A 56,314-nucleotide genomic window follows, 5' to 3' on the forward strand; every position below is an offset into this window, starting at 1 on the left:
GGCGGGAATGGGGCACCGCCCTGCCGCAGTAACCCTCGTAACGCTTTTCCCGCACCGGCCAACGCCGGGGGCGGGAAGATGACTCACCGCACGCCCCGGTGTCCTGCACCGGGGCGTTTGTGCTAAACTGCGCACCCTTTTTTTTCTGTGGTGCGCTGCCTGTGGCTGAAAATACTGTCTATTTCCCTGAAGCGTTTCTCGCTCAAATGCGTGCGGCAATGCCCGCGCATCTCTCTTTCGACGACTTTATCGCCGCCTGCCAGCGCCCGCTACGCCGCAGTATTCGCGTCAACACGCTGAAAATCAGTGTGGCCGATTTTCTCTCTCTGGTCGCCCCGTATGGCTGGCAGCTGACGCCGGTCCCCTGGTGTGAAGAGGGATTCTGGATCGAGCGGGACGGCGACGATGCCCTGCCGCTGGGCAGCACCGCCGAACATCTCAGCGGGCTGTTCTATATTCAGGAGGCAAGCTCGATGCTGCCGGTCGCCGCTCTGTTCGCCGATAACCCGCAGCCTGAACGGGTGATGGATGTTGCCGCCGCGCCGGGGTCTAAGACCACCCAGATTGCCGCCCGAATGGGTAACGCGGGCGGCATTCTGGCCAATGAGTTCTCCGCCAGCCGGGTGAAGGTGCTGCATGCCAACATTAGCCGCTGCGGCATCAGTAACGTCGCCCTGACCCACTTCGACGGCCGGGTTTTCGGCGCGGCGCTACCCGAAGCTTTCGATGCCATCCTGCTTGATGCCCCCTGTTCGGGCGAAGGCGTAGTGCGTAAAGATGCTGACGCACTGAAAAACTGGTCGCCGGAGAGCAACCTCGACATTGCCGCCACCCAGCGCGAACTTATCGACAGCGCCTTCCATGCCCTGCGTCCTGGCGGGACGTTGGTGTATTCGACCTGTACCCTGAATCGCGAGGAAAACCAGTCGGTTGTTCAGTGGTTACTGTCCCGTTATCCGCAGGCGGTGGAGATCCTGCCGCTGGGAGATCTGTTTTCCGGCGCGGCCGATGCCTTAACCGCAGAAGGATTTTTGCACGTATTCCCGCAGATCTACGATTGCGAAGGCTTCTTTGTCGCTCGCCTGCGCAAGACCGCGGCGATCGATCCGCTCCCGGCGCCAGGCTATAAGGTCGGCAAATTCCCGTTTACGCCGCTGAAGAGCCGGGAGGCCGCCGCGGTAACTGCCGCCGCCAGCGCTGTTGGCCTGGTGTGGGACGCAGGCCATACGCTGTGGCAGCGGGATAAAGAGCTGTGGCTGTTCCCGCAGGCTATGGAGCCCCTGTTTGGTCAGGTGCGTTTTTCACGCATCGGCGTACGCCTGGCAGAGGTGCACAATAAGGGGTACCGCTGGCAGCATGAGGCGGTTATCGCCTTTGCCGCGCCGCAGCGCGCCTTCGAGCTGACCCAGGAGGAAGCGGAGGAATGGTATCGCGGACGCGACGTCTATCCGCAGACCGCGCCGCAGCAGGATGAGGCCATCGTGACCTTCCAGGGTGTCCCGCTGGGTCTGGCCAAGCGCGTTGGCTCCCGTCTGAAGAATAGCTACCCGCGCGAACTGGTACGCGATGGGAAACTTTTTGCCGGCAAGGTGTGACGCCGCGCAAAAAATGCGCACTTTTTGACTGGCGGTTTTCACCCCATTGACTACGCTGAAAAATGACGGCCTCAACTGGTCGTACCACAACTCAGCTGAAAAATGGGGTGAAGCGATGAGTAAAACCAATGTCCGCATCGGCGCGTTTGAGATAGACGATGCCGAACTGCACGGTGAACATCAGGGAGAGCGAACGTTAAGTATTCCCTGCAAATCCGATCCAGATTTATGTATGCAGCTTGACGCCTGGGATGCCGATACCAGCGTGCCCGCTATTCTCAATGGCGAACATTCCGTGCTCTACCGTAAACATTACGACCGCCAGTCTGATGCCTGGGTCATGCGCCTTGCCTGACTCAAATGAACCCGTCGCCTGAGACGGGTTATTTATTTCCCCGTCCCGCCGTCATCCCCTACACTAAAGAGTATGTGAACCCGAGCATGAGGCCAGGATGTTTGCCTTGGTGTTGTTTATTTGCTATCTGGATGGCGGCTGCGAGGACATTGTGGTTGACGTCTACCGCGAGGAAACGCAGTGCTTAGTGGCGATGGAGGATCAGCGGATCCGCCACGGCGGCTGCTATCCGATAGAAGATTTTATTGATGGCTTCTGGCAACCCGCCAGCGAATACAGCGATTTTTAACCTGCCGATTGTAGCGCCACCAGCGTCAGCGTTCCGCCAAACACGGCGCCCGTATCAATATAGTGTTGATTATCGCGTTCATAAGGCGTGCGAAGCGGCGTATGGCCAAACCAGAAATGGTCTGCTCCGGCGATGGCGCCATGACGTCCCGCCAGATGTTCGCTCAGGCGATGACGGCTCCATAACACCCGCTGGGGATCCACCGGCTGCTGCCAGCGATAGACTGGCGCCGGATAATCGGCATGGGCGATCACATGCCGGGCATCTGCACACCCAACTTCAATAATCAACGGTAACCGCTGACAACGCGCTAACAGCCGGTCGGCTTCGGCCCGCTGCTGCGCGGTGCCCCGGCCATACCAGTCGCCGCCATTCATCTGCCAGAGTGCCATATCCCCGCTCTCCAGCGCCTCCAGCGCCATCTGTTCATGATTCCCCCGAACGGCCCTGAACCAGCGGCAGCGCAGCAGGCCGAGGCAGTCAGCGCTCTGCGGTCCGCGATCGATCAGATCGCCCACGGAAATGAGCAGATCGGCCCAGGGATCAAAGCGCAGCTGACGCAGGCGGCCCATCAGTAGCGCAAAGCAACCATGCAGATCGCCCATCAGCCAGATATTACGCCAGTCGCTACCATTAATACATTGATACATATAATTACCTCTCTGCTGTAATTATAGGTAATTGCGCCGAATCCCCCGTGATTTTTATTTACACCTCAATCGATTTTAAACAAACGGGAAATATAGTCGGCCAGAGGATTAAGCTTATCAGAAGCTCGCTTTAAAATAGGAGGAAATAACAACGAGGTGTTTATCGTGACAGACAATAGCCTGCATTCAACCAGCGTGCTTGCGCCGCGCTCGCATCTTATTGCCGATCTGGTGATGGGCAGACTAATACCTGCACCTATCTGGCGGCAGAAAAATTTTCGCCTTAAATTTCTGCTGCGTACGGCGTTATTTTATAGCCCCACCAAAGCAATGCTTGAGTCGCTTAGCGCCCGTGACGATTTTAATCAGCTTCTGACCGCGCAGGCGACCTTGCCGGGGAAAGTGCACCGTCAGTACCTGACGCGCGATCTTAACGCCTGGCAGCGGGCGATGGCGGTGATAAGTCATTATCGCTACATCGATACCCTGCAGGGGTCGCTGCTGGCGCATGCCATGACCGCGGTGAGCGAGGTCCCGCTGCTGACGCTGAACGGAAAAGACGACAGCCCGTTCACTCTCTCCGCCTCCTCAGCCGGGAAGGCTGAGCGCGAGGGCGAAACCACATTATGGCTACGCGACGGCGATCACACCCTGTTGGCCAGCGCAACCTTTAGCGTGACCTGGGACGGTGAAGCCTGGCAACTGGTCATCGGCGGCCTGCAGGGGCCACGGCGCCACGTTTCCCATGAGGTGATTAAGCAGGCCACTCGCGCCTGCTTCGGCCTGTTCCCGAAGCGCCTGCTGCTGGAGTTCATTTGGCTACTGGCCGCTCGCAGCGCTATCGAGTCGATTTATGGCGTCAGCGATAACGGCCATGTGTTCCGTGCCCTGCGCTATCGTCTGAGCAAGGGCCGCCATTTCCACGCCAGCTACGACGAGTTCTGGCAGTCCATCGATGGTAAGCCGGAAAGCGCGTGGCGCTGGCGGCTGCCGCAGCGTCTGGAACGAAAATCACTGGAGAGTATCGCCAGCAAAAAACGGGCCGAATACCGGCGTCGGTTCCAGCTGCTGGATCAGCTGGCTGAGCAGGTGGACATCCTGACGCAACCGCGCCATGGTGCGTAAATTTCGCTGCGGATAGCGCCGCGCTGACACGCGGCGTTTGCTTATTCGGTCGTTATTTCGCTACTATCATGGCCCCTGGCGCCATTGGATAGTGGTTGGCATGATGAGTAAAACCGAAATTTTCCTGCTGATTCTTCTTGCGGTCATTCTGCTGGGCTGCGTATGGTTTATTTTTAGCGATGAAATTTGGCTTTTGCTCTGCTATCTCGAAAGTAAAATATATCCCACCTTTAGCGTCCCTGAATAATTTTAGCCGCTGTAAATAGCGGCGCATTCGCTTATTATTTTTAGCGATACGGTCGTTCATTGATAGCTAATCGCATGAATTGCCAAACCTATTAGACTTTGCTTATTTTATTTGTCATACAAATGTGTATACTAGCAGGCTTCCGATGTTGGCCCGCCAGTTAACCTGCACGCCGGGCCTGGTTAGGTGCAGGTTTTTTCTTTTCTCTTTCCACCCCAGCTTCAGATCTCTCCTTCCCGACGCAACCCTTCCTCAGGATGCGATTTGTGTGTAAATGGATTGTGTATGCTAAAAACGGTGTGCTATAACGGGACATCCAGAGGCCAGCCTGGGGTTTGACTGACATGATGTCGCTGGCTATTGCGAAAGCAGAAAGTTACCGATAAAAAGAGACCGAATACGATTCCTGTATTCGGTCCAGGGAAATGGCTCTTGGGAGAGAGCCGTGCGCTAAAAGTTGGCATTAATGCAGGCTAAGTCGCCTTGCACTATAAGAATAGTTTAACGCGTCAGCTTTTCCAGTCCGTGGCCAATGTGGTCGTATAATTCCTGGGAAACGGCTGTCAGCCAGTAAAAAACCGCCACTGCCGTTATCCGGCAAGGGCGGTTTTTTTTATGCTATTACAGTAAGATAACGCGGAACGTTAGCAGAGCTTCTGCGCTCGCTCGATAAATGGCGCAAGACTCATTTTTTGTCCCGGATGCTGCGGATCGTCGATCTGGATCACCGAGATCGGCTGCGCGGTCGTCTTGCCGGCTTTAACCTGCTGTTCCGCGACGTCATTGAGCGGATACTGGACCAGCGTACTCGGGTTGATGGCGTAAAGCGCGTTACCCGGACGGCAGGTCAACATCACCTCTTCACGGTTGAACGCCCAGCTCTCCTTCCCCACTTCAAAGCGGCTCACGGTGATAATTTGCGGCGCCGCCAGAGCAGCCCCGGAGCTTGCCAGTAACAACATGGTCAGAACAATTTTTTTCATGATTTTGCCAGTTAATTCAATAAGGTTCCCAGGTGGCAAACAGACTGACGGCCAGCAGCGCCAACGCGCCCAGCCCTATCTCAGCCTGCGTGGTTCGCAGGATCAGGCTTTCCGCCCGCGAACCGCTTGCCGACATGCGTGGTACCAGAACATACCTGTTCACTAAGGCAATTACCACCATCCCGGCGACCAGCGCACATTTGATCAACAGCATGCGTCCCCAGGGCGAGGTTCCGATCACCGCCCCCTGGATCAACAGCGCATTGACCACGCCGCTGGCAAGGGTGCCGGCCACCGCCAGATGTCCATAACGCGAAAAGCGCGCCATGGTATAGACCGCAGCCTGACGCCAGCGCCCCTGCGCCAGACGCAGGCAGTAGATGAAGGGCAACAGGCCGCCGAACCAGCTGGCGACGCAGAAGAGGTGGACGGCATGATTAGTCCGCTGCAGGGCGCCGAGTAAGCCATCGTGCATAGCAGCATGCCCAACCCCGGCGGAAAGCAGCAGCTGGGCCGCCAGCAGGGCCATCAGTTGCCTGGCGCCGTGATGGGGGCGGATCCACACCACGGCGAGAGCAGTCAACGCCAGCAGGATCTGCCAGATCCACACCCCGCCGAAGCGGGTACCCGCTACCGCCTGCCAAACGGCGGGCTGCCAGACATCCGCCCAGCCGTCGCCCATTATCCCCCCCTGCAGCAGATACAGCGCCACGGTTGAGAGCGCGCCAATCAACATCAGGGGGCGTAATAGCGGATAAAAGCGGTGCATCAGCACGCGCCTCAGCGGTACCGGCGCCCACCAGGCGCCATACAGCACGCAGCCAAAAGCCAACATCAGGGTGATAAAGTGCCCAAAACGCAGCGTGATATAGAGCCCGGTCAACATCGATCACTTCACGCTAAAAGTGTATTGCCCTTTGGTTTTATGGCCGTCAACCGAGACCACATGCCATGCTACGGTGTACTCCCCCGGAGGCAACGTTTCCGCCAGGGGTAAGGTGACCTGAGCGGGGTTGTCAGCGCTGCGGGTCAGTTTACCGGCGGCTACCGCGTGCTGCTGCGGACCGGTGACGGTCACGCCGCTGAAGGCCGGTTCGATCCCTTCTGAGAAACTGAGCGTCAGCGTCTGAGGGGGCGCGGTCAGTTGGGCACCCGCGGCGGGGATCTGCTGTTGCAGGTGAGCATGGGCGAAGGCGCCTGCCGCGGTTAACATACCGGCAAACGCAACGGAGAGGCGCAACGCGCGTCCAGCGAGGAGTCGCATATTCGTCATTCCCTTTTGTTATGTCTGTAGGACAGAGAATAACCCTGTATAATGGCAGAGTCGAGCTAAGCGTCAGCGCCTCGACCGGGTTTACCAGCACACTGGAGTTAATAATGGAAAGAAATCTGGCCAAAATTTCGCAAGCTGAGATGGATAAGGTCAACGTCGATCTCGCCGCCGCCGGCGTCGCCTTTAAGGAGCGATACAACATGCCGGTGGTCGCTGATTTGGTCGAGCGTGAGCAGCCCGCCCATCTGCGCGACTGGTTCCGCGAACGACTGATCGCCCATCGGCTGGCCTCTGTCTCGCTTTCCCGACTGCCCTGGGAGCCGAAGCAGAAATAATGCGCGCCCGCCTGCTCCCCATCGGTTGGCAAGACCACCCAATTCCTTTACGCTTGTTGTTTTGCTCTGGAGCGAGCCATGCTGCGCGTCATTGATACCGAAACCTGCGGCCTGCAGGGGGGCATCGTCGAAATCGCCTCGGTCGATATTGTCGACGGGCGAATCACTAACCCGATGAGCCATCTGGTGCGTCCTGATCGGCCCATCACGCCGCAGGCGATGGCTATCCACCGTATAACGGAAGAGATGGTCGCCGATAAGCCGTGGATTGAAGAGATTATTCCGTATTATCTTGGCAGCCCCTGGTATGTCGCGCACAACGCCAGCTTTGACCGCCGGGTGTTACCGGAGATGAGCGGCGAGTGGATTTGTACCATGAAGCTGGCCCGCCGCCTGTGGCCGGGGATCAAATACAGCAATATGGGGTTATATAAATCACGTAAGCTGAATGTGGCGACCCCGCCGGGGCTGCATCACCACCGCGCGCTGTATGACTGCTATATCACCGCCGCGCTGCTGCTGGATATCATCAACGTTTCCGGCTGGACGCCTGACGAAATGGCCGATATCACCGGCCGCCCGGCGCTGCTCACCACCTTTACCTTCGGCAAATACCGGGGTAAAGCGGTGGCCGAAATTGCTGAAAACGACCCCGGCTACCTGCGCTGGTTATTCAACAATCTCGACCGGATGAGCCCCGAACTGCGTCTGACCCTCAAACACTACCTCGGGGAATAATCGTCACACAGCCGCTTTTCCCGGCAGTGTCCCCTGCGCCAGGGCAATGAAAAAGGCATACTCCAGGGCCACCCCTTCATAGCTTTTAAAGCGCCCGGATTTGCCGCCATGGCCGGAATCCATATCGGTACAGAGCAGCAGCAGGTTATCGTCGGTTTTCAGTTCCCGCAGTTTGGCCACCCATTTCGCCGGCTCCCAGTATTGCACCTGGGAATCGTGCAGTCCGGTGGTGACCAGCATATGCGGATAAGCCTGCGCCCGGACGCCGTCGTAGGGGCTGTAGCTTTTCATGTAGTGGTAATAGGTTTCATCCTGTGGATTCCCCCACTCTTCAAATTCCCCGGTGGTCAGTGGAATAGATTCGTCCAGCATGGTGGTCACCACATCGACGAACGGCACCTGGGCTATCACGCCATGAAACAGCTCAGGACGTTCGTTAACGGCCACGCCCATCAGCATCCCGCCGGCGCTGCCCCCCATGCCATAGCAGAGCTGCGGATCGCCGTACCCCTGGGCCAGCAGCGCGTCACAGACGTCCAGATAGTCGTTGAAGGTATTTTTCTTACGCAGAAATTTGCCGTCCTCATACCACTGCTGCCCCAGCTCGCCCCCGCCGCGGACATGGGCGATGGCGTAGACAAAGCCGCGGTTGAGCAGGCTCAGCCGGCTGGCGCTGAAATCGGCATCGATACTCTCGCCATACGAGCCGTAGCCATAGACCAGCAGCGGATTGCTCCCTTTGCGGAAATGGTCGCGATGGTAGACCAGCGATACCGGAACCTCGACGCCATCGCGGGCGGTCACCCACAGGTGTTCGCTCTGGTAGCAGCTCGTGTCCAACCCCTTCACCTCCTGCTGCTTGATAACCCGCCGCTCGCCGGTATCCATGTCCAGTTCAAACAGGGTGTCTGGCGTAGTCATGGAGGAATACCCGTAGCGCAGGCGCGACGTTTCAGGTTCCGGATTATAGGCAAGCCAGGTGACATAGGCCGGATCGTCAAAGGCGATCCCTACCACCTCCCGGGTCTTGCGGTTAATTTGCCGCAGGCTGGTCAGGCCGCGCTGGCGCTCCTCGACGACCAGCCAGTCAGTAAACAGGGTAAATCCTTCGAGCATCACGTCGTGACGCGGCGGGATCAGCGTGGTCCACTGATCTTCATCGCGCAGCACAGTACGGTAGAGGCCAAAATTCTTCCCCTCCCGGTTGGATCGCAGATAGAACGCGTGCTGATAGTGATCGAGGCTGTATTCGTGATCTTTCCGCCGCGGCAGGAAGCAGACCGGCTCGGCGTCAGGGAGTTCGGCGTTGAGCAGTAATGCTTCACTGGTGGTGGCGCTGGAGAGATAAATCACCACGAACTGCTGGGAAGTGGTCTTATGTACGCTGACGTAGAAGGTCTCATCTTTTTCTTCATAGACCAGCACATCACTCTGCGCCGCGGTACCCACCGTGTGGCGCCAGACCTGATAAGGCAGCAGTGTGGTGGGATGTTTACGCACGTACCACACAAAGCGGGAATCATTGCTCCAGGCAAACCCGGAGGTAACATTTTCCAGGATCTCCGGGTACCATTCACCGCTGCTAAGGTTGCAGAAGCGCAGGCCATACTGGCGGCGGGAAAGATAATCCTCCGCCACCGCCATCAATTGGTTATTCGGCGCGACGCCCAGTCCGCCAAGGGTGTAGAACTCACTCTTCGCCGCCCGCTGGTTGCCGTCGAGCAGGATCTCCCACTCGTCCCACTCCTCTTTGAGCACCGACTGGCGCTGATAGATGGCGTATTCACAGCCCGGCTCGTAAACCTGACGGTAGCGAAAACCATTTTTACTGTAAGGGGCGGAGACTTCCCGTTGCGGAATGCGGTCGATAATTTCTTTCAGCAGACGTTCCTGCAGGCTGAGCTGCGAATCCATCACCCGCTTGCCATAGGCGTTCTCCGCGTGCAGGTACTCCAGCACGTCAGGTCGCGCGCGCTCATCGTCGCGCAGCCAGTAATAGTTATCGATGCGTGTATCGCCATGCAAGGTCATGGCGTGAGGGATCCGTTTGGCTTTAGGTGGCATGTTGTTCTTCTGCTGCTTTATCGTGACACAAGAGCATTCAGGTCACACGGCGGCGCCTGAATGATGACGTGTCTATAAGGGTGGCAAAAGACGCGGGCGATGCAAGCGAAACGTGATAATTTAGACGCTTAGCGCTTGTTTTTGTGACTGGATATCCTGTTCTATATCGGCCCGGACATCCTTTGGCAGTGACAAAGCGTCTCCCAGCGCGTTCAGATAACTGCGTTCCATAAAGTGGTCGATATCAATGACCGCGCAGCTGACGTAGTAGATCTCCAGTGCCTCCTGCGGATCAACGATGCCCTCCGCCAGACGCTGAGGATCCAGCGGTTGGGCCAGCGCCTGGTCGATCAGCACCCGGGCCTGAACGTCGATATTGGCCGCCCGCAGCTGGGCTTCAATATTAGCCCGTTCGTGGTCATCTATATGACCATCGCTCCTGGCGGCAAAAACCAGCGCGGTGATCAGTCGCACGCTGCGCGGATCAACGTCCGCCGGCACGGCAGCCGGCGTGTTCGCCCCGGGGACAGGCGCGTTTTGAGCGCGCATCTTCTGCTGATACTTGTTCCATAACACCGTACCCGCCACCGCCCCACCGCCAGCCAGCAGCGCGCTGGTGCCGTACTTCGCCAGCAGTTTGCGTGAGGATTTACTGGCCACCAGCAACCCGGCCAGCCCGCCAATCGCGCCGGGCAGCAGTGCGCTCCCTTTTGACGACTCGCCTGTCGATGACGCGCCCTGCTGCCCGAGCAGCGACTGCAGTTGATTAAGCCAGTTAGCCATGGTTTTCCTCTCAGGTGATAAAACACTGCTATCAGCCTAAACGACGCGATGTCAGGAAATGTTAGATCTGGCTAAAGATGCGCAAAGGTGGGCGCGGCAGACAAATCCCTGCCCAGCCAGGCCATAGCTGGCTGCCGCCAGTCAGGCCACTTTCGCCTTACGCGCTTTGGTCGCTGGCGCCGCGGCGTCTTCCGCTGGAGAAGCCTCTTCTGCCGCCGACGGCGCGGGTGAGTCGTGCGCGGACGCATCCTGCTCCGGCAATCGGCCGACGCGCAGGATATGCTGCAGCGCCTCTTTTCGCTCTGCCAGCCACATCGCCATGGTGTCACGCTGGGCGTCATCCATCTCCAGCGGCGATGCCACCAGCCAGTCATTCAGCACCTCTGCCAGATCGAGCATTTTGTCGTAAGCGTCGGCCTCTTTTTTGCTGGCAAAAGACATTTTTTCCTCACCTTCGCGGATCACAACATATTTAATTTCAACCGCCATGCTGCAGCCTCTCAATACTGTATTTTTATACAGTATAACAAATTTCCTCTCCGGACTCAACTCACGCGCGTAAAGACAGACGCAAACGTTTTCGTTTATAATCGGCAGCATCTTTTTTTACTGCGGAAGAGAGTTATGACTGTATTAGGCACCGCGCTGCGCCCGGCAGCCACCAAAGTAATGCTGTTAGGTTCCGGCGAGCTGGGCAAAGAAGTCGCTATTGAATGTCAGCGTCTGGGCATTGAAACTATCGCCGTCGACCGCTACCCCGATGCCCCGGCGATGCAGGTCGCCCACCGCGCCCATGTCATCAATATGCTGCACGGCGAGAGCCTGCGCGCTCTGATTGAACAGGAAAAACCCGATTACATCGTGCCGGAGATCGAAGCTATTGCTACCGATACCCTGGTTGAACTGGAACAGGCCGGGCAGAAAGTAGTCCCCACGGCGCGGGCGGCTAAGCTCACCATGAACCGCGAAGGCATTCGCCGCCTGGCGGCAGAAGAGCTGCAGCTCCCCACCTCCAGCTATCGCTTTGCCGACAGCGAAGAAGGCTTCCGCGCGGCGGTCACCGACATCGGTTTGCCGTGCATCGTCAAACCAGTGATGAGCTCCTCCGGCAAAGGTCAGAGCTTTATCCGCTCGGCTGACCAGCTCAGCGAAGCCTGGCGCTATGCGCAGCAGGGCGGCCGCGCCGGCGCCGGGCGGGTGATCGTCGAGGGGGTGGTGAATTTCGATTTCGAAATCACCCTGCTCACCGTCAGCGCCGTCGACGGCGTGCATTTCTGCGCCCCGGTTGGCCATCGCCAGGAAGACGGCGATTACCGTGAGTCCTGGCAACCGCAGCAGATGAGCGACCTGGCCCTCGAACGTGCCCAGGCCATCGCCCGCAAGGTAGTGCTGGCGCTGGGGGGTCATGGCCTGTTTGGCGTGGAACTGTTCGTATGCGGCGACGAGGTGATCTTCAGCGAAGTTTCCCCGCGCCCACACGACACCGGCATGGTAACGCTGATCTCGCAGGATCTCTCGGAATTCGCCCTGCACGTTCGTGCCTTTCTTGGACTGCCCGTCGGCGCTATCCGCCAGTATGGTCCGGCCGCTTCCGCAGTGATCCTTCCGCAGCTGACCAGTCAGAACGTCAGCTTTGGCCAGCTGCAATCGGCCGTCGGGGCTGGCCTGCAGCTGCGACTGTTCGGCAAGCCCGAGATTGACGGTACCCGCCGCCTGGGGGTGACCCTCGCCGTTGCCGATTCGGTTGAAGAGGCCGTAGCGCGGGCTAAAACCGCCGCCGCGGCGGTCATCGTCGAAGGATAGAGACAAAAAAACCCGGTCGCGTTGCCGCTGACCGGGTTGTCGACCCTGAGGCGCGGTTTACTTCGCGCCTTCCACCGCTTCACGCGCCAGGGTGGTGATGCGATCGTAGTCGCCGGCCTCCAGCGCGTCGGCTGGCACCAGCCAGGAACCGCCGATGCACAGCACGCTATTCAGCGCCAGGTAGTCACGGTAGTTGGCCGGAGAAATACCGCCGGTCGGGCAGAAACGAATGTGGCCGAACGGACCAGCAATCGCCTGCAGGGCTTTCACGCCGCCGTTGGCTTCCGCCGGGAAGAATTTAAACTCTTTCAGACCATACTGCATACCCAGCATCAGCTCAGACACCGTGCTGATCCCCGGGATCAGCGGAATGGTGCCGTCTTCGGTCGCCGCTTTCAGCAGGGATTCGGTCAGTCCCGGGCTGATAGCGAACTGCGCGCCAGCTTCCGTTACCGCTTTCAGTTGCTCGACGTTGGTGACCGTGCCCGCGCCGACAATCGCGTCCGGCACTTCTTTAGCAATCGCGCGGATCGCTTCCAGGGCGCACTCGGTGCGCAGGGTGACTTCCAGCACGCGCACGCCGCCCGCGACCAGCGCTTTCGCCATCGGTACCGCATGCTCCAGCTTTTTCACCACGATAACCGGGACAACCGGACCGGAGGTGAGGATTGCTTCTGCTGTTGTTTTCCAGTTTTTCATCAGGATTTTCTCTCGCCAGATCTAGAAATAAAATCGTCTTAAAAAGTGATGCAGGTTGCGCCCTGCTCCGCGCCAGAGAGCTTCTCACGCAGCGCCCCAAACATCTCCCGACCGGTTCCCACGCGCGACGCGCTGAGGTCAGGGATATGCGGCTGACGCGCCGCCAGTTCGGCATCGTCCACCAGCAGCGTCAGTTCTCCCGTCTGTCCGTTCACGCGAATCACATCGCCATCGCGCACTTTCGCCAGCAAACCACCGTCATACGCTTCAGGCGTGACATGGATAGCTGACGGGACTTTACCGGAGGCGCCAGAGAGTCGGCCATCGGTCACCAGCGCTATTTTGAAACGGCGGTCCAATAATACACCAAGTGGCGGCATAAGTTTATGTAATTCTGGCATCCCGTTCGCTTTTGGCCCCTGATGACGGACCACCACCACACAATCTTTATCCAGCAGGCCCGCTTCAAAGGCCGGCAATACGTCGTGTTGGCTCTCGAACACCACCGCCGGCGCTTCGATCACCTGATTCTCCACCGGGACCGCCGAGGTTTTCATTACCGCGCGCCCCAGGTTGCCGCTCAGCACCTTGGTGCCGCCGTGACGGGAGAACGGTTTCTCGAAGGTCGCGATGACCTGATCGTCAAGCGGCGCTGTCGCCCCTTCACGCCAGTCCAGCTCGCCGTTGTTGAGCCACGGCTCCAGGGTATAACGCGACAGACCAAAGCCAGCGACGGTGTGAACATCCTCATGCAGCAGGCCGCCTTTCAGCAGCTCGCGCACCAGTACCGGAACGCCGCCCGCCGCCTGGAAGTGGTTGATATCCGCCGGGCCGTTGGGATAGAGGCGCGCCAGCAGCGGCACCACGTCTGACAGGTCGGAGAAATCGTCCCAGTTAATGATGATCCCCGCCGCGCGGGCCATCGCCACCAGGTGCATGGTATGGTTGGTAGAGCCACCGGTCGCCAGCAGCGCCACGATGCCGTTGACCACCACTTTTTCATCGAACATTTTCCCCAGCGGCATCCACTCGTTGCCATTGCCGGTCATGCGGGTGACCTGGCGTGCGGCAGCGGCGGTCAGCGCGTCCCGCAGCGGGGCATCCGGATGGACGAAGGACGAGCCTGGCAGTTGCATGCCCATAAACTCAACCACCATCTGGTTGGTGTTCGCCGTCCCGTAGAAAGTACAGGTGCCCGGCGCGTGATACGAGGCAGCTTCAGACTCCAGCAGCGCCATACGATCCACTTTACCTTCCGCGTACAGCTGGCGAATGCGGACCTTCTCTTTATTAGCCAGGCCGCTGGCCATTGGACCGGACGGAATAAAGACCGACGGCAGATGGCCGAAAGAGAGTGCCGCCATGGTCAGGCCAGGAACAATTTTATCGCACACCCCGAGGTACAGCGCGCCGTCGAACATGTTATGCGACAGACCGATAGCGGCGGACATGGCGATCACTTCGCGGCTCAGCAATGAGAGCTCCATACCATCCTGCCCCTGGGTTACGCCGTCGCACATTGCCGGCACGCCGCCGGCCACCTGGCCGACCGCATTGGCGCTATGCAGCGCTTTACGGATGATGTCCGGATAGTGTTCGTAGGGCTGGTGAGCGGACAACATATCGTTGTAGGAGGTAATGATGGCGATATTGTTGCGCAACATGCTTTTCAGAGAGGCTTTGTCGTCAGCCTGACAGGCCGCGAAACCGTGAGCCAGATTGCCGCAGGCCAGTTGCGCACGATGCACGGTGTCGGTTTTGGCCTGGTTAATCCTTGCGAGGTAAGCCGCGCGGGTGTCACGCGACCGTTCGATAATGCGATTTGTTACCCGTAACATTGTCGAATTCATAAAGGCTCCTCAAATTTGTATCTGTCCGGCCGCTGCGTGATGACGTATTTTTGTGCTAAAGGCCACCAACACCAGCGCTCAGGGGCAAAATGTCTGAAAGCAGTGTAATAAAAAAAGCCCCGTGGGTGAATCCTCACGGGGCTTAAAAGATTAAAAAGCGTGCGACTTTCTGCGTCAGATCATGTTACCGGTAAAATAACCCTGACGGATTAGGCTGCGAGCTTACTCGAACTCGTTCCATGAGCGGCCGTCACGGGTGATCATCGCCACCGACGCAACCGGTCCCCAGGTCCCTGCCTGATACGGTTTCGGCGCATCGCGGTCGGCAGCCCAGGCTTCGGTGATGGAATCCACCCATTTCCACGCCTCTTCCACTTCATCACGGCGGACGAACAGCGCCTGGATACCGCGCATGGTCTCCAGCAGCAGACGCTCATAAGCATCGGCCAGGTGCGTCTGGTTGAAGGTCTCGGAGTAGCTCAGATCCAGCTTGGTGATCTGCAGATTATGCTTATGGTCGAGGCCCGGCACTTTGTTCAGCACCTGGATATCCACCCCTTCGTCCGGCTGCAGACGAATGGTCAGCTTGTTCTGCGGCAGCTCCTGCCAGGTCTCTTTAAACAGGTTCAGCTCCGGAGTTTTGAAGTAAACCACGACCTCAGAGCATTTGGTCGGTAGACGTTTGCCGGTGCGCAGATAGAACGGTACGCCGGCCCAGCGCCAGTTATCGATATCGACGCGGATAGCCACGAAGGTTTCGGTGTTACTGGTTTTGTTGGCGCCCTCTTCTTCCAGGTAGCCCGGCACTTTTTTGCCCTGGGCAAAGCCGGCGGTGTACTGGCCGCGAACGGTTTTCTCACGCACGTTGGAGCGATCAATGCGGCGCAGGGATTTCAGGACCTTGACCTTTTCATCACGGATGCTGTCGGCGCTGAGATCGGACGGCGGTGACATGGCAATCATGCAGAGGATCTGCAGCAGGTGGTTCTGGATCATGTCGCGCATCTGCCCGGCCTGGTCGAAGTAACCCCAGCGCCCTTCAATACCCACCTCTTCCGCGACGGTGATTTCGACATGGTCGATAGTGCGGCAGTCCCAGTTATTGACGAACAGAGAGTTGGCAAAGCGCAGCGCCAGCAGGTTGAGGACCGTCTCTTTACCGAGGTAGTGGTCGATACGGTAGACCTGGCACTCTTCAAAAAACTCGCCGACCTGGTCGTTGATTTCACGCGAGGTTTCCAGCGAGGTACCCAGCGGTTTTTCCATCACCACGCGCGCAGGCTTGGCATTGAGCTTCGCTTCGCCCAGACCTTTGCAGATCGCGCCAAAGGTGCTCGGCGGCATGGCGAAATAGTTGATGGTGACACGGTTCTGTTGATCCAGCATCTCACCCAGACGCGTGAAGCCGCTGGTGTCATTGACGTCAAGATTACAGAACTCCAGGCGTCCGCTCAGGGAATCCCACAAACCCTCATCAATTTTTTCCTTCATGAAGGTTTCCAGCGCTTCGCGCACGACTTTGGTGTAAGCCGCTTTATCCCAATCGGCACGGCCGACGCCAATGATGCGGGTGTCGGCGTGGATCTGGCCCGCTTTTTCAAGCTGATACAGGGAAGGCAACAATTTACGTCGCGCCAGGTCGCCCTTCGCGCCGAAAATGACCAGGTCGCATGCCTGGGCCGTTTGCGTTACCGCCATGTCATTCTCCTCAGTTGATAGTCTGGTGCTTCTGCCAGGCTATATTTGTAATTTTCTTACACTGCACTGTACTGTGTTTACGTATTTCCCGAAAGCCTTCCCCTTCGTTTGCGGCGGTAAAACCCCACAGGGTGAAAACATTCGGCGATGATTTGGGCATCTGGCTGATATTGTTCGTTGCTTGTACCTGTTTCAGGTCAGTAAAATACGACTCTGATCATGTAATGAAAAAAAACAACATTATTTCACGTCATTCCTCACCGCTTGCGCTTGCGGAGGGGTATATTCTTGCTAAAACGCCCGATGATTTCACCCATTAATGAAATCGTTTCCATTGATGAGCGCCCTGTTACTAATGAACATGCTGGAAAAAATCCAGTCCCGACTGGAACACCTTAGCAAATCTGAACGCAAAGTGGCGGAAGTGATCCTCGCCACCCCCGCGCAGGCCATTCATTCGAGCATCGCCGCCCTCGCCCTTGAGGCCGGGGTGAGCGAACCGACCGTCAATCGCTTCTGCCGCAGTCTCGAAACCCGCGGGTTTCCTGATTTTAAACTGCACCTTGCCCAGAGCCTCGCGCACGGCACGCTCTATGTTAACCGGAATGTTGATGAAGACGACAGCGTTGAGTCATACACGGGAAAAATATTCGAATCGGCCATGGCGAGTTTAGATCAGGTCCACCATTCTCTCGACATGTCGGCGGTGAATCGCGCGGTGGATCTGCTGACTCAGGCCAAAAAAATCGCCTTTTTCGGCCTCGGTTCCTCGGCGGCGGTCGCCCATGATGCGATGAACAAATTTTTCCGCTTTAACGTGCCGGTCATCTATTCCGACGACATTGTCCTGCAACGCATGAGCTGTATGAATTGCGATGACGATGATGTGGTGGTGATTATCTCACATACCGGAAGAACCAAGAGCCTTGTGGAGCTGGCGCAGCTGGCCCGTGAAAACGATGCCATGGTGATCGCCCTCACCTCCGCCGGTACCCCCCTGGCCCGGGAAGCCACGCTCGCCATCACCCTCGATGTGCCGGAAGATACCGACATCTATATGCCGATGGTCTCCCGTCTCGCCCAGCTGACCGTCATCGACGTATTGGCGACGGGGTTTACGCTGCGTCGAGGGGCAAAATTCAGAGATAACTTGAAGAGGGTCAAGGAAGCGCTGAAGGAATCGCGTTTTGATAAAGAACCGTTCGTACCCAGTGATAATCAATAAAAGTTGATAACAAGCAGTACCCCATTACACCTTCGATAACGATCCGGCTGTGCGACGTTGCAGGCTGGCGCTACCGAATCCATGTTCACGCAACACCAAAGTTGTATCAGTCAACGGAGTATTACATGTCCAGAAGGCTTCGCAGAACCAAAATCGTTACTACCTTAGGCCCGGCAACTGACCGCGATAACAACCTGGAAAAAGTTATCGCCGCGGGCGCAAACGTAGTGCGTATGAACTTCTCTCACGGCACCCCGGAAGATCATCAGCTCCGTGCCGACAAAGTGCGTGAGATTGCGGCAAAACTGGGCCGTCACGTGGCCATCCTCGGCGACCTCCAGGGACCAAAAATTCGCGTATCGACCTTCAAAGAAGGCAAAATTTTCCTCAACGTCGGCGATAAATTCCTGCTCGACGCTAACCTTGGTAAAGGTGAAGGCGACAAAGAGAAAGTCGGGATCGACTACAAAGGCCTGCCGGCGGATGTCGTGCCGGGCGATATCCTGCTGCTCGACGATGGTCGCGTGCAGCTGAAAGTCCTCGAAGTTCAGGGAATGAAAGTGTTTACTGAAGTGACCGTCGGCGGTCCGTTGTCTAACAACAAAGGGATCAACAAGCTGGGCGGCGGTCTGTCTGCCGAAGCGCTGACCGACAAGGACAAGGCTGATATCGTCACCGCCGCCAAAATCGGCGTCGACTACCTGGCGGTCTCTTTCCCGCGCTGCGGCGAAGACCTGAACTACGCCCGTCGCCTGGCGCGCGATGCCGGCTGCGATGCGAAAATCGTCGCCAAAGTTGAGCGTGCGGAAGCGGTCTGCGATCAGGATGCGATGGACGACGTGATCCTCGCCTCCGATGTGGTCATGGTTGCGCGCGGCGACCTCGGCGTCGAAATCGGCGATCCAGAGCTGGTGGGTATCCAGAAAGCGCTGATTCGTCGTGCCCGTCAGCTGAACCGTTCCGTCATTACCGCCACCCAGATGATGGAGTCGATGATCACCAACCCGATGCCGACTCGTGCTGAAGTCATGGACGTGGCCAACGCCGTGCTGGATGGTACCGATGCGGTGATGCTCTCTGCGGAAACCGCTGCCGGTCAGTACCCGTCGGAAACCGTGGCCGCGATGGCGCGCGTGTGTCTGGGCGCCGAAAAAATCCCCAGCCTCAACGTCTCCAAACACCGTCTGGACGTCCAGTTTGACAACGTAGAAGAAGCGATTGCTATGTCGGCGATGTATGCCGCCAACCACCTGAAAGGCATCACGGCCATCATCACCATGACCGAATCGGGCCGCACCGCGCTGATGACCTCGCGCATCAGCTCCGGTCTGCCGATTTTCGCCCTTTCCCGCCACGAGCGCACCCTGAACCTGACCGCACTCTACCGAGGGGTGACCCCGGTGTTCTTCGACAGCCAGAATGACGGGGTAGCCGCTGCGCACGATGCCGTCAATCTGCTGCGGGACAAAGGCTACCTGGTCTCTGGTGACCTTGTGGTCGTTACCCAGGGTGACGTGATGAGCACCATCGGCAGCACCAACACCACCCGTATCCTCACCGTCGAGTAAGCCTCGGTGTCGACCTGCCAGCGATGCGCTGGCAGGTTTTTTTTGCCCACTATCTGGCAGATTACACCACCCAGCTCAACAACAGCGTCGCGGCGATCACCGTCGACGCCCCGCCGATCCGCGTCGCAATCTGGGCAAACGGCATCAACCCCATCCTGTTTGACGCCGAGAGGATGGCCACATCTCCGGTTCCTCCAAGGCCGCTATGGCAGCTGGTCACGATAGCGGCTTCCACCGGATACATATTCAGGCGAGTAGCGATAAAGAAACCGCTCAGCGCCATGGCAATAACGATGGAGCCGCAAACCACGACGTAGCCAATGGAGAAGACCGAGACCACGCTCTCCAGCGGCACATACAGCATGCCCAGGCCGATCATCAGCGGCCACACCAGCGCGGCGGAGACAAACTTGTAGCAGCTATGCGCCCCCAGCTCCATCGCCGCCGGGATAACGTTGGTATATTTGCAGAAGACGGCCGCCAGAATCATCAGCACCGGCCCGGGAATATGCACTACCTTCTCCAGCAGACCACCGACGATGAAAAATGCACAAATCATCAGCAACCCGGCGCCCATCAGCTGAAAATCGGTGGGTTGGGTACTCTGATGTTGCGCAAAGACGCTATTATCGTCATGGCTGCGGATCAGCATCCCATTGCCGGAGAGCGCCGGACGACGTGCGCCCATGCGCGCCAGAAAACCAGCGCATATAATGGCGAAAATATTCCCAACCACCGCGGCCGGCGCCAGCTGGGCAACATAGACATCAGGTGTTTGCCCGAGAATGGCCGAATAAGCCAGCGACAAAGGCAGGATCCCTTCGCCGATGCCGCCGCCGATAATCGGCACGATGATAAAAAAGAAGGTGTGGTAAATACTGTAGCCAAATAAGCTGCCCACCAGCAGGCCGGTTAATATTGCCGCCCCGGTCCCGGCCACCAGCGGGACAAACATACGCACCATCCCCTGGATCAGAATAGTGCGGTTCATTCCCAGAATACTCCCGACAACCAGACAGGCGATGACGAAATAGAGGAGATTGGCCTCTTTCATCAGCAAGTGCACAGTATCGAGCGTATGAGCTTCAAACACGCCAAAGTAGACCAATACTGAGGGCATCATCAGACACAATATGGCCGGCCCGCCAATGTCTTTTAGTACTGGCACCATGCGGCCAATCTTAGCCAGCGCGAATCCCAGGGTCATAATGACCGCCAGTCCGCCAATCATATTTTTCGGCAGCAGGCCCGCGCTCGCAGAGAGCGCGACGATCGCAGCGATACCAATAAAGAGCGTTAACGGTACGGCACCAACGTCGATATTGGATAAAAGTCGTGTCGATTGGCCGTTCGGTTGCGTTTTATCTATCGGGTGGTTGAGTGAATTATTTTCCATATTTTTACCTGAATGATAAGGAGGTAGCGTAGGGTAGTAACGCAATATTAAAATTTGCGTAGCAACATAAATGAAATAGCACTAAACACCGGCTCACCAAAATACACTCAAAACGGTAGCACAGGCGTTTAAAACAAAAAATGACAAACGGATTTCTTCTGTTGGCTTTGTGACTAAACTATAAAATTGATTTTAAGTAATTTAATTTATCGTCATAAAGCTAAAGTTTTCATCAATGGTGAAATTTAAATGCCTTAGATACAACCCCATGATTTAACCCTGTTTTCTTTATTTGTAAGTAAAGTATCCGAGACGAAATTATTTAAAGGCAGGCGACTGTGATGACTATCACCTTTTAAATATTACGGGATCGCTAGATTGGCGACACAACAACCCGATAAAATATGTCAGGACATCTTATGCCTTCACTACTCTTACAATCTCTTTTCCCATTGGTATTTATCATGCTGCTGGGATGGCTTAGCGGTAAACTAGGCTATACCCGGCGCGAGGATGCCTCCGTTCTGGCCACGGTGGTGATCCGCTTTGCGCTTCCGTTCCATCTTTTTATCGGCGCGTTAAATACCCATCCCGATAAAATTAAAAACTTCACCTTTATGGCGGTGTTAGTCATTGGCCTGATGGGGTCCTATTTTCTCACGCTGCTGATCTCACGCTATGTTTTCCGTCATGATATTAAAACCAGCGCGATTCAGTCGCTGGTTTGCGCCTTCCCCGATATGGCCTACTTTGGCGCGCCCGTGCTGGCGGTACTGATAGGTCCGGAGGGTTTTCTCGGCGTGCTTATCGGAAACCTGGTGACCAGCGTATTGATGATCCCCCTGACTATTATCCTGATTCGCATGGGAGACAAGCACCGGAGCGCGGATGAACCCCAGCTTCACGCCGGGCAGCTGATCCTGCAAAACCTACTGAAGGCCGTGAGAAACCCCATCGTCTGGATCCCAATTTCCGGCGTATTGCTCAGCCTGGCGGGAGTCCAGCTGCCACCTATGCTCAGTATGCCTATTGAAATGGTGGGTAAAATCGCCGGCGGTCTGTCACTGTTCGCCCTGGGACTGCTGTTTTACGGCGAACGCCCGACGGTCAATATTCAAACCTGTACCAATATCAGTATCAAAAATCTGATCCAACCGGCAATGATGGCCCTCGCCGGACTGGCCTTTGGGCTCAGTCATACCTTAATGCAACAGGTTATTATCATCGGCGCGACGCCTTCCGCCATCGCGGCAGGGATGTTTGCGCTGCGCAGCGATACCTATATTGAGCCGGCCTCATCCTCTATTTTGCTGGGTACCGCCATCGGCGTCGTCACCGAAGGCATCATGATTTATCTCATTTCGTAATCACGGAAATAAAACACCAAGACATCAGGCAATGTTTTAATTTGATATTCAGGAGTCATCCAATGTTAGCCACAGAAACCTTATACACTCCCTATAACGGTGCCGTCCTGCTGGAAAATCCGTTATTAAATAAAGGCCTTGCTTTTACCGAAAGTGAACGCAAGGCATTTAATCTTCAGGGACTGTTACCCCATAATGTTGAAACCATTGAAGAACAAACCGAGCGCGCATGGGGCCAGTTTTGCCAGTTCAAAAAGAGTATTTCGCGCCATATCTATCTCAGGAATATTCAGGATACTAACGAGACATTATTCTATAACCTGCTGCGTAGTCATATGAAAGAAACGCTGCCGGTGATCTATACCCCGACGGTGGGTGAAGCGTGTGAACATTTCTCAGAAATATATCGCCGGGGACGCGGTTTGTTTATTTCCTGGCCCAACCGTCACCAGATTGACGAAATGCTGCAGGGATTTTCCCGCAATGATATCAAAGTCATTGTCGTGACCGATGGCGAGCGCATTCTGGGGCTGGGCGACCAGGGGATTGGTGGCATGGGGATCCCCATTGGCAAACTCTCGTTATATACCGCCTGCGGGGGCATTCACCCGGCATCCACGCTGCCTATCATGCTAGATGTCGGCACCAACAACCCGCAGCATCTGGAGGATCCGCTGTATATGGGCTGGCGCCATCCGCGCATCAGCGACGAGCAGTACCTGGAGTTTATGGACATGTTTGTCCATGCCATTCAGCAACGTTGGCCGAATGTATTACTTCAGTTTGAAGACTTTGCCCAAAAGAATGCCACGCGACTGCTCAACCGCTATCGTCACCAGCTGTGCTGTTTTAACGATGATATCCAGGGCACCGCCGCCGTGACCTCAGGGACGCTGATCGCCGCCGCGGCCGCGGCCGGGACGCCGATCCGCGACCAGCGGGTAGTTTTCCTTGGCGGCGGTTCGGCCGGATGCGGCATTGCGGAAAAAATCATTGCGCTGATGGTGGATGATGGGCTTTCGCAGGAGGAAGCACGCCGCCGTATCTTTATGGTTGACCGCTTTGGCCTGCTGACGGATGAGATGCCCAATCTGCTCGATTTTCAGCGCGACCTCGTCACGCCGCGAGCCAGTATTGCCCACTGGGATACCGAGTCCGCCCAACTGTCGCTGATGGATGTCGTACGCAACGTCCACCCTACCGTACTGATTGGCGTGTCTGGCCAGCCGGGGTTATTTAGCGAAGAGATAGTGAAGGAGATGCATCGGCACTGCCCGCGTCCGATTATTATGCCGCTCTCTAACCCCACCTCCCGGGCCGAAGCCCAGCCGAAGGATTTGCTGGAGTGGACCCGGGGAAGCGCGCTGATCGCCACCGGCAGCCCGTTCGAACCCGTCTTCTACGACGGCAAAACCTACGATATCGCTCAGTGCAACAACGCCTATATTTTTCCCGGTCTGGGGCTGGGGATCCTCGCCAGTAAAGCGCAGCGCGTCACGGAAGCGATGCTGATCACCTGCAGTAAAACCCTGGCAGCCCACTCGCCTTTGGCGAGCCGTGAAACCGGTGCTTTACTGCCGCCGGTTGAAGAGATCGAAATGATTTCCCGGGCTATTGCCGCAGAGGTCGCTCGCGCCGCGCAGCGGGACGGCGTTGCGCCGCAGATTGACGAGGCACAGCTGGCGGCGAATATCGATAAAACCTTCTGGCGAGCGCGCTACACCGCCTATAAACGATCGTCATTCTGATCGTCATTCCTCAACTCATCTTGCGGGAAGCCGGCTGGCTTCCCGCCACACCGGGGAACCACGCATGTTCAATGTGCTGATCGTCGATGATGATCCCATGGTAGCCGACCTGAACCGGCTGTTTATCAGCCGGGTAGCTGATTTTCACTGCTGCGGGGTGGCGGCGACGATCGGCGACGCCAAAGCGATGCTAAGCCATCTGGCGCAGGTCGATCTACTGCTGCTGGATGTCTATATGCAACAGGAGAATGGCCTGGACCTGCTGCCGGCGCTTCGCGCAGATGGGCGGAATATTGACGTCATCATGATGACGTCTGCCGCCGATACGCTCACGCTACAAACGGCGCTGCACTATGGCGTGGTGGATTACCTGATTAAACCGTTTCAGTTTTCGCGCTTTGAGGAGGCCCTGCAGGCATGGCGCAAAAAGCGTGAGGTGACGCAGGCGAAATCCTGTTATGCCCAAGCGGATATCGACACCCTGCTGCGCCGCGGGATCCCGCAACAGGAAAGCGCCCGCCGCCTGCCGAAAGGGCTGACGCCGCAAACCCTTCGCCTAGTGTGCCAGTGGATTGATGACCATCAGGCGCGCGATTTTTCGACAAACGAGCTGGCGGCGGCGCTGCAGATATCCAGGGTGTCATGCCGTAAATACCTGATTTGGCTGGAGCAGATAAACGTGCTCTTCACGACCAATCACTACGGTATCACTGGCCGCCCGGAGTATCGCTACCGGCTTGTCGTCGAGAACCTGATGTTACTGACGCAATATAGCCAGTGAGCCAGGAACGCCCACTGGCTCTCTTTTAGACTACTTCTTTGGGAACAACTCTTTGCGTTTGTAGGGCTCGATTTCACCCGGCTTGCGCGTTTTCAGCAGCTTCAGGATCCAGGTGTACTGCTCGGTGTGCGGCTTAACAAACACTTCCACTTCTTCGTTCATCCGCCGGGCGATCGTCGTATCGTCTGCGTCCAGCAGGTCGTCCATCGGCGGGCGGACCAGCACCGTCAGGCGATGCGTTTGGCCATCATAGACCGGAAACAGCGGTACGACGCGGGCGCGGCATACCTTCATTAAACGGCCAATCGCGGGCAGCGTCGCCTTGTAGGTGGCAAAGAAATCCACAAATTCACTGTGCTCAGCGCCGTGATCCTGATCGGGCAGATAGTAACCCCAGTAGCCCTGGCGCACCGACTGAATAAACGGTTTGATCCCGTCGTTGCGCGCGTGCATACGCCCGCCAAAACGACGGCGCACGGTATTCCACACGTAATCAAAGACCGGGTTACCCTGGTTGTGGAACATCGCCGCCATCTTCTGCCCACCGGAGGCCATCAGCATCGCCGGGATATCCACGCCCCAGGCATGCGGAACGAGGAAAATCACTTTCTCGTTATTACGCTGCATCTCGTCGATGATCTCTTTCCCCTGCCAGTCGACGCGGGCAAGGATTTTCTGCGGATCGCGCAGGCCCAGCTCGGCCATCATCACCATCGCCTGCGGCGCCGAGGCATACATGGCGTCGATGATCGCTTCCCGTTCGTGCTCGCTTTTTTCCGGAAAACAGTAGAGCAAATTAATCTGCGCCCGGCGCCGCGAGCTTTTCGCCAAACGCCCTACGAAGCGGCCGAGTTTTCCGAGGATCGGATCGCGAAAGGAAGGCGGCGTCAGCGCGATGCCTGCGAAGGCAAAGACGCCCAGCCACGCGCCCCAGTAGCGCGGCAGTAAAAAGGATTTCTCAAACTTAGGGATAAACTCAATATTATTTTTTTTCGTTTCCATGCCCAATCCGCAGGTCGACTGCTTAATCAAGATAATGGGATAGTGTAGCGAGACGTTAGGTAACCTACAAAAGAAAAAGCCGGCGCCCTGGGGCACCGGCTTTCCACTGACCGGTGGTTAGTCAAACCGCAGCTGCGGGACGACCTCTTTGACCTGCGCCAGGTAATCGGTACGGTCGGAACCGCTCAGCCCTTCGGTACGCGGCAGCTTAGCCGTCAGCGGGTTGACCGCCTGCTGGTTGATCCACACTTCATAGTGCAGGTGCGGCCCGGTAGAACGGCCGGTATTCCCCGACAGCGCGATACGATCGCCGCGCTTCACTTTCTGCCCCGGTTTCACCAGCAGCTTACGCAGGTGCATATAGCGGGTGGTATAGGTGCGACCGTGGCGGATAGCAACATAATACCCGGCAGCGCCGCTGCGCTTGGCCACTACCACTTCGCCATCACCCACTGCCAGCACCGGCGTCCCCTGCGGCATCGCGAAATCGACGCCACGATGCGGCGCGACGCGCCCGGTGACCGGATTCAGACGACGCGGGTTAAAGTTAGAGGAAACGCGGAACTGACGCGCCGTCGGGAAGCGCATAAAGCCTTTCGCCAGCCCCGTCCCGTTACGATCGTAGAATTTGCCGTCTTCGGCACGGATAGCATAGTAATCCTTACCGTCGGAGCGCAAACGCACGCCCAGCAGCTGACTTTGCTCGCGCTTGCCGTCGAGCATTTCGCGCGACATCAATACCGAGAACTCGTCGCCTTTTTTCAGCTTACGGAAATCCATCTGCCACTGCATGGCCTTGATCACCGCGCTGATTTCGGTACTGGTCAGGCCGGCATCGCGCGCGCTGGAGACAAAGCTGGCGCCGACGGTGCCCTTCAGCACATTGTTGACCCAGTCGCCTTTCTGCAGCTCGCTGCTCATTTTAAAACCGTTGTCCACACGGGTATAAGTGCGGGTTTCGCGGCGGGACATCTCCCAGGTCAGGCTCTGCAGATCGCCGTCCGCGGTCAGGGTCCAGGAGAGCTGCTGGCCAATCTTCAGATTACGCAGCTCTTTATCGGCGGAGGAAAGCTGGGCGATATCGCCCATATCGATACCGTACTGGTTCAGGATGCTGCTGAGCGTATCGCCAGTCGACACCACATATTCATGACCGCCGGCATCGGTATCGGCCTTCTCGTCGAGTTCATCCTGAGGAATGGCTTCTTCTTCCTGCGGGGCCTGGTCGATCGGCTCGGAGGCTTCCGGCAGCAGGGAACGGATCTCGCTTTTTTCCAGTTCAATGGTTCTGACGATGGGGGCGGATTCCGGGTGGTAAATGTAGGGTCGCCAGACGGCGACCGCTAAGGTAAGAACGCTAAGCGACCCCAACATGACGCGATGAGGTCGTGGCAGATTGTTGAATGCCTGAGTGACAGCGCGGGCTATCTGTTGCACGTATTCACTTCCTCGTTAATCTCCTTTCAGGCAGCTCGAATACTGATTCGCCAGCTGGGTCAGGAATTGCGGGTAACTCGCTTTACCCAACGTAATTCCAGTACCCAGCGGATCCAGGGTTCCCATGCGCACAGACGTGCCCCGGGCAACAGCTTCGATAACCGCTGGCCTGAACTGTGGCTCAGCAAAAACGCACGTGGCCTTCTGCTCAACCAGTTGTGTTCTGATTTCGTGTAAACGCTGCGCACCAGGCTGTATTTCAGGGTTGACGGTAAAGTGCCCCAGCGAGGTCAAACCGTAGTGTTTTTCAAAGTAACCGTAGGCGTCATGAAAAACGAAATAGCCCTTCCCTTTCAGCGGTGCCAGCTCATTGCTAACCTGCTTGTCAGTCGCCGCCAGCGCGGCCTCGAACTGCTGCAGGTTGCTGTCGAGTTTGGCTCGACTCTGCGGCATAAGTTCTAATAATTTATCGTGGATTGCAACCGCCGAAAGCCGCGCTATCTCTGGGGATAACCACAGATGCATATTGTAAATACCGTGATGGTGATCGCCGTCACTTTTTTCTGCTGCGCCGTGGTCATGACCATCATGATCGTCATCGTCATCCGCCCCGGTCATCAGCAGCGGCTTCACCCCTTCCAGCTCCGCGATGGTCACCTTTTTATTCGCCGCAATGCTTTGCGTCGACCTATCCATAAAGGCTTCCATTTCCGGCCCAATCCATACCACTAAGTCTGCGTTCTGTAAGCGTTTTACATCAGAAGGCCGCAGTGAATAGTCATGCTCTGAGGCGCCGTCGGGCAATAGCACCTGAGTATCTGTCACCCCATCGGCGATGGCGGCTGCGATAAAGCCCAGCGGTTTCATGGAAGTCACTACGGCGGCGCTGGCCAGCGGAACCTGCGCGAACAAAAAAACAGCGCCAAGTCCAGCGCAAAGAAGCGTATTTTTATGTAACATAATGCGTCTAGTCATCGAAACGAGTGAATGTGATGTGATATTATAACATTCACTAGCTTGTGCAACCCTAAATTACTATGACAAACCTTGTTACGCTGGAAAATGTGTCGGTGGCCTTTGGCCAACGCCGCGTGCTGTCTGACATTTCGCTGGCACTCACGCCAGGCAAAATATTAACCCTGCTGGGCCCGAACGGCGCCGGTAAATCGACCCTTGTGCGAGTGGTTCTGGGGCTGGTAGCACCAACAGAGGGTGTCATCAAGCGGGAAGACCGCCTGCGGATTGGCTACGTGCCGCAGAAGCTGCATCTTGACGCCACGTTGCCGCTGACCGTCAGCCGCTTCCTGCGTTTGCGCCCGGGTACCCGCAAAGACGACATCCTGCCGGCACTGAAACGTGTGCAGGCCGGGCATCTGATCGACGCGCCGATGCAAAAACTCTCCGGCGGCGAAACCCAGCGCGTACTGCTGGCCCGCGCCCTGCTCAACCGCCCACAGCTGCTGGTGCTGGATGAACCGACCCAGGGTGTTGACGTCAATGGACAGGTGGCGCTTTACGATCTTATCGACCAGCTGCGCCATGAACTGGACTGCGCAGTGCTGATGGTATCGCACGACCTGCATCTGGTGATGGCCAAAACCGACGAAGTCCTGTGCCTGAACCAGCATATCTGCTGCTCCGGCGCGCCGGAGGTGGTCTCCATGCATCCGGAGTTTATCTCCATGTTCGGCCCGCGCGGCGCGGAACAGCTGGGGATTTACCGCCACCACCATAATCACCGCCACGACCTTCAGGGGCGAATTGTACTGCGTCGGGGAAACAGCCGCTAATGATTGAACTTCTGTTACCTGGCTGGCTGGCCGGGATGATGCTGGCCTGCGCCGCCGGTCCGCTGGGCTCCTTTGTGGTCTGGCGCCGCATGTCCTATTTCGGCGACACGCTGGCGCATGCGTCGCTGCTCGGCGTCGCTTTTGGCTTATTACTTAACATCAATCCGTTTTATGCGGTGATCGCCGTGACTTTGATGCTGGCCGGCGGGCTGGTGTGGCTGGAAAAACGCCCCCATCTGGCGATCGATACCCTGCTGGGCATCATGGCGCACAGCGCACTGTCGCTGGGGCTGGTGGTGGTCAGTCTGATGTCTAACGTCCGCGTCGATCTGATGGCGTACCTGTTCGGCGATCTGCTGGCAGTGACGCCGCAGGATTTGATTGCCATCGCCATTGGCGTAGTGATTGTGATTGGTATCCTGCTCTGGCAGTGGCGACCGCTGCTGGCGATGACCATCAGTCCGGATCTGGCGTTTGTCGATGGCGTGAAGCTGCAGCGCGTGAAGTTGCTGTTGATGCTGGTCACCGCTCTGACTATCGGCGTGGCGATGAAGTTCGTCGGCGCGCTGATCATCACTTCCCTGCTAATTATCCCGGCCGCCACCGCCCGCCGTTTTGCCCGCACGCCGGAGCAGATGGCCGCCGTGGCAGTGGGCGTGGGCATGCTGGCCGTTACCGGCGGGTTAACCTTCTCGGCCTTCTACGACACCCCGGCCGGGCCGTCGGTGGTGCTGTGCGCCGCCGTGCTGTTTATTCTCAGCATGACAAAAAAAGCCGCCAGCTGAAAATGAAAAAGCCCGGTCGCGCTGCTGACCGGGCCTCATAATGAACGACGCATCCGTCGCGAACTAGGGCATTTCCGGCGGCGTGATCCCGAAATGATTCCAGGCGCGCACCGTCGCCATTCTTCCCCGTGGCGTACGCTGCAGAAAACCCTGCTGAATTAAGTAGGGCTCCAGCACATCTTCAATGGTTTCCCGCTCTTCGCCGATCGCGGCGGCGAGGTTATCCAGCCCCACCGGCCCACCAAAGAATTTATCTATCACCGCCAGCAGTAGTTTACGGTCCATATAGTCGAACCCTTCCGCATCGACATTCAGCATATCCAGCGCCTGGGCAGCAATGTCGGCAGAGATGCTGCCGTCGTGGCGCACTTCCGCGAAGTCGCGCACCCGGCGCAGCAGACGGTTGGCAATACGCGGCGTGCCGCGTGAACGACGGGCCACTTCCAGCGCGCCTTCGTCGCTCATCTCCAGCCCCATATGGCGGGCGCTGCGGCTGACGATATGCTGCAGATCGGGTATTTGATAGAACTCCAGACGCTGCACGATGCCAAAGCGGTCGCGCAGCGGAGAGGTCAATGAACCGGCCCGGGTGGTGGCGCCAATCAGGGTAAACGGCGGCAGATCGATTTTGATGGAGCGCGCCGCCGGACCTTCGCCAATCATAATATCCAGCTGATAGTCTTCCATCGCCGGGTAGAGCACCTCTTCCACTACCGGCGAGAGGCGATGGATCTCATCGATAAACAGCACGTCGTGCGGTTCGAGGTTGGTGAGCATCGCGGCGAGATCGCCCGCTTTCTCCAGCACCGGGCCGGAGGTGGTACGCAGATTCACCCCCATCTCATTGGCGACAATGTTCGCCAGGGTGGTTTTCCCCAACCCAGGCGGGCCAAAAATCAGCAGGTGATCGAGGGCGTCGCCGCGCAGTTTCGCCGCCTGGATAAAGATCTCCATCTGGGAGCGCACCTGCGGCTGGCCGACATACTCTGCCAGCAATTTTGGGCGGATGGCGCGGTCAACGGCCTCTTCTGCGCCGCTGCTGTCTGCCGATACCAGCCGGTCTGCTTCAATCATCCCTTACCTCACAACGCGGCGCGCAGCGCTTCGCGGATTAGCGTTTCACTGTTGGCGTCCGGACGGGCAATCTTGCTTACCATCCGGCTGGCCTCCTGCGGTTTATAGCCCAGCGCGACCAGCGCGGCAACCGCTTCCTGTTCGGCATCATCTGCCGTCGGGCCTGCCGGCGAGGTCAGCACCAGATCGGCCGCCGGAGTGAACAGGTCGCCGTGCAGCCCTTTGAAACGGTCTTTCATCTCGACGATCAGGCGTTCTGCGGTTTTTTTGCCAATCCCCGGCAGCTTCACCAGCGAGGCGACTTCTTCCCGCTCAACGGCATTGACGAACTGCTGCGCCGACATGCCGGAGAGGATCGCCAGCGCCAGCTTTGGCCCCACACCGTTGGTTTTAATCAGCTCTTTAAACAGCGTACGTTCCTGTTTGTTGTTAAAACCATACAGCAGCTGGGCATCTTCACGCACCACAAAGTGGGTAAAGACTATCGCCTCCTGACCGGCCTCCGGCAGCTCATAGAAGCAGGTCATTGGCATATGCACTTCATAGCCGACGCCCGCCGTTTCCAGCAACACCAGCGGGGGTTGTTTTTCGAGAATGATGCCTCTGAGTCTGCCTATCACGTGGGGCTCCTGCGTTATGGTCTAAGTATCTGGCGGTATCATAAAAAAAGGCTGGATAGATATCCAGCCTGATTTGCGATTATCGTAAGCGCCCTCGCGCCAGATTGAGCCGGGTCTCGCTGACCTGAGCAACATTCTGGCTGATATGGCAATGGGTGATGGCAATCGCCAGCGCATCCGCCGCATCCGCTTGCGGATTGGCAGGCAGTTTGAGCAAGGTGCGCACCATGTGCTGAACCTGGCTCTTTTCGGCGCTGCCGATCCCGACAACGGTCTGCTTGACCTGACGGGCGGCGTATTCAAACACCGGCAGCGACTGATTGGTCGCTGCAACGATCGCCACTCCGCGCGCCTGCCCAAGCTTTAACGCCGAATCGGCGTTCTTCGCCATAAAGACCTGCTCAATGGCGAAATAGTCGGGCTGAAACTGGGTGATGATTTCCGTCACCCCGGCGTAGATCAGCTTCAGCCGCGACGGCAGATCGTCCACTTTGGTGCGGATGCATCCGCTGCCAAGGTAGCTCAACTGCCGTCCAACCTGGCGGATCACGCCATAACCGGTGACGCGCGACCCCGGGTCAATGCCGAGAATAATAGCCATCACGCGCCTCCGGTTAACCGTGGATGCGACTGCATCACAGGGTGGCCGCGACCTCGTCGGAGATCTCGCCGTTATGGTACACTTCCTGCACGTCGTCGCAGTCTTCCAGCATATCGATCAGACGCAGCAGCTTCGGCGCCGTCTCGGCATCCATATCCGCTTTGGTGGACGGGATCATCGAGACTTCGGCAGCGTCGGCTTTCAGGCCAGCGGCTTCCAGCGCGTCGCGCACAGCACCCATCTCTTCCCACGCGGTGTAGACGTCGATGGCGCCGTCGTCATAGGTCACCACGTCTTCTGCGCCAGCTTCCAGCGCCGCTTCCATAATGGTGTCTTCATCGCCTTTCTCGAAGGAGATGACGCCTTTCTTGCTGAACAGGTAGGACACGGAGCCGTCGGTACCGAGGTTACCACCGGTTTTGGTGAAAGCGTGACGCACTTCCGCAACGGTACGGTTACGGTTGTCGGACAGACATTCCACCATTACCGCGGTACCGCCAGGGCCATAGCCTTCGTAAATGATGGTTTCCATGTTCGCGTCTTCATCACCGCCGACGCCGCGCGCGATGGCGCGGTTCAGGGTGTCGCGCGTCATGTTGTTTGACAGCGCTTTATCAACGGCCGCACGCAGGCGCGGGTTGGAAGCCGGATCGCCGCCGCCCAGACGCGCCGCAGTCACCAGCTCGCGAATGATTTTCGTAAAGATTTTACCGCGTTTAGCATCCTGTGCCGCTTTGCGGTGTTTGGTGTTGGCCCATTTACTATGACCTGCCATAAAAAACTCTCCAAAAAGCGCGCCCTTTCAGGCGGCGTTAATTACAAATTCTTCAATCGCCTGCCGGTTGCTCCACGACTTGGTCAGCGCAGCGGCTTCCGTCGCGCTGACCCAGCGGTAGGCCAGATGTTCGGTGAAGGTAATCTCCCGCTCATGAGGCAGCGCAAGACAGAACCAGAATTCTGTATTGCGCTCTACACCCGGCGCATAGCGATGACGCAAATGAGAAAATATCTCGAACTCCACCGTGCGCTGACAGTCAATTAAGGTCAGTTGCTCGCAGGCAACATCAATGGCGACCTCTTCCTTTACTTCACGCGCGGCGGCCTGCAGCGCGGTCTCTCCAGCTTCCAGGCTGCCGGTCACCGACTGCCAGAACGCGGGATCGTCACGCCGCTGTAACATCAGCACCCGTTTCGTATCTTCGGCGTAAATCACCACCAGCACCGAAACGGGCAGCTTAAATGACATATTACTTGTTCTCCAGAGACGCTTTCGCCTCTTTCTCCACAACCTGAATACCCAGTTCACCGAGCGCAGCCGGATTGGCGAAGCTTGGCGCTTCGGTCATCAGACAGGCCGCGGCGGTGGTTTTCGGGAAGGCGATAACGTCGCGGATGTTATCGGTACCGGTCAGCAGCATGGTCAGACGGTCAAGACCGAACGCCAGACCCGCGTGCGGCGGCGTACCGTATTTCAGCGCATCCAGCAGGAAGCCGAATTTTTCACGCTGCTCTTGTTCATTAATGCCCAGAATACCAAATACGGTCTGCTGCATGTCGCCACGGTGAATACGTACAGAACCGCCGCCGACTTCATAACCGTTAATGACCATATCATAGGCGTTCGCTACGGCCTCTTCCGGCGCAGCTTTCAGCTCGTTCGCGGTCATATCTTTTGGCGAAGTGAACGGATGGTGCATCGCCGTCAGGCCGCCTTCGCCGTCGTCTTCGAACATCGGGAAGTCGATCACCCACAGCGGCGCCCATTTGCTCTCGTCAGTCAGGCTCAGGTCTTTACCGAGCTTCAGACGCAGCGCGCCCAGCGCGTCCGCCACCACTTTCTTGTTGTCGGCGCCGAAGAAGATCATATCGCCGTCCTGCGCGCCGGTGCGTTCGAGGATCGCTTCCACGATCTCAGCGGTGAGGAATTTCGCCACCGGGCTGTTGATCCCGTCCATGCCTTTCGCACGCTCGGTCACTTTAATATAGGCCAGCCCCTTCGCGCCGTAGATCTTCACAAAGTTGCCGTATTCGTCAATCAGCTTGCGGGTCAGAGAGGCACCGCCCGGGACGCGCAGGGCCGCCACGCGCCCTTTCGGATCGTTGGCCGGGCCGGCAAAGACCGCGAATTCGACGGACTTCAGCAGGTCGGCGACGTCCACCAGCTCCATCGGGTTACGCAGATCCGGTTTATCGGAGCCATAACGACGTTCGGCTTCGGCGAAGGTCATGATCGGGAAATCACCCAGGTCGACGCCTTTAATTTCCAGCCACAGCTGACGCACCATTGCTTCCATGATCTCACGCACCTGCGGCGCGGTCATAAAGGAGGTTTCCACGTCGATCTGGGTAAATTCAGGCTGACGGTCGGCACGCAGGTCTTCATCGCGGAAACATTTAACGATCTGATAATAGCGATCGAACCCGGACATCATCAGCAGCTGTTTGAACAGCTGCGGGGACTGCGGCAGCGCGTAGAATTTGCCTTTATGCACGCGGGAAGGCACGAGGTAATCGCGAGCGCCTTCCGGGGTGGCTTTGGTCAGCATCGGAGTTTCGATGTCGAGGAAGCCATGGTCGTCCATAAAGCGGCGCACAAAGCTGGTGATTTTCGCGCGGGTTTTCAGACGCTGCGCCATTTCCGGACGACGCAGGTCGAGGTAGCGGTATTTCAGACGCGCTTCTTCGGTGTTGACGTGATTGGAGTCCAGCGGCAGCGATTCTGAACGGTTAATAATCGTCAGATCGGAGGCCAGCACTTCGATGGCGCCGGTGGCCATGTCCGCGTTGATGTTTTTCTCTTCACGCGCGCGGACGGTGCCAGTGACCTGAATGCAGAACTCATTACGCAGTTCAGAGGCTAATTTCAACGCATCCGCACGATCCGGGTCGAAAAACACCTGAACGATGCCTTCGCGGTCGCGCATATCGATAAAAATGAGGCTACCGAGATCGCGACGGCGGTTGACCCAACCACACAGAGTCACCTGCTGCCCAACGTGGGACTGTCGAAGCTGTCCGCAATATTCTGTACGCATGAGATATCCCTTAACTTAGCCGTCGGCGGATTGTCGTCTGCCCTGCAGGCGACGAGGTCGCAGCTTTAGCTGATGTCACAACTGAATGAAAAAAGGCGGCTATTATACTGGAAATTCTGTCGTTCGATAAGTCCGACGCACGATGTACGCTGCTTTGCTGCGCGCTTAACGTCTACACTCACATAAATTAACAATATTTGTTACCCTTTTGCTGAAGCCGCGCAGGTATTGTAGCCGCCTGACAACAGAAGAAGATACGGGGATACCATGTTAGAACTCAATGCAAAAAAAACGGCGCTGGTGGTGATCGATCTGCAGGAAGGCATTCTGCCTTTCGCCGGCGGACCACATCGGGCTGACGAGGTGGTGGCGCGCGCCGCTCGCCTGGCAGACAAGTGTCGACAACAGGGTTCACCGGTCATCATGGTCCGCGTCGGCTGGTCGTCCGATTTCGCCGAAGCGCTGAAACAGCCTGTCGACGCTCAGGCCGGGGCGCATACGCTGCCTGAAAACTGGTGGACCTACCCGGCCACGCTGGGTAAGCAGGAGAGCGATATCGAAGTGACCAAACGCCAGTGGGGCGCGTTCTATGGCACCGACCTTGAGCTTCAGCTGCGCCGCCGCGGTATCGACACCATTATTCTCTGCGGTATCTCCACCAACATCGGCGTCGAATCCACCGCCCGCAACGCCTGGGAGCTGGGTTTTAACCTGGTCATCGCCGAAGATGCCTGCAGCGCCGCCTCCGCCGAGCAGCATCAGGGCAGCATGACGCATATTTTCCCGCGCATCGGTCGGGTGCGCAGCACCGAGGAGATCCTCGCCGCGCTATGATTTATATTGGGCTTCCCCAGTGGTCGCACCCGAAATGGGTGCGCCTTGGCATCACCAGCCTTGAAGAGTACGCCCGCCACTTTAACTGCGTGGAGGGCAACACTACCCTGTATGCGCTGCCGAAGCCGGAGATAGTCACCCGCTGGTATGAACAAACCCATGATGACTTCCGCTTCTGCTTTAAATTCCCGGCCACCATCTCGCACCAGGCCGCTCTGCGTCATTGCGACGATTTAAGCAGTGAATTTTTTGCCCGCCTGGCGCCGCTGGCCTCGCGCATCGGCCAGTACTGGCTGCAGCTGCCGGCGACGTTCGGTCCTCGCGATCTTCCCGCGCTATGGCATTTTCTCGACGGGCTGCCGAAGGATTTCACCTACGGCGTCGAGGTTCGTCACCCCGAATTCTTCGCCAAAGGCGAAGCGGAACAGCAGCTCAACCGCGGGCTGCACGAGCGCAACGTTAACCGTGTGATCCTCGACAGCCGCCCGGTCCACAGCGCTGCGGCCACCAGTCCGGCGATGATCGACGCGCAGAAAAAGAAACCCAAAGTGCCGGTACATGCGGTGATGACCGCCCGGCAGCCGATGGTGCGCTTTATCGGCGGTGACGATATGGCCCACAATCGGGAACTGTTTCGCGTCTGGCTGCAGACCCTGCCGAAGTGGCATCAGTCTGGCACCCCGTGGCTGTTCCTGCATACCCCAGACATTGCTTACGCGCCGACGCTGGTCGATACGCTGTGGAGCGATCTGCGCACCGCCCTGCCGGCGGCAGGAAATGCGCCGTCGATTCCGCAGCAATCCTCCCTTTTCTGATATCCTGCTATCATAATCGGAGCCATCTGCCAGAGTTAAAGGGAGTTTTCGTATGGTCAGCGCGCTGTATGCCGTTTTAGGTGCGTTATTGTTAGTGAAGTTCTCGTTCGACGTGGTGCGGTTACGCACCCAATACCATGTAGGCTACGGTGACGGCGGCTTTAGCGAGCTTCAGGTCGCCATCCGCGTTCACGGTAATGCCGTCGAATATGTGCCGATTGGCCTCATTTTGCTGTTATTTATGGAGATGAACGGCGCCCAGACCTGGATGGTGCACGTTTGCGGCATTTTATTGATTGTCGGGCGACTGATGCACTCCTGGGGTTTTCATCACCGCGTCTACCACTGGCGCCGCTCCGGCATGAGCGCCACCTGGTGCGCCTTGTTGCTGATGGTGCTGGCCAACCTCTGGTATATGCCCTGGGAGTTGGTTTTCTCCCTCCGTTAGCGCACAATACGCCGTTTTCGTTTTTTCGGGTTTAACGTTATGTCTCACCGCGATACGCTTTTTTCCGCGCCGATTGCCAGCCTCGGCGACTGGACCTTTGATGAACGGGTTGCTGAAGTCTTCCCGGATATGATCCAGCGCTCTGTGCCCGGCTATTCCAATATCATCTCGATGATCGGCATGCTGGCCGAGCGCTTCGTTCAGCCCAACACCCAGGTTTACGATCTTGGCTGTTCGCTGGGCGCCGCCACCCTCTCTGTGCGCCGCAATATTAGTCATCCGGGCTGTCGCATTATCGCCATCGACAACTCTCCCGCGATGGTAGAGCGCTGCCGTCGCCATATTGACGCCTATAAAGCGCCGACGCCGGTCGAGGTCATTGAAGGGGATATCCGCGATGTGGCCATTGAAAACGCCTCGCTGGTGATCCTGAACTTTACCATTCAGTTCCTTGAGCCGGGCGATCGCCAGGCGATCCTCAATAAAGTCTATCAGGGGCTTAATCCGGGCGGCGCGCTGGTGCTCTCGGAGAAATTCAGCTTCGAAGACGCCCACGTCGGCGAGCTGCTGTTCAATATGCATCATGATTTTAAACGCGCGAACGGCTACAGCGAGCTGGAGATCAGCCAGAAACGCAGCATGCTGGAAAACGTGATGCTGACGGACTCCGTGGAAACCCATAAAGCCCGCCTGCGTCAGGCTGGGTTTGAACATGCCGAACTGTGGTTTCAGTGCTTTAACTTTGGCTCGCTGGTGGCAGTAAAATCCGGGGAGCAGGCATGATCGACTTCAGTAACTTCTATCAGCTGATCGCCAAAAGCCCGCTGTCTCACTGGCTGGAAACCTTGCCAGCTCAGGTAGCCGCCTGGCAGCGCGAGGCCCTGCACGGCAAGTTTCGCGAATGGGAGCGCGCCGTTGAGTTTCTTCCGGAATTAACGCCGTGGCGTCTGGATCTCCTGCACAGCGTCACCGCCGAGAGCGAAACGCCGCTCAGCGAAGGTCATCAGCTGCGGGTAGAAAACCTGCTTAAAAACCTGATGCCGTGGCGCAAAGGGCCTTATTCGCTGTACGGCATTAATATCGATACCGAATGGCGTTCCGACTGGAAATGGGAGCGCGTCCTGCCGCACCTGTCCGATCTTACCGGGCGGACTATCCTCGACGTGGGCTGCGGCAGCGGCTATCACATGTGGCGAATGATCGGCGCCGGCGCGCATCTGGCGGTCGGCATCGATCCCACCCAGCTGTTCCTGTGCCAGTTTGAAGCGGTGCGTAAGCTGCTCGGCAACGACCAGCGGGCGCATCTCCTGCCGCTGGGCATCGAGCAGCTGCCGGCGCTGGAGGCCTTCGACACCGTGTTCTCGATGGGCGTGCTCTACCACCGCCGCTCGCCGCTGGACCATCTGTGGCAGCTGAAAGATCAGCTGGCGCCGGGAGGCGAGCTGGTGCTGGAGACGCTGGTGGTCGAAGGGGATGAAAATACGGTGCTGGTTCCGGGCGACCGCTATGCGCAGATGCGCAACGTCTATTTTATTCCCTCGGCGGCGGCCCTGAAAATGTGGCTGGAGAAGTGCGGGTTTATCGATGTGCGCATCGTCGATGCCTGCGTCACCTCGACCGATGAGCAGCGGCGCACCGAATGGATGACCAGTGAATCGCTGGCCGATTTCCTCGACCCGCAGGATCAGCGCAAAACCGTGGAGGGGTATCCGGCTCCGCTGCGCGCGGTGATTATCGCCACCAAACCGGAAACGCAGCAGTCGCTGGCAAAAAAAGCGAGATAAAAAAAGGCCCCTGTTTAATGGGCAGGGGCCTGGTACGGGCAATCATCATATTGGGCGACATGATGTGCAGCAAAAAACCATTTAACTTCTCCAGGCGGAGATAATCCCTTTCATCTCCGCCACCGCTTCGCCATTGACGGCGTAGCGCCTGTATTCGTCCGCATCGGGATCGGCTGACATCGAAACGCCTGGATGACGAAAGCGCATCTCCGATGGCAACCACTGGCCTGCAGAGCTATGAACCTCTTTCACCCCCGCCTGCAGCAACAGCGGCAAGTTCGCGGCGCGCACTCCCGCACCGGCCATAATGATTGGAGTATCCCCTGCGGCAATAAGTTCCGTAATTAATGAAATACCTTTCTCCGCCGAGGATTGCTGACCGGAAGTCAGGATACGTTTAACCCCCAGCTCACCCAGCGTCTTCCAGGCCTGACGCGGGTCGGCACACAGATCGAACGCGCGATGAAAGGTCACCGCCAGCGGCCCGGCCGCGGCCATTATTTTTTTCATCCGCGGGATATCGACCTGGCCATCGGCATTCAGTACGCCGGTCACCACCCCGGGAAAGCCGAGCTCCCGCACCATGCAGATATCGCTAAGCATCGCGGCGAACTCCTCTTCGGTGTAGCAGAAATCGCCGCCGCGCGGGCGAACGATCGGATGCACCGGGAGGGTAATCGCCTCGCGGACCGAGACCAGCACCCCATAAGAGGGTGTTAATCCCCCTTCCTGCGGCGCGGCGCAGAGTTCAATACGATCGGCGCCGCAGCGCTCAGCCTCCCGAGCGCACGCCATGCTGTAGCAACACACTTCCAGTACCGCCATTCCTCTCTCCCTGATCCAGACAACCTTTGCAGCATGTCATGATTTCACGCGGCAGACGCCGCGCGGCTTCACACTGTTACGTATCAGCTTGCTCGCTGGCGACGATTTGTTCAATCGACCACGGATGAAATTTCACCGTCACGCTGCCGTCGGTCACCGCCAGGGTGGGATTCGGCAGACGCTCATGCTGCCCTTTCGGCGAGCTGGTTTTGACGACGATCCCCGGCTGGCTGAGTCCATCATCGGCCAGCAGCGCCAGCGCGCGGGCATTTAAGGTTGCCGGATCGCCAGGCAGGACAATTTCAATATGCTCCCATCCTTCATGGGGATAACGCTTTTCACCCGGCCACGGCAGCTCAATGATATGGAAGCGCCAGTGCGCCACGCAGACCGGCTCCGCCAGCTTGAACAGGCAAATGGGCCGGCCGTTGATCATATTCTCCGACAGCAGGGTTCCGCACTGTTCCAGACCGCGGCGCCAGCGTTCCGCAGTGGTATTCTGATGACAGCGCAGGGAGATATGGTCGGCGTCGAGCCCGGCGATCTCCAGTCCCAGTCGCGCAGTGAAGCGCTGAAGCGCATCGGAAAATCGCGGGAGATCCGCCGTAATATCGGCCAGTTGTTCAATTTGCTGCCAGTTTGCCATGGGTTTGCTCGTCAATGATGCTCGTCAGTAATGAAAAGGTAATTTACCGTGTTTCGGTCTGCGGACCAACCGCCGCCCTGCTGATGGGCAACTGAACGGCGATGGATTGCGCACGCCGCCGCGCCGCGCGCAATGCTGACGGACGGGGACAAATGCAGTATACTCCCGCCCTAATTTGTCCACATTATGGCGCTGCCTCCCTCGGGGGCAGGCGCATTACACGTAAGGTATTCCGGTGAATATTCAGGCTCTTCTCTCAGAAAAAGTCAGCCAGGCCCTGATCGCGGCAGGCGCGCCTGCCGATTGCGAACCTCAGGTCCGCCAGTCAGCAAAAGTTCAGTTCGGTGACTATCAGGCCAACGGCGTGATGGCTGTCGCCAAAAAACTGGGCATGGCGCCGCGACAACTTGCAGAGCAGGTACTGTCTCATCTTGACCTCAACGGCATTGCCAACAAGGTTGAAATCGCCGGGCCGGGCTTTATCAATATTTTCCTCGATCCTGCTTTTCTGGCGGACAACGTCAACCGCGCACTGCAGTCTGAGCGCCTGGGCGTCACGAAACCGCAGGCGCAGACTATCGTCGTCGACTACTCGGCACCCAACGTAGCGAAAGAGATGCACGTTGGCCATCTGCGTTCGACCATCATTGGCGATGCTTCAGTCCGTACCCTGGAGTTCCTGGGTCATAAGGTGATCCGCGCCAACCACGTCGGCGACTGGGGCACCCAGTTCGGTATGCTGATCGCGTATCTGGAAAAACAGCAGCAGGAAAACGCCGGTGAGATGGCCCTGGCCGACCTCGAGGGTTTCTATCGCGAAGCGAAAAAGCACTACGACGAAGACGAAGCCTTCGCCGAGCGCGCACGTAGCTACGTGGTTAAACTGCAGGGCGGCGATCAGTACTTCCTGCAGATGTGGCGTAAGCTGGTCGACATCACCATGTCGCAAAACCAGATCACCTACGATCGCCTGAATGTGACGCTGACCCGCGATGACGTAATGGGTGAGAGCCTGTACAACCCGATGCTGCCGGGGATCGTCGCCGATCTGAAAGCCAAAGGGCTGGCCGTCGAGAGCGAAGGCGCCACCGTGGTGTTCCTTGATGAGTACAAAAACAAGGAAGGCGAACCGATGGGCGTCATCATCCAGAAAAAGGATGGCGGCTACCTTTACACCACCACCGATATCGCCTGCGCAAAGTATCGCTATGAAACGCTGCACGCCGACCGCGTGCTCTATTACATCGACTCTCGTCAGCACCAGCACCTGATGCAGGCGTGGACCATCGTGCGTAAAGCAGGCTACGTGCCGGACTCTGTGCCGCTGGAGCACCATATGTTCGGTATGATGCTGGGGAAAGACGGCAAGCCGTTTAAAACCCGCGCCGGCGGTACCGTGAAGCTGGCCGATCTGCTGGACGAAGCGCTGGAGCGCGCCCGTCGCCTGGTAGCGGAGAAGAACCCGGACATGTCGGCTGACGAGCTGGAAAATCTGGCGAAAGTGGTCGGTATCGGCGCGGTGAAATATGCCGATCTGTCGAAAAACCGCACCACCGATTACGTTTTTGACTGGGATAATATGCTGGCGTTCGAAGGCAACACCGCGCCGTATATGCAGTATGCCTATACCCGCGTGCTCTCCGTCTTCCGCAAAGCCGGCATCGACGAAAACGCGATGAACGACGCGCCGGTGGTCATCGCCGAAGATCGCGAAGCCCAGCTGGCCGCGCGCCTGCTGCAGTTTGAAGAGACCCTCTCCGTGGTCGCTCGCGAAGGGACGCCGCACGTGATGTGCGCCTACCTGTACGATCTGGCGGGGCTATTCTCCGGCTTCTACGAGCATTGCCCGATCCTCAGCGCGGAAAGCGAAGAGACCCGCAACAGCCGCCTGAAGCTGGCGCTGCTGACGGCGAAAACCCTCAAGCTGGGTCTCGATACCCTGGGTATCGAAACCGTAGAGCGTATGTAACAAACAACCCGGCGAAAGCCGGGTTAGTTTTATTCGGCGCCCCGTCAGCGGGGCCCCTGCTCAGAAATACTTGCGCAGATACTCCGTCAGACAAAGGATCGCCATCGCCTGGCCATAGGGCATCGAGGTAAGCGGGATCTGGCGATAAAAATCAAGGTCTGCCCCCATTCCGGTGCCAAACGAGGTCTGCAGCAGCTCCCCCTGCGGCGAAATATTCTGCACAATCCCGCGAATCGCTTTTTCAGCCACCCCGGCATAGTGCTGCCCGACGTAACGCTTGCGCACCGCTTTGAGAATGCCGTAGGCAAAGCCGGCGGTCGCGGAGGCCTCAGGATAAGAGTGCGGATCGTCCAGCAGGGTATGCCACAGGCCGCTGTCGTCCTGGCATTTTGCTAAGGCGGCAATCTGTGCGTCGAGTACCGTCATCAGATAACGCCGTACCGCGTTCCCCTCGGGGAGATCCACCAGCTCCAGAAAATCCGGGATCACCATGGTGAGCCAGCTGTTGCCCCGCGCCCAGCGCGCCCGGGCAAAGTTGTGCCGTCCCTCATAGTTCCAGCCGTGAAACCACAGCCCGGTCTCCCGGTCCATCAGGTTCTGCACATGGAGCAGGAACTGGTAGGTCGCCTCCTCCACATACTGTGGGCGGTGAAGCAGCTTGCCAATTTTGGCTAACGGCAGCACGGTCATCATCAGCGTGTCATCCCACATTTGCTGATGGTTCTCCTCCGCCAGGGTCATGTGCTGCATGCCGCCCTGCTCGGTGCGCGGCATCTCATGCATCGCCCACTCCGCCCAGCTCTCCAGCCACGGCAGATACGCCATCCGGCCGGTCTCTTCAAAGCGGTATGCCAGGGTCAGGAACGGGGCCATCGTATTGACGTTTTTGGTCGTTGCCCCCTCGGCGAAGCGGTCGGCAAACCAGCGGTCGATGATATCGCGCATCTCGATATCGCCGGTTTGCTGATAATACTGATAGATGCCGTACAGCCCAACCCCGTGGGTCCACTCCCAGCCGGCCCAGCCTTTGGTATCGATCACGCGCCCGTCATCGAGGCGCAGTAAAAATTGCCCGCTCTCATCCTTAATGTTCACCAGGTTTTGCGTCACGTTGCGGATCAGTGCCTGCAGTTCGCTGCGGGCGATAAAACGCTCAGGCTGACACAGTAATGGGCTATGTTTGACCGGCCAAACTTTCATGTTATTAACCTCGGGTGTATGTCGAATTTAAAGCGCCGCCCTGGGTGAGCCCCGGGGCAGCAGGTTTATGACGATTCAGATAGCCAATATTGTTATTGCCCCACAGGCAGTCGTAAGGCATCCCCGCCAGCATTTCGACCACCGCGCGGTGTTCCGCAATGGTCTGTTCCGGCTGGGCACTGCCGAGATCGCGCATTCTGAGGGTTTCACTGCGCAGGATGCTGTGGGTGTGCAGGTTGAGCTTGAAGCGTAGCGAGACGAGGAAGCCGCAGGCTAACACCACCAGAGTGCCGACGCTGAGGATCAGCAAAATGGTATGACTCACCCCTGGCGGTTGTATTTTTTGCCCGGAGACAAACCCCGACAGCTGCATGATGATACCCACCAGCATGACCGCCCCCGCCTGCGAGGCTTTGCGGGTCAGCGTCATGATGCCGGCAAAAATTCCTTCGCGGCGCTGGCCGGTGATCGCCTCGTCGACGTCGGCAATATAGGTGTAGGTATTCCACGGTACGTAGTTAATCCCGCCGCGTCCCAGTCCGGCGACAGCAGAGATGAGCAGCAGTAAGGAATAGACGTCGCTCAGTCCGGCGTAATAGAGCAGCGCATACGAGAGCGAGCTCAGGCCAAACAGGACCACCACCATGCGGTAGGACGGCGCGGGGCCAAAGCGAATGCACAACGGGATCATGGCGATCACCGCAATAAACTGGAAGATGGCCATCGTCCCGAGCAGATTCGAGGCGACAGAGGCTTCCTGCATCAGGACAAAGACCACGTAGTAGGTAAACACGGCATTGAAGACGTCCTGGGCGATATAGCCCCCCAGATACATGCCGAGGTGCTGGCGGAAAATTTTTATCCGCAGCGTGGAGCTTAGCTCAATCACCAGGCGATTGAGGCTCTGAGCGAGGGTTAAGTTTTGTTTTTCCGCTTCCGCCCGCAGCGCCGCCTCTGACCACGCCTCACGCGGCCGTTCCCACGTGAAGCACCAGACGAAGGTCAGCATCACCGCGCACAGGACCGAGAACACCAGACTGGCATAAAAGAATGAGCTGGCATTGTCTTTCCCGAGCCAGGTGAGGAGGATCCCCGGCAGAAAGGAGGCTAAAATCGCCGACATTTGCGCCATCGAGATGCGCGCGCCGGAAAATTTGGTTTTCTGTTTAAAGTCATCGGTCATCTCTGGCACCAGCGTTTCGTAGGGCACCAGAATCATGGTGTAAACCATATCAAACAGCAGATAGGTGACGAGGTAGTACCAGAAGCCCATCTCGCCGACCCACATCGCTGAATAGCTGAATACGCACGGAATGCCGAGCAGAATAAAGAATTTTCTGCGGCCGAAGCGCTTTCCGAGCCAGGTGGTGCCGAAGTTATCGGTGAGAAAGCCCATCAGCGGGCTCACCACCGCATCCAGCACGCGGGCAGCAGCAAAAATAAGCGTGGCCTCAATTGGGGTCAGTCCGCAGAAGGTCGTGTAAAAGTAGAGTAGCCATGCGGCAGTTAGTGCTGTCGTGCCGGCGCCGAGAAAATCGCCCGCGCCGTAGGCCAGGTAGTTAGCCAGTCCAATTTTTCGTGTTTTCATCGCCGTGATCCTGTGTCTTTTATTAAAAGAACGCCGACAATCGTTCCGGATTTGCCACCGGAAGGGAGTGGGTACCTGGCTACACTAAAAGCAGTGAAACGACGTTACCTTTGTGTTTTTGCCACGGAACAACTGCCGGTGGCAAAATGACAAAGAGACGATGCCTCTACTTCACTCATTTATAAAACAGCATTTCTTTTAAATAAAAAGGTAGGTTCATTTATGTGATCTTGTGAGGAAAACACGGACTGGCGAAGAGCGTCGCAAATCACGGGAGCAACCCTTGCGCCGCTGGGGAAACAGGAGTAAAGAAAGAAGGGTTATTCCGCGTATCTCAAGGAGACCAGATGCCTTATTCACATCTGCTGGTTGCCGTCGCGCCAACGCCGGAGAGTCAGATATTAATTAAAAAAGCGGTGTCGATTGCCCGCCCCGTTAACGCGAAAGTGAGCTTTATTACCTTCGCCACGGATCCGGAAATGTATAACCAGTTCGCCGCACCGATGATGGAAAATCTGCGTGAGCTGATGCAGGAAGAAACGCGGGAGTTTCTCAATGAGCTGGCACGTCAGGCGGACTATCCGATAGAAAAAATGACCATCGCCTGCGGCGAACTGGGTCACCATGTCAAAGACTTTTGCCAGTCGCACAAGGTTGATCTGGTGATCTGCGGCAATCACAACCACTCGCTTTTCTCGCGCGCCACCTGCTCGGCGAAAAATATCGTCGGCAGTAGCGGCGTCGATGTTCTGCTGGTTTCCCTTGAAAAGGGCTAACGCCGGTTAGCCCTTTTCCTGAACTAGGCCAGTTTAGGGAAGGTGGCTATCTTCCCCCGCAGGCGGCTCTCCTCGCTGCGCGGCGAAATATGCTGCAGATCGTCGACAAAACGCGCCTGCCAGTTATGAATATCATTCTCTCTGATCACGTCCAGCATCGCGGAATGACGGGCGATACGTTCCGGCAGCGGCATGCTGAGAGCACGATCCAGCGCGGTGGCAACCTCATCGCGATCGTAAGGGTTGACGATCAGCGCGCTGGTCAGCTCCTGCGCCGCCCCGGCAAACTGCGACAGGACCAGCACCCCGGGGTTATCCGGATCCTGCGCTGCGACGTATTCTTTCGCCACCAGGTTCATGCCATCACGCAGCGGCGTCACCAGCCCGACGTCAGAGTAGCGGAAGACCTTCATCAGCAGCTTACGGTCAAAATGCTGGTTCAGGTAGTAGAGCGGGGTCCAGCCAAGCTGGCCAAACTGGCCATTGATGCGTCCGGCTGCCGTTTCCAGCTGGTGACGAATATCCTGATAGGCCTGTACATCGCCACGGGAAGTGGGCGCGATCTGGGTATAACGGATCTTGCCATGATGTTGAGGGTACTTCTCAAGCAGCGTCTCATAGGCGAGGAATCGCTCCGGCAACCCTTTCGAGTAGTCAAGCCGCTCCACGGAGAAGATATTCTTCACATTTTTCAGCTCATTCTTCAGCTGGGCCAGCTTCGGCGGCAGCGGGCCTTTGGCGTTGCGCGTAATTTCGTCCGGATCGATCCCAATCGGATAAACCTCGGTACTGAACGCCTTACCCCATGCCTGATAGCGTTTGTCCCCGAGATCGGAGAGCCGGGTCTGCATGGCAATGCTGTCAAGAAAGGCGGTTCTGTCGCTTTCGGTCTGGAAGCCCAGCAGATCGTAATCGCACAGTTGCTCCAGCAGCTCGGCATGCGGCGGTAGCGCGTTAAAAATCTCCGGCGTCGGGAATGGAATATGCAAAAAAAAGCCGATCCGGTTGTTCACTCCGCGCTTACGCAGTTCACTGGCGAACGGCAGCAGATGGTAATCATGGATCCACAGCGTATCGTCTGGCTCGATCAGCGGCAGAAGCTTGTCGGCCAGCATCGCGTTGACCCGCAGATATCCCTCCCAGGCTTCGCGCTGGAAGCTGACCAGGTCAAGACGATAGTGGAAGGCCGGCCACAGCACGGCGTTGGAAAACTGGTTGTAATATTCATCATGGTCCCGTTCATTCAGGTTGAACGACGCCCAGGAGATATTTCCGCGGGAGACCTGCTTCAGCGGCTGCTGGTCATCGCCAATTTCGCCGCTCCAGCCAAACCACAGACCCCCCGCCGCTTTCAGTGCCCCCAGGATGCCGACGGCCAGACCGCCAGCGCTCGATTTTTTATCGTCCGGTAAGGCGATACGGTTAGAGACTACGACTAAACGACTCATGGTCATCCCTCCTTTCGGTTTGCGCGTCATACGCCAAATGTTGCAACCACGTCCTTACAGCGGCGGCATCCGCCAACCGCCAGTGCGCCTGAGTTTCCCCGGCGCCGACTTTTACCGACATTCCCTGCAGTTGATTAACCACGCTAAATCCCGCCTCATCGGTCAAATCATCGCCGACAAAAACCGGTTCGCGGCCGGCAAACGGCGCCTCCTGCATGAAGGCGCTGATCGCCTCCCCTTTGTTCACTCCGCGGGGTTTAATCTCCACCACACATTTACCCAGCTGCAGTGCCAGCAGCGGGTAGCGCTGAACGATGCGCTGAGCCAGCTCCAGTACTGCGCTCTGCTGCTGCGGAGCCTGGCGGTAGTGCAGCGCGAAGGCCATCTCCTTACTCTCCAGCTCGCAGCCGGGGAGCCCCTGCAGCGCCGAGGTCAGCTCAGTCGCGATTTCATCGCGCAGCGCCGACGGCAGAGAAACGATATAGGTTTTACCATTGATATCACGGCGTTCTGCCCCGTGAACGCCGGCCAGCGGTAGCCGCCAGGGATGGGTTAGCGCGTCAAGTTCAGCCATTGAGCGCCCTGAAATCAATGCCACCGCCCCACCCTGCTGCTGGGCCAGCGCGTTGAGCGCCTGCAGCGTGTTGTCGGGTATCACCACCTGATCGGGGTGCGGTTGGATATCGGCAAGAGTACCGTCGAGGTCAAAGAAAAAAGCGTAGTTTCCGGTTAGCGCAGGCGGTACAGATATCTGGTTATCCACCCTGTTTCCTCCTTATCATGGCCAGCCGAAGCTGGTTGTTAATTATATGTTAGCCATGTAAGTATAGACAGTGTGACCAACCTCGCCATTTTTGATAGTTACCGCCAGCGAAACGGGCGCTGGCGGTAATTACTCTGTAGACTTAAAAGTTATGCCTGAAATCAGGCCGCGCGTTTGGCTTTTTGTTTGTAGCGGTCAAAAATCACCGCCGCCAGCAGGATCACACCGCGCACGACGTATTGTGAGAAAGGCGAGATGTTCAGCAGGTTCATCGCGTTCTCCACGGTCCCGAGGATCAGGATCCCGGCGACCACGTAGGAGATCTTGCCGATCCCGCCCTTCAGCGATACCCCGCCCAGCACGCAGGCTGAAATAACAATCAGCTCATAGCCAATGGAGGTCATCGGCTGGCCGCTGGTCATCCGCGACGCCAGAATGATCCCCGCGGCGGCCGATACCAGACCGGAGAGCACAAAGATAATAATCTTGGTGCGCACCACCGGGACCCCGGCCAGACGCGCCGCCTCTTCATTGCCGCCAATAGCCAGCGTATTACGGCCAAAGGTGGTTTTGTTTAGTAATAATCCGAAAACCACCAGGCAGGCGACCGTCAGCCAGATTGGCGCCGGCAGACCAAACCAGTTGGCGTAGCCGAGAGTGAAGAAGCGCTCATCTTCGATCCCCACCGCTTTCCCGTCGGAGATAATGTAGGCCAGGCCCCGGACGATTTGCATCGTCGCGAGGGTGGTGATCAGGGCGTTAATCTTCAGGCGCGCAATGACAAAGCCGTTGACCAGACCACTGACCGCGCCCAGCAGCAGGCCGGCGGCAATCCCCAGCCACAGGCTTTCGCTCAGGTTAATCACCACTGCGGTAGTGACCCCGGCACAGGCGATAACCGACGCCACCGACAGGTCAAAATCGCCGGAGGCCAGGCAGAAGAGCATGCCGCAGGCCACCATTCCGGACATCGAGATCGCCAGCCCCAGCCCCTTCATATTGACGAATGAGGCAAAGTTGGGCACAAAAATTACGCAGCCGATAAACAGCACAGCAAACACCACCAGCATGCCAAACTGATCCCAAATGCGGGCAAAGCTAAAGGCAGAGCGGGTAGCGCCAGACGTAGTCACAGATGACATCATTTACTCCTTACTCAGGCGACAGCCTGACTCACTTTTGGCATCGCAAGGCTTAACGCCTGCTGTTCATTGGCTTCGTCATGCAGCAGTTCGCCGGCGATTTGCCCCTCGCGCATCACCACGATGCGGTCAGCGACGCCCAGCACTTCCGGCAGGTCGCTGGAGGCAAACACCACGGCAACACCTGAGGCGGCGAGGCCATATATCACGTTGTAAATTTCATGTTTGGCGCCGACGTCGATGCCGCGGGTGGGCTCATCGAGCAGGATCACCTTCATCTCTTCCGACAGCCAGCGGCCAAGGATCGCTTTCTGCTGGTTGCCGCCCGACAGGTTCATGATCAGCTGTTCCGGGCCAGGCGTTTTAATGTTCAGCGACTGGATATGCTGATCGGCATTGTCTGCCTCCCAGGCGTTGTTGATCAGGCAGCCAGCGTGAATATGCTTGCGCCGGGCGCTGATATTGATATTGTCGCGTACGGAGTGAACCGGAATAATCCCCTCTGCTTTGCGATCTTCCGGGCACAGCATCATCCCGGCCTGGATGGCCTGGGCCGGTTTACGAATGTCGACGGGCTGGCCATCGATATACACCTGACCGCCGGTGATCCGGGTGCCGCCAAATAAGCCTTTCATCAGTTCGCTGCGCCCGGCGCCCACCAGCCCGAACAGGCCGACGATTTCGCCACTGCGTACCGAGAGGCTGACCGGCGTACGCACGCCCGGTGCTTTGACCTCCTCCAGACGCAGCCGCTCTTCGCCATAGGGGCGAGGTTTCCAGCCGTATATATCGCCCAGATTGCGCCCCACCATCGCCTGAACCAGGGCGTCATGACTGACGCTCGGCATATCGTCAAAAGTGCAGACATAGCGGCCATCCTTAAAGACGGTGATGGCATCGCTGAGGGCAAAAATTTCTTCCATCCGGTGCGAAACATAGATGATGACTCGCCCCTCCTCCCGCAGTTCGCGGATAACGCGAAACAGATTGTCTATCTCGCGGGCGGAGAGCGAACTGGTCGGTTCATCGAAAGCGATGATCTTGGCATTGCGCGCCAGCGCTTTGGCAATCTCCACCATCTGCCACTGGCCTATAGAGAGATACTTCAGCGGCGTCTCCGGATCGATATCCAGCCCCAGATGTTCCAGCTGCAGGCGGGCCTCATAGTTGAGCAACGATCGGTTGACGATACCGCCTCTGTGCGGTAGCTGGCCAAGATAGATATTTTCGGCGACGGTCATCTCCGGGATCAGATGCAGCTCCTGGTAGATAATCGCCACGCCGGCGTTCAGCGCCTCCATGGTATTGCTGAACGCCATCTGCTGGCCGCCGATCTGCAGGTGGCCAGCGGTCGGAATATAGTTGCCGCTGAGAATTTTCAGCAGCGTCGATTTGCCTGCGCCATTTTCACCCATCAGCGCGTGGATCTGTCCGGGGTAGCAGTCAAAACTGATATCGGACAAAGCCTTTACGCCAGGGAACGTCATGGTGATGCCGCGAAATGAGAGATAAGGGGTAGACTGTTGCATAACGACTCCGCTCTTCAGCACTCAGCCCCCGCCGCGGCGGGGGCCAGTTCAACCGGGCTGTTACAGCCCTTTTTTCGCCAGCTCTTCTTTGAAGTTATCGCGGGTAATCAGCACCACATCGGTCACCGCCGTGAACTTCGGCGGCTCAACGCCCTTAGTGACCCAGTTGTAGAGCATTTCGCTGGTTTTATAGCCATGAATATCCGGGCTTGGCAGCAGGGAACCATAGAAGCCGGTCGGTTGCGCCTTCGACAGTTCGTTGACCGCATCCACACCGTTGATGCCGATGCCAATCACATCCGGTGCTTTAAAGCCCTGGCCTTCAGTGGCACGCACGCCGCCGAGCACGGTGTTGTCGTTCATCCCCACGATCAGCCAGTGTTTCACCTGCGGGTGCTGGACCAGCATGGAGTTACCGGCGTCAAACGCCCCCGGGATATCGTTAGATTTTGTCGGCACGCGGTAGATTTGCGCGTCCGGGAAGCCGGCTGCCTTCAGGGCATCGATGGAGCCGGTGGTGCGACGACGGGCGGTGTCCAGCTCATCGGCGGTGATAGCCATCACCGCGGTGTCTTTAACATCCCAGCCGCGTTTTTGCATCTCTTTATAGAGTTCCTGCCCCTGGCGGGCGCCGATTTCGCTGGCCGCCATCATCACCAGCGGTACGCTCTCCATCGGTTTGCCTTTCGCATTGACGAACTGGTCATCGACGGTAATGACCTTCATGTCATAGCCGCGCGCTTTGGCGACAATCGCCGACCCGAGCTTGGGATCGGGGGTACAGATGACAAAGCCCTTCGCGCCGCTGGCTGCCAGGCTGTCGATTGCGTTGAGGGTTTTCTCACCATCCGGAACCGCAATTTTAATGACGTCAAACCCTAAATCTTTTCCTGCTTTATCAGCAAATTTCCACTCAGTCTGGAACCATGGCTCTTCCGGCTGCTTCACCAGAAAACCCAGTTTCAAATTTTCCGCCATAGCTGATTGTGACATAACCGCAGCGAGACCAATGGCCGCCAGCGCTTTAGTAAATTTGTGCATGGTAAACTCCAGCTTTAATTCGCTTTCATGTAGGGAAAAATCGGAATTAACAATTTTATCGGCATCAAAACAAGGCATTAGAAAAATCGCATTCCCCACTGCCGTTGTTAGAGTAGTAATACCCGGAAATTATTTCTCCATACGAGAGCATTATCACATCGCGGAATTACAGTAATTGCGTGCATACATTTAGCAAAAAATGACATAAAAAATGACACAATTGTCATACAATTTTACCGGGCTATAGCAGGATCATCTATACCACCAGCAGACTTATCCTTGTGATGTCAGAGGATGTTTAACAGAGGGTTACAGCGCTGTTATCCCCGGCGATTGCCGGCCTCGTAAAGGGCGCTCGCCTCTGTGCCTCTTAAGTGACAACAGCCCCGTATCGCCGGGCGACCGGGACCGCTTAATATCGCGAAAAAACGGATCTTTTCCGTAATTAATACCGAATTGAAAAAATATTCCGCTTCAAATAAAAGCCTGCAACAAAAAATAAAAATAATGATCATTAGCCAGAAACATTACGCTTGAAATAACTTATTCCGCTCTGTTCTACGACAAATTTCGTAGTCAAATACCTATAACTTATCACTAACGCGATGCCAGCAAGCCCCGGCCAACGGCACATGATTTCAGTCCAGATACCCTCTAAAAATAATGGTGTAACAAAACGTAAATTACCGCGATTGAGAGTTTTCTTAATTCCGTTGAGCGAGTATTCTTAAATCGTCGGCAAATGGAAAAAATACCCGACTCATACGGAATGTGTAGAGTTTTATTATTCTGCAACAGTGCCGCGTGTCACTATTTTATCTTGTGGTTATCCGCAGGATCTGTCGACACGCATCAGTAACCCCTTCCCGGTTAATAAGGATATTTTTTTATGGCAGTTCCAGGAATGGCACAAAAGCTAAACACCCAGATGAATCTTGAGTTTCACGCCTCTAACGTTTACCTGAACTTAAGCGAGTGGTGTGCCCGGCATCGCTTCGACGGCGCCGCGACATTTTTGCGCACCCGCGCGCAAAGCAGCATTACCCTCACCATGCGCGTATTTGACTATCTGAAAAAAGCCGGCAGCTGGCCGATAGTGAATCCCGACCGCGCCTGTAATCCCGAATGCACCTCGCTGGAAGATCTGTTTACCCAAACCCTGAACGATTACCAACAGCGAAGCAGTATGCTGAGCGGTCTTGCCGAAGAAGCCAGGGCACAAAGCGACGACAACACCTGGCGATTTCTGACGCTGCTGGCGGAAGAGCAGCAACAGGATGGTCTGCTGTTGCAAAGCGTGCTTGAGGAAATCCGCAATGCCGATAAAGCTGGTCTCGGAATGGAGCAGACCGATCGGCGTCTGATGGCATTGGTCGGAGAACCACGGAAGCCGCATTAGTCAGTCATTTTCGCTCTGTCAGGGGGAGCGTGCCCACGCTGCCCCGTCTCTCGCTTTAAATCAGTTATGTCAATTTTTCCACCTCATTTATTCCCCAATAGAATAAAAAAGTTTTAACGCGATCGCATTCCCTCGTCACCGTTACCCCTTCTCAGGGATTAGTGAGCGCGGTCACTTTTTATCAAGCCACAAAGAAATATAAAAACAGTGTTTCAAAAATATAAAACACGAGGTTTATTTTTTTATGGCTAGATATACGGCTTCAGCCCCTGAAGGGCTGCAGGGAAGACCGATCTTGTTACGCCATCAGTTAGCTTACGGCGGTGGTAATCTGTTGGGGAGTGGCGCGCTGGCGATAAGCGGCGCCTGGCTGCTCTATTTTTATACGACTTTTTGCGGCCTGACGCTGATCGAGGCCTCATTTATCTTCTCCGTCGCCAGCATCATCGATGCTATCAGCAACCCGCTGATGGGCTATCTCACCGATAACTTTGGCAAAACGCGCTTAGGCAAGCGCTTTGGCCGCCGGCGTTTCTTTCTGCTGATCGGCATCCCCTTGATGATGTTCTACCCGCTGCTGTGGGTGGAAGGCCTGAGTTTCTGGTACTACCTCTGCACCTATGTGGTGTTTGAGATCATCTACACCTCTATCATGGTGCCTTATGAAACGCTGGCGACAGAGATGACCGATGATTTCTCGCTGCGCTCAAAACTGACCGGCTATAAAGCCATTTTCGGCAAGCTAGCCAACTTCCTTGCGGCGTTTATTCCCGGACAGTTCATTCTGCTGTATGGCAAAGATTCTGCCACCCCTTTCTTCCTCACCGGTCTGACCTACGGCGTTATCCTCATCGTCGCGATTTCCTGCCTGTGGCTTTGCAGCTGGGAACGAAAGCGCGAGGAAGAGATAGAAACCAGCGCCAGGAAAGGGCTGCTGAGCACCCTGCTGTCGCTGGCAAAAGACATGCGTTCCACCTTTTATCTGCGCGTATTCCGCAAACATCTTGGTATGTACCTGTGCGGGTTTGGCGCTGAATGGCTGTTTGCCTCCATCTTTACCTATTTCGTGATATTCGTTCTTCAGCACGACCCGGCGATGGTCGCCGGACTGAATAGCCTGAACTCGATTCTGCAACTGATCTCTACAGCGCTGTTTATCGGCCTGTGCGTAAAAAAAGGCTTCAGTAAACCCTATATTCTGGCGCTGGGGATCGTGATTTTCGCGGTCCTGCTGTATACCTCGCTGTGGTTCTTCCATCTGCCGTCAGGCCTGGCGACGGTGCTGATGTTCGGCATTACCGTACTGTTCGGCCTGGGTACCGGCGGGGTTTACTACATTCCCTGGACCGTTTACACCTTCCTGGCCGATGTCGATGAGATCTACACCGGACGCCGTCGGGAAGGGATCTATGCCGGCGCCATGACCTTCTCAGGGAAAATTCTGCGCTCGATTGTGGTGTTCTCGATGGGGGCGATCCTGAGCTTCTACGGTTTCCAGTCAAAAGCGCACAGCCAACCGGAAAGCGCGGTGACCGCTATCGCGGTGGTATTCTGCGTCGGGGTGATCGCGTTAGCGTTGGCCGCCATCGTCTTCAGCAAGCAGATGAAGCTGGATCGTAAAGCTCATCTGGTGGTGCTGCAGGAAGTCGCGCGGATCAAAGCGGGCGGAAAAATCAGCGATATCGCGCCGGATGTACGAGTTATCGTGGAGGATCTGGTCGGTCATCGCTACGAAGAGTGTTGGGGCAACAGCAAATTGTTCAAAGATGCTGCCCCTGCGCCTGCGCAGACCGTCGTTTCCCATTAAAGAAGAAGGCCCCGCCGGTAAACGGCGAGGCCTGTTATTAATGCGTCTCTTCCTGCGGGGTAAACTTCAGCTCAATCAATGCGATCGCTTTTTGCACCGCGCGAAGGGTCACCGGATCGGCAGAGGCCGGATGGCTGGCGAAGTCGATAGCTTTCAGCTGAGTAGTCATTTTTTCACGCACTTCCACGGGCGCAATGACGTCAATGACATCAAGGATCTGTTTGATAACCAGCTGGCAAGCAACCACATCGGAAACCAGCTCATCGTGTTCGGTAAGATGTTGAGACATTAATTACTCCTTTTTTCAGGAGCGTAATAGTACCCTAAATTTTCACAGATAAAAAAACCTGCCGTCGCAGGTTTTTTTATCTACCCTACTGGCTGGCGGAACTTCTCCTGCCGCTTTGCTCAGGCTCACATTCTTGATGGCAGTGACAACATGAATACCGCGATCTCTTCCAGAGACGAACGTGCTTTTTCAGCGCCTGCGCTGCTGGTGGCCGGTGCTTTTTTTATGGAGTTTCTCGACGGGACGGTGATCGCCACCGCGCTGCCCGATATGGCGAAAGATTTTGGCGTCACCGCGGTCGAGCTGAATATCGGCATCAGCGCCTATCTGATCACCCTCGCGGTACTGATCCCGGCCAGCGGTTGGATCGCCGATCGCTTCGGCGCCCGCGCTATTTTTACCCTCGCCCTGGCGATCTTTACCCTTGCCTCGGTCTTCTGCGGCCTCTCCACCGAGGTGCATACTTTTGTCGCCATGCGTATCCTGCAGGGGATCGGAGGCGCGCTGATGGTCCCTGTCGGTCGCCTGGCGGTACTGCGAACCACGCCGAAACACCTGCTGATCAAAGCCATCGCTACCCTCACCTGGCCGGCGCTGGTGGCCCCCATTATCGGCCCGCCTTTGGGCGGCTTTATCACCCGCTACGCCAGCTGGCACTGGATCTTCTTTATCAATGTCCCGCTGGGCCTCGCAGCCATCATCCTTGCGCTGCGCATTATCCCTGATATTCGCGAAACGGAACGGCGCTCCTTCGATCTCACCGGCTTTATCACCACCGCAGTCGCGATGGTCAGTCTGGTCACCGCGATGGAACGGCTCGGCGATCGCCAGCCGCAGATCTGGCCGACGCTGGCTCTCGCCGTGCTTGGCTTCGGCTGTCTGACATATGCTATACGCCACTTCCGCCGGGCGACGGCGCCCATGGTTCGTCTCGACGCCCTGCAGGTGCCAACGTTCCGGGTGACGATGTATGGCGGCTCGCTGTTCCGCTCCTCCATCAGCGCGGTCCCCTTTCTGCTGCCGCTGCTGTTTCAGGTAGGGTTCGGCATGGATCCCTTCCACTCCGGCCTGCTGGTGCTGGCGGTGTTTGTCGGC

General features: G+C 57.1%; 57 protein-coding genes and 1 pseudogene (2 of these 58 cut by a window edge). 26 read left to right on the forward strand and 32 right to left on the reverse strand.

The window, feature by feature from the left end:
• The 4 genes from A1WC_RS09595 to A1WC_RS09580 form a co-directional block, all read left to right on the forward strand.
• Positions 1–32 carry the end of a PqiB family protein gene (locus tag A1WC_RS09595; protein WP_016161386.1) on the forward strand. 2,602 nt of this gene lie to the left of the window's left edge, so the window shows 32 of its 2,634 coding nt (coding positions 2,603–2,634); its start codon lies off the left edge, out of view; it ends in the stop codon at positions 30–32.
• Positions 33–161: 129 nt separating this feature from the next.
• Positions 162–1,595 carry a 16S rRNA (cytosine(1407)-C(5))-methyltransferase RsmF gene (gene rsmF, locus A1WC_RS09590; RefSeq protein ID WP_008804274.1) on the forward strand — a complete coding sequence of 478 codons (1,434 nt, stop codon included), beginning with the start codon at positions 162–164 and terminating at the stop codon, positions 1,593–1,595.
• A gap of 115 nt (positions 1,596–1,710) precedes the next feature.
• Complete coding sequence (locus A1WC_RS09585; RefSeq protein ID WP_002911393.1) at positions 1,711–1,950, forward strand: YebV family protein; 240 nt, start codon at positions 1,711–1,713, stop codon at positions 1,948–1,950.
• A 97-nt stretch (positions 1,951–2,047) separates the two neighbouring features.
• Positions 2,048–2,239: a YebW family protein gene (locus A1WC_RS09580; protein WP_002911395.1), complete on the forward strand. Its 192-nt coding sequence runs from the start codon at positions 2,048–2,050 to the stop codon at positions 2,237–2,239.
• On the opposite strand, the gene pphA is transcribed toward A1WC_RS09580, so the two are convergent.
• Positions 2,236–2,889: a protein-serine/threonine phosphatase gene (gene pphA, locus A1WC_RS09575; protein WP_012967753.1), complete on the reverse strand. Its 654-nt coding sequence runs from the start codon at positions 2,887–2,889 to the stop codon at positions 2,236–2,238. The genes A1WC_RS09580 and pphA overlap by 4 nt on opposite strands.
• Positions 2,890–3,045: 156 nt before the next feature.
• Here pphA and A1WC_RS09570 point away from each other — a divergent pair, with 156 nt between their 5' ends.
• Positions 3,046–4,014: a VirK/YbjX family protein gene (locus tag A1WC_RS09570; RefSeq protein ID WP_162493241.1), complete on the forward strand. Its 969-nt coding sequence runs from the start codon at positions 3,046–3,048 to the stop codon at positions 4,012–4,014.
• Between the two features lie 103 nt (positions 4,015–4,117).
• Complete coding sequence (locus A1WC_RS27540) at positions 4,118–4,261, forward strand: Ecr family regulatory small membrane protein (RefSeq protein WP_048268691.1); 144 nt, start codon at positions 4,118–4,120, stop codon at positions 4,259–4,261.
• A 644-nt stretch (positions 4,262–4,905) separates the two neighbouring features.
• On the opposite strand, the gene A1WC_RS09565 is transcribed toward A1WC_RS27540, so the two are convergent.
• Genes A1WC_RS09565 through yobA form a run of 3 tightly spaced genes read right to left on the reverse strand, consistent with a single transcriptional unit; the run spans position 4,906 to position 6,508 of the window.
• Positions 4,906–5,244, reverse strand: coding sequence for a YebY family protein (locus tag A1WC_RS09565; RefSeq protein ID WP_008804271.1), 339 nt, complete (start codon positions 5,242–5,244; stop codon positions 4,906–4,908).
• A 16-nt stretch (positions 5,245–5,260) separates the two neighbouring features.
• Positions 5,261–6,130, reverse strand: a complete 870-nt coding sequence (copD, locus tag A1WC_RS09560; protein WP_012541262.1) for a copper homeostasis membrane protein CopD — start codon at positions 6,128–6,130, stop codon at positions 5,261–5,263.
• A gap of 3 nt (positions 6,131–6,133) precedes the next feature.
• Positions 6,134–6,508 (reverse strand): CopC domain-containing protein YobA, encoded by a 375-nt coding sequence (gene yobA / locus A1WC_RS09555; protein WP_016161388.1) that lies wholly within the window; start codon positions 6,506–6,508, stop codon positions 6,134–6,136.
• A gap of 113 nt (positions 6,509–6,621) precedes the next feature.
• Between yobA and A1WC_RS09550 the strand changes: the two genes are divergently transcribed.
• Together A1WC_RS09550 and exoX are read left to right on the forward strand one after the other, a co-directional pair.
• Entirely contained in the window at positions 6,622–6,852 is a 231-nt protein-coding gene (locus tag A1WC_RS09550; protein WP_012541260.1) for a DNA polymerase III subunit theta, read from the forward strand.
• A gap of 78 nt (positions 6,853–6,930) precedes the next feature.
• A complete protein-coding gene (gene exoX / locus A1WC_RS09545) occupies positions 6,931–7,590 on the forward strand; it encodes an exodeoxyribonuclease X (RefSeq protein WP_012541259.1) in 660 nt (219 codons plus the stop codon).
• A gap of 3 nt (positions 7,591–7,593) precedes the next feature.
• Here exoX and ptrB read toward each other — a convergent pair whose 3' ends face one another.
• From ptrB to A1WC_RS09530, 3 genes are all read right to left on the reverse strand, one after another.
• Positions 7,594–9,654 carry an oligopeptidase B gene (gene ptrB / locus A1WC_RS09540; protein WP_032691213.1) on the reverse strand — a complete coding sequence of 687 codons (2,061 nt, stop codon included), beginning with the start codon at positions 9,652–9,654 and terminating at the stop codon, positions 7,594–7,596.
• 120 nt (positions 9,655–9,774) lie between these two features.
• Positions 9,775–10,437, reverse strand: coding sequence for a tellurite resistance TerB family protein (locus tag A1WC_RS09535; protein WP_012541257.1), 663 nt, complete (start codon positions 10,435–10,437; stop codon positions 9,775–9,777).
• Between the two features lie 141 nt (positions 10,438–10,578).
• Positions 10,579–10,926 (reverse strand): YebG family protein, encoded by a 348-nt coding sequence (locus A1WC_RS09530; protein WP_012967680.1) that lies wholly within the window; start codon positions 10,924–10,926, stop codon positions 10,579–10,581.
• A gap of 135 nt (positions 10,927–11,061) precedes the next feature.
• Here A1WC_RS09530 and purT point away from each other — a divergent pair, with 135 nt between their 5' ends.
• Entirely contained in the window at positions 11,062–12,240 is a 1,179-nt protein-coding gene (gene purT, locus A1WC_RS09525; RefSeq protein ID WP_012541255.1) for a formate-dependent phosphoribosylglycinamide formyltransferase, read from the forward strand.
• A gap of 57 nt (positions 12,241–12,297) precedes the next feature.
• Here purT and A1WC_RS09520 read toward each other — a convergent pair whose 3' ends face one another.
• The 4 genes from A1WC_RS09520 to A1WC_RS26445 all read right to left on the reverse strand — a co-directional run bounded on the left by A1WC_RS09520 (position 12,298) and on the right by A1WC_RS26445 (position 16,647).
• Positions 12,298–12,939: a bifunctional 4-hydroxy-2-oxoglutarate aldolase/2-dehydro-3-deoxy-phosphogluconate aldolase gene (locus A1WC_RS09520; RefSeq protein ID WP_002911423.1), complete on the reverse strand. Its 642-nt coding sequence runs from the start codon at positions 12,937–12,939 to the stop codon at positions 12,298–12,300.
• Between the two features lie 38 nt (positions 12,940–12,977).
• Positions 12,978–14,789 carry a phosphogluconate dehydratase gene (edd, locus tag A1WC_RS09515; RefSeq protein ID WP_008804261.1) on the reverse strand — a complete coding sequence of 604 codons (1,812 nt, stop codon included), beginning with the start codon at positions 14,787–14,789 and terminating at the stop codon, positions 12,978–12,980.
• Between the two features lie 222 nt (positions 14,790–15,011).
• Positions 15,012–16,487 (reverse strand): glucose-6-phosphate dehydrogenase, encoded by a 1,476-nt coding sequence (zwf, locus tag A1WC_RS09510; protein WP_008804260.1) that lies wholly within the window; start codon positions 16,485–16,487, stop codon positions 15,012–15,014.
• Positions 16,488–16,497: 10 nt separating this feature from the next.
• On the reverse strand, positions 16,498–16,647 hold the full coding sequence (locus A1WC_RS26445; protein WP_071599424.1) for a formate--tetrahydrofolate ligase: 150 nt from the start codon (positions 16,645–16,647) through the stop codon (positions 16,498–16,500).
• A gap of 159 nt (positions 16,648–16,806) precedes the next feature.
• On the opposite strand from A1WC_RS26445, the gene A1WC_RS09505 reads away from it, so the two are divergent.
• Both A1WC_RS09505 and pyk read left to right on the forward strand, forming a co-directional pair.
• Positions 16,807–17,712, forward strand: a complete 906-nt coding sequence (locus A1WC_RS09505; protein ID WP_162493240.1) for a MurR/RpiR family transcriptional regulator — start codon at positions 16,807–16,809, stop codon at positions 17,710–17,712.
• A 125-nt stretch (positions 17,713–17,837) separates the two neighbouring features.
• Positions 17,838–19,280 carry a pyruvate kinase gene (gene pyk / locus A1WC_RS09500; RefSeq protein WP_002911440.1) on the forward strand — a complete coding sequence of 481 codons (1,443 nt, stop codon included), beginning with the start codon at positions 17,838–17,840 and terminating at the stop codon, positions 19,278–19,280.
• Between the two features lie 61 nt (positions 19,281–19,341).
• Here pyk and A1WC_RS09495 read toward each other — a convergent pair whose 3' ends face one another.
• Positions 19,342–20,676 carry a 2-hydroxycarboxylate transporter family protein gene (locus A1WC_RS09495; RefSeq protein ID WP_012967679.1) on the reverse strand — a complete coding sequence of 445 codons (1,335 nt, stop codon included), beginning with the start codon at positions 20,674–20,676 and terminating at the stop codon, positions 19,342–19,344.
• Positions 20,677–21,095: 419 nt separating this feature from the next.
• Between A1WC_RS09495 and A1WC_RS09490 the strand changes: the two genes are divergently transcribed.
• The 3 genes from A1WC_RS09490 to dcuR all read left to right on the forward strand — a co-directional run bounded on the left by A1WC_RS09490 (position 21,096) and on the right by dcuR (position 24,572).
• Entirely contained in the window at positions 21,096–22,043 is a 948-nt protein-coding gene (locus tag A1WC_RS09490) for an AEC family transporter (protein ID WP_012541253.1), read from the forward strand.
• Between the two features lie 62 nt (positions 22,044–22,105).
• Positions 22,106–23,791: an NAD-dependent malic enzyme gene (locus A1WC_RS09485; RefSeq protein WP_016161391.1), complete on the forward strand. Its 1,686-nt coding sequence runs from the start codon at positions 22,106–22,108 to the stop codon at positions 23,789–23,791.
• A 64-nt stretch (positions 23,792–23,855) separates the two neighbouring features.
• Positions 23,856–24,572, forward strand: coding sequence for a two-component system response regulator DcuR (gene dcuR / locus A1WC_RS09480; RefSeq protein WP_016161392.1), 717 nt, complete (start codon positions 23,856–23,858; stop codon positions 24,570–24,572).
• A 30-nt stretch (positions 24,573–24,602) separates the two neighbouring features.
• Here dcuR and lpxM read toward each other — a convergent pair whose 3' ends face one another.
• From lpxM to znuA, 3 genes are all read right to left on the reverse strand, one after another.
• Positions 24,603–25,574: a lauroyl-Kdo(2)-lipid IV(A) myristoyltransferase gene (gene lpxM / locus A1WC_RS09475; protein ID WP_008804253.1), complete on the reverse strand. Its 972-nt coding sequence runs from the start codon at positions 25,572–25,574 to the stop codon at positions 24,603–24,605.
• Between the two features lie 117 nt (positions 25,575–25,691).
• Positions 25,692–27,011 carry a murein DD-endopeptidase MepM gene (mepM, locus tag A1WC_RS09470; RefSeq protein ID WP_012541251.1) on the reverse strand — a complete coding sequence of 440 codons (1,320 nt, stop codon included), beginning with the start codon at positions 27,009–27,011 and terminating at the stop codon, positions 25,692–25,694.
• A 15-nt stretch (positions 27,012–27,026) separates the two neighbouring features.
• Complete coding sequence (gene znuA, locus A1WC_RS09465) at positions 27,027–27,971, reverse strand: zinc ABC transporter substrate-binding protein ZnuA (RefSeq protein ID WP_008804251.1); 945 nt, start codon at positions 27,969–27,971, stop codon at positions 27,027–27,029.
• Positions 27,972–28,081: 110 nt separating this feature from the next.
• Between znuA and znuC the strand changes: the two genes are divergently transcribed.
• Both znuC and znuB read left to right on the forward strand, forming a co-directional pair.
• Positions 28,082–28,801 carry a zinc ABC transporter ATP-binding protein ZnuC gene (gene znuC / locus A1WC_RS09460; RefSeq protein WP_229531798.1) on the forward strand — a complete coding sequence of 240 codons (720 nt, stop codon included), beginning with the start codon at positions 28,082–28,084 and terminating at the stop codon, positions 28,799–28,801.
• Positions 28,801–29,586 carry a zinc ABC transporter permease subunit ZnuB gene (znuB, locus tag A1WC_RS09455; protein WP_016161394.1) on the forward strand — a complete coding sequence of 262 codons (786 nt, stop codon included), beginning with the start codon at positions 28,801–28,803 and terminating at the stop codon, positions 29,584–29,586. The genes znuC and znuB overlap by 1 nt, the downstream gene beginning before the upstream one ends.
• 63 nt (positions 29,587–29,649) lie before the next feature.
• On the opposite strand, the gene ruvB is transcribed toward znuB, so the two are convergent.
• The 6 genes from ruvB to aspS all read right to left on the reverse strand — a co-directional run bounded on the left by ruvB (position 29,650) and on the right by aspS (position 34,916).
• Complete coding sequence (ruvB, locus tag A1WC_RS09450) at positions 29,650–30,660, reverse strand: Holliday junction branch migration DNA helicase RuvB (RefSeq protein ID WP_012541250.1); 1,011 nt, start codon at positions 30,658–30,660, stop codon at positions 29,650–29,652.
• Between the two features lie 8 nt (positions 30,661–30,668).
• Positions 30,669–31,280: a Holliday junction branch migration protein RuvA gene (ruvA, locus tag A1WC_RS09445; RefSeq protein WP_002911454.1), complete on the reverse strand. Its 612-nt coding sequence runs from the start codon at positions 31,278–31,280 to the stop codon at positions 30,669–30,671.
• Positions 31,281–31,359: 79 nt separating this feature from the next.
• The gene (gene ruvC, locus A1WC_RS09440; RefSeq protein ID WP_008804247.1) at positions 31,360–31,881 is read right to left on the reverse strand and encodes a crossover junction endodeoxyribonuclease RuvC; all 522 of its coding nucleotides are present in this window, start codon (positions 31,879–31,881) and stop codon (positions 31,360–31,362) included.
• A gap of 34 nt (positions 31,882–31,915) precedes the next feature.
• Positions 31,916–32,656: a YebC/PmpR family DNA-binding transcriptional regulator gene (locus tag A1WC_RS09435; protein WP_002911459.1), complete on the reverse strand. Its 741-nt coding sequence runs from the start codon at positions 32,654–32,656 to the stop codon at positions 31,916–31,918.
• Between the two features lie 27 nt (positions 32,657–32,683).
• Positions 32,684–33,127 carry a dihydroneopterin triphosphate diphosphatase gene (nudB, locus tag A1WC_RS09430; RefSeq protein ID WP_002911477.1) on the reverse strand — a complete coding sequence of 148 codons (444 nt, stop codon included), beginning with the start codon at positions 33,125–33,127 and terminating at the stop codon, positions 32,684–32,686.
• 1 nt (position 33,128) lies between these two features.
• Entirely contained in the window at positions 33,129–34,916 is a 1,788-nt protein-coding gene (gene aspS / locus A1WC_RS09425) for an aspartate--tRNA ligase (RefSeq protein ID WP_008804246.1), read from the reverse strand.
• Positions 34,917–35,183: 267 nt separating this feature from the next.
• On the opposite strand from aspS, the gene A1WC_RS09420 reads away from it, so the two are divergent.
• Genes A1WC_RS09420 through cmoB form a run of 5 tightly spaced genes read left to right on the forward strand, consistent with a single transcriptional unit; the run spans position 35,184 to position 38,797 of the window.
• Positions 35,184–35,750, forward strand: a complete 567-nt coding sequence (locus A1WC_RS09420; RefSeq protein ID WP_012541248.1) for a hydrolase — start codon at positions 35,184–35,186, stop codon at positions 35,748–35,750.
• On the forward strand, positions 35,747–36,565 hold the full coding sequence (locus tag A1WC_RS09415) for a DUF72 domain-containing protein (RefSeq protein ID WP_012967677.1): 819 nt from the start codon (positions 35,747–35,749) through the stop codon (positions 36,563–36,565). The genes A1WC_RS09420 and A1WC_RS09415 overlap by 4 nt, the downstream gene beginning before the upstream one ends.
• Before the next feature lie 52 nt (positions 36,566–36,617).
• On the forward strand, positions 36,618–37,013 hold the full coding sequence (locus A1WC_RS09410; protein ID WP_008804243.1) for an MAPEG family protein: 396 nt from the start codon (positions 36,618–36,620) through the stop codon (positions 37,011–37,013).
• 39 nt (positions 37,014–37,052) lie between these two features.
• Complete coding sequence (cmoA, locus tag A1WC_RS09405) at positions 37,053–37,796, forward strand: carboxy-S-adenosyl-L-methionine synthase CmoA (protein ID WP_008804242.1); 744 nt, start codon at positions 37,053–37,055, stop codon at positions 37,794–37,796.
• Entirely contained in the window at positions 37,793–38,797 is a 1,005-nt protein-coding gene (gene cmoB, locus A1WC_RS09400; protein ID WP_008804241.1) for a tRNA 5-methoxyuridine(34)/uridine 5-oxyacetic acid(34) synthase CmoB, read from the forward strand. The genes cmoA and cmoB overlap by 4 nt, the downstream gene beginning before the upstream one ends.
• Before the next feature lie 81 nt (positions 38,798–38,878).
• On the opposite strand, the gene cutC is transcribed toward cmoB, so the two are convergent.
• Both cutC and A1WC_RS09390 read right to left on the reverse strand, forming a co-directional pair.
• A complete protein-coding gene (cutC, locus tag A1WC_RS09395) occupies positions 38,879–39,622 on the reverse strand; it encodes a copper homeostasis protein CutC (RefSeq protein ID WP_008804240.1) in 744 nt (247 codons plus the stop codon).
• Between the two features lie 76 nt (positions 39,623–39,698).
• Positions 39,699–40,268, reverse strand: coding sequence for a VOC family protein (locus tag A1WC_RS09390; protein ID WP_008804239.1), 570 nt, complete (start codon positions 40,266–40,268; stop codon positions 39,699–39,701).
• Between the two features lie 235 nt (positions 40,269–40,503).
• On the opposite strand from A1WC_RS09390, the gene argS reads away from it, so the two are divergent.
• Positions 40,504–42,237, forward strand: a complete 1,734-nt coding sequence (argS, locus tag A1WC_RS09385) for an arginine--tRNA ligase (protein WP_012541245.1) — start codon at positions 40,504–40,506, stop codon at positions 42,235–42,237.
• A gap of 60 nt (positions 42,238–42,297) precedes the next feature.
• Here the strand turns inward: argS and A1WC_RS09380 are convergent, their stop codons facing one another.
• Both A1WC_RS09380 and A1WC_RS09375 read right to left on the reverse strand, forming a co-directional pair.
• Positions 42,298–43,437, reverse strand: coding sequence for a glycoside hydrolase family 88/105 protein (locus A1WC_RS09380; RefSeq protein ID WP_016161395.1), 1,140 nt, complete (start codon positions 43,435–43,437; stop codon positions 42,298–42,300).
• Between the two features lie 4 nt (positions 43,438–43,441).
• Positions 43,442–45,025 carry an MFS transporter gene (locus A1WC_RS09375; RefSeq protein WP_008804236.1) on the reverse strand — a complete coding sequence of 528 codons (1,584 nt, stop codon included), beginning with the start codon at positions 45,023–45,025 and terminating at the stop codon, positions 43,442–43,444.
• 347 nt (positions 45,026–45,372) lie between these two features.
• Here A1WC_RS09375 and uspC point away from each other — a divergent pair, with 347 nt between their 5' ends.
• Complete coding sequence (gene uspC / locus A1WC_RS09370) at positions 45,373–45,801, forward strand: universal stress protein UspC (protein WP_008804235.1); 429 nt, start codon at positions 45,373–45,375, stop codon at positions 45,799–45,801.
• 23 nt (positions 45,802–45,824) lie between these two features.
• Here uspC and otsA read toward each other — a convergent pair whose 3' ends face one another.
• The 5 genes from otsA to A1WC_RS09345 form a co-directional block, all read right to left on the reverse strand.
• The gene (otsA, locus tag A1WC_RS09365; RefSeq protein WP_012967674.1) at positions 45,825–47,249 is read right to left on the reverse strand and encodes an alpha,alpha-trehalose-phosphate synthase; all 1,425 of its coding nucleotides are present in this window, start codon (positions 47,247–47,249) and stop codon (positions 45,825–45,827) included.
• On the reverse strand, positions 47,224–48,012 hold the full coding sequence (gene otsB / locus A1WC_RS09360) for a trehalose-phosphatase (protein ID WP_008804233.1): 789 nt from the start codon (positions 48,010–48,012) through the stop codon (positions 47,224–47,226). The genes otsA and otsB overlap by 26 nt, the downstream gene beginning before the upstream one ends.
• Before the next feature lie 161 nt (positions 48,013–48,173).
• Positions 48,174–49,154 (reverse strand): L-arabinose ABC transporter permease AraH, encoded by a 981-nt coding sequence (gene araH, locus A1WC_RS09355; protein ID WP_004203438.1) that lies wholly within the window; start codon positions 49,152–49,154, stop codon positions 48,174–48,176.
• A gap of 14 nt (positions 49,155–49,168) precedes the next feature.
• Positions 49,169–50,683: an L-arabinose ABC transporter ATP-binding protein AraG gene (araG, locus tag A1WC_RS09350; RefSeq protein WP_016161396.1), complete on the reverse strand. Its 1,515-nt coding sequence runs from the start codon at positions 50,681–50,683 to the stop codon at positions 49,169–49,171.
• 60 nt (positions 50,684–50,743) lie between these two features.
• On the reverse strand, positions 50,744–51,724 hold the full coding sequence (locus A1WC_RS09345) for an arabinose ABC transporter substrate-binding protein (RefSeq protein WP_002911518.1): 981 nt from the start codon (positions 51,722–51,724) through the stop codon (positions 50,744–50,746).
• Between the two features lie 889 nt (positions 51,725–52,613).
• Here A1WC_RS09345 and A1WC_RS09340 point away from each other — a divergent pair.
• Positions 52,614–53,123 (forward strand): non-heme ferritin-like protein, encoded by a 510-nt coding sequence (locus A1WC_RS09340; RefSeq protein ID WP_012541238.1) that lies wholly within the window; start codon positions 52,614–52,616, stop codon positions 53,121–53,123.
• Between the two features lie 64 nt (positions 53,124–53,187).
• Here A1WC_RS09340 and A1WC_RS28545 read toward each other — a convergent pair.
• A pseudogene (locus A1WC_RS28545) lies at positions 53,188–53,352 on the reverse strand (succinate dehydrogenase).
• Positions 53,353–53,418: 66 nt separating this feature from the next.
• On the opposite strand from A1WC_RS28545, the gene A1WC_RS09335 reads away from it, so the two are divergent.
• The gene (locus tag A1WC_RS09335) at positions 53,419–54,930 is read left to right on the forward strand and encodes an MFS transporter (protein WP_012541237.1); all 1,512 of its coding nucleotides are present in this window, start codon (positions 53,419–53,421) and stop codon (positions 54,928–54,930) included.
• A 37-nt stretch (positions 54,931–54,967) separates the two neighbouring features.
• Here A1WC_RS09335 and A1WC_RS09330 read toward each other — a convergent pair whose 3' ends face one another.
• Positions 54,968–55,219 (reverse strand): DUF2766 family protein, encoded by a 252-nt coding sequence (locus A1WC_RS09330; protein ID WP_002911524.1) that lies wholly within the window; start codon positions 55,217–55,219, stop codon positions 54,968–54,970.
• A 150-nt stretch (positions 55,220–55,369) separates the two neighbouring features.
• Here A1WC_RS09330 and A1WC_RS09325 point away from each other — a divergent pair, with 150 nt between their 5' ends.
• A protein-coding gene (locus A1WC_RS09325) for an MFS transporter (RefSeq protein ID WP_012541236.1) crosses the window boundary here: on the forward strand, positions 55,370–56,314 show its 5' portion. It continues 477 nt past the right edge of the window; 945 of the gene's 1,422 nt are visible here — the first part of the coding sequence; its start codon is at positions 55,370–55,372; its stop codon lies beyond the right edge, outside the window.

It is taken from the genome of Klebsiella sp. KTE92, from assembly GCF_000398905.1.
GTDB classification, from domain to species: domain Bacteria; phylum Pseudomonadota; class Gammaproteobacteria; order Enterobacterales; family Enterobacteriaceae; genus Klebsiella; species Klebsiella variicola.

Bases quoted from the DNA above. Each gene is read 5' to 3' on its own strand.
- A1WC_RS09585 (WP_002911393.1), top strand. From the start codon at position 1,711: ATGAGTAAAACCAATGTCCGCATCGGCGCGTTTGAGATAGACGATGCC.
- A1WC_RS09580 (WP_002911395.1), top strand. From the start codon at position 2,048: ATGTTTGCCTTGGTGTTGTTTATTTGCTATCTGGATGGCGGCTGCGAG.
- pphA (WP_012967753.1), bottom strand. From the start codon at position 2,889: ATGTATCAATGTATTAATGGTAGCGACTGGCGTAATATCTGGCTGATG.
- A1WC_RS27540 (WP_048268691.1), top strand. From the start codon at position 4,118: ATGAGTAAAACCGAAATTTTCCTGCTGATTCTTCTTGCGGTCATTCTG.
- A1WC_RS09565 (WP_008804271.1), bottom strand. From the start codon at position 5,244: ATGAAAAAAATTGTTCTGACCATGTTGTTACTGGCAAGCTCCGGGGCT.
- copD (WP_012541262.1), bottom strand. From the start codon at position 6,130: ATGTTGACCGGGCTCTATATCACGCTGCGTTTTGGGCACTTTATCACC.
- yobA (WP_016161388.1), bottom strand. From the start codon at position 6,508: ATGCGACTCCTCGCTGGACGCGCGTTGCGCCTCTCCGTTGCGTTTGCC.
- A1WC_RS09550 (WP_012541260.1), top strand. From the start codon at position 6,622: ATGGAAAGAAATCTGGCCAAAATTTCGCAAGCTGAGATGGATAAGGTC.
- exoX (WP_012541259.1), top strand. From the start codon at position 6,931: ATGCTGCGCGTCATTGATACCGAAACCTGCGGCCTGCAGGGGGGCATC.
- ptrB (WP_032691213.1), bottom strand. From the start codon at position 9,654: ATGCCACCTAAAGCCAAACGGATCCCTCACGCCATGACCTTGCATGGC.
- A1WC_RS09535 (WP_012541257.1), bottom strand. From the start codon at position 10,437: ATGGCTAACTGGCTTAATCAACTGCAGTCGCTGCTCGGGCAGCAGGGC.
- A1WC_RS09530 (WP_012967680.1), bottom strand. From the start codon at position 10,926: ATGGCGGTTGAAATTAAATATGTTGTGATCCGCGAAGGTGAGGAAAAA.
- purT (WP_012541255.1), top strand. From the start codon at position 11,062: ATGACTGTATTAGGCACCGCGCTGCGCCCGGCAGCCACCAAAGTAATG.
- A1WC_RS09520 (WP_002911423.1), bottom strand. From the start codon at position 12,939: ATGAAAAACTGGAAAACAACAGCAGAAGCAATCCTCACCTCCGGTCCG.
- edd (WP_008804261.1), bottom strand. From the start codon at position 14,789: ATGAATTCGACAATGTTACGGGTAACAAATCGCATTATCGAACGGTCG.
- zwf (WP_008804260.1), bottom strand. From the start codon at position 16,487: ATGGCGGTAACGCAAACGGCCCAGGCATGCGACCTGGTCATTTTCGGC.
- A1WC_RS26445 (WP_071599424.1), bottom strand. From the start codon at position 16,647: ATGCCCAAATCATCGCCGAATGTTTTCACCCTGTGGGGTTTTACCGCC.
- A1WC_RS09505 (WP_162493240.1), top strand. From the start codon at position 16,807: ATGAAATCGTTTCCATTGATGAGCGCCCTGTTACTAATGAACATGCTG.
- pyk (WP_002911440.1), top strand. From the start codon at position 17,838: ATGTCCAGAAGGCTTCGCAGAACCAAAATCGTTACTACCTTAGGCCCG.
- A1WC_RS09495 (WP_012967679.1), bottom strand. From the start codon at position 20,676: ATGGAAAATAATTCACTCAACCACCCGATAGATAAAACGCAACCGAAC.
- A1WC_RS09490 (WP_012541253.1), top strand. From the start codon at position 21,096: ATGCCTTCACTACTCTTACAATCTCTTTTCCCATTGGTATTTATCATG.
- A1WC_RS09485 (WP_016161391.1), top strand. From the start codon at position 22,106: ATGTTAGCCACAGAAACCTTATACACTCCCTATAACGGTGCCGTCCTG.
- dcuR (WP_016161392.1), top strand. From the start codon at position 23,856: ATGTTCAATGTGCTGATCGTCGATGATGATCCCATGGTAGCCGACCTG.
- lpxM (WP_008804253.1), bottom strand. From the start codon at position 25,574: ATGGAAACGAAAAAAAATAATATTGAGTTTATCCCTAAGTTTGAGAAA.
- znuA (WP_008804251.1), bottom strand. From the start codon at position 27,971: ATGTTACATAAAAATACGCTTCTTTGCGCTGGACTTGGCGCTGTTTTT.
- znuB (WP_016161394.1), top strand. From the start codon at position 28,801: ATGATTGAACTTCTGTTACCTGGCTGGCTGGCCGGGATGATGCTGGCC.
- ruvB (WP_012541250.1), bottom strand. From the start codon at position 30,660: ATGATTGAAGCAGACCGGCTGGTATCGGCAGACAGCAGCGGCGCAGAA.
- ruvC (WP_008804247.1), bottom strand. From the start codon at position 31,881: ATGGCTATTATTCTCGGCATTGACCCGGGGTCGCGCGTCACCGGTTAT.
- A1WC_RS09435 (WP_002911459.1), bottom strand. From the start codon at position 32,656: ATGGCAGGTCATAGTAAATGGGCCAACACCAAACACCGCAAAGCGGCA.
- nudB (WP_002911477.1), bottom strand. From the start codon at position 33,127: ATGTCATTTAAGCTGCCCGTTTCGGTGCTGGTGGTGATTTACGCCGAA.
- aspS (WP_008804246.1), bottom strand. From the start codon at position 34,916: ATGCGTACAGAATATTGCGGACAGCTTCGACAGTCCCACGTTGGGCAG.
- A1WC_RS09420 (WP_012541248.1), top strand. From the start codon at position 35,184: ATGTTAGAACTCAATGCAAAAAAAACGGCGCTGGTGGTGATCGATCTG.
- A1WC_RS09415 (WP_012967677.1), top strand. From the start codon at position 35,747: ATGATTTATATTGGGCTTCCCCAGTGGTCGCACCCGAAATGGGTGCGC.
- A1WC_RS09410 (WP_008804243.1), top strand. From the start codon at position 36,618: ATGGTCAGCGCGCTGTATGCCGTTTTAGGTGCGTTATTGTTAGTGAAG.
- cmoA (WP_008804242.1), top strand. From the start codon at position 37,053: ATGTCTCACCGCGATACGCTTTTTTCCGCGCCGATTGCCAGCCTCGGC.
- cmoB (WP_008804241.1), top strand. From the start codon at position 37,793: ATGATCGACTTCAGTAACTTCTATCAGCTGATCGCCAAAAGCCCGCTG.
- cutC (WP_008804240.1), bottom strand. From the start codon at position 39,622: ATGGCGGTACTGGAAGTGTGTTGCTACAGCATGGCGTGCGCTCGGGAG.
- A1WC_RS09390 (WP_008804239.1), bottom strand. From the start codon at position 40,268: ATGGCAAACTGGCAGCAAATTGAACAACTGGCCGATATTACGGCGGAT.
- A1WC_RS09380 (WP_016161395.1), bottom strand. From the start codon at position 43,437: ATGAAAGTTTGGCCGGTCAAACATAGCCCATTACTGTGTCAGCCTGAG.
- A1WC_RS09375 (WP_008804236.1), bottom strand. From the start codon at position 45,025: ATGAAAACACGAAAAATTGGACTGGCTAACTACCTGGCCTACGGCGCG.
- uspC (WP_008804235.1), top strand. From the start codon at position 45,373: ATGCCTTATTCACATCTGCTGGTTGCCGTCGCGCCAACGCCGGAGAGT.
- otsA (WP_012967674.1), bottom strand. From the start codon at position 47,249: ATGAGTCGTTTAGTCGTAGTCTCTAACCGTATCGCCTTACCGGACGAT.
- araH (WP_004203438.1), bottom strand. From the start codon at position 49,154: ATGTCATCTGTGACTACGTCTGGCGCTACCCGCTCTGCCTTTAGCTTT.
- araG (WP_016161396.1), bottom strand. From the start codon at position 50,683: ATGCAACAGTCTACCCCTTATCTCTCATTTCGCGGCATCACCATGACG.
- A1WC_RS09345 (WP_002911518.1), bottom strand. From the start codon at position 51,724: ATGCACAAATTTACTAAAGCGCTGGCGGCCATTGGTCTCGCTGCGGTT.
- A1WC_RS09340 (WP_012541238.1), top strand. From the start codon at position 52,614: ATGGCAGTTCCAGGAATGGCACAAAAGCTAAACACCCAGATGAATCTT.
- A1WC_RS09330 (WP_002911524.1), bottom strand. From the start codon at position 55,219: ATGTCTCAACATCTTACCGAACACGATGAGCTGGTTTCCGATGTGGTT.